Source organism: Enterococcus sp. 10F3_DIV0382 (assembly GCF_002140245.1).
In the GTDB taxonomy this organism is placed as follows: domain Bacteria; phylum Bacillota; class Bacilli; order Lactobacillales; family Enterococcaceae; genus Enterococcus_B; species Enterococcus_B lactis.
This window is the reverse complement of sequence record NZ_NGMF01000001.1, coordinates 742,272-799,942: the sequence shown is the minus strand read 5'-3', so window position 1 is coordinate 799,942 and position 57,671 is coordinate 742,272. Positions and strand designations below refer to the sequence as shown.

56 protein-coding genes, 1 rRNA gene, 2 pseudogenes and 3 other annotated features (1 of these 62 only partly in view) are annotated in these 57,671 nt (G+C 38.4%); of the genes and pseudogenes, 15 read left to right on the top strand and 44 right to left on the bottom strand.

Annotated elements, in window-relative coordinates; genetic code table 11:
• Positions 1–1,221 carry the 5' portion of an ABC transporter substrate-binding protein gene (locus A5849_RS03960; RefSeq protein WP_002345370.1) on the bottom strand. Its footprint begins 114 nt before the window's first position, so only the first 1,221 of its 1,335 coding nucleotides appear in the window; its start codon is at positions 1,219–1,221; its stop codon lies beyond the left edge, outside the window.
• Between the two features lie 207 nt (positions 1,222–1,428).
• Between A5849_RS03960 and A5849_RS03955 the strand changes: the two genes are divergently transcribed.
• Positions 1,429–2,259, top strand: a complete 831-nt coding sequence (locus A5849_RS03955) for a manganese catalase family protein (RefSeq protein WP_002286789.1) — start codon at positions 1,429–1,431, stop codon at positions 2,257–2,259.
• 60 nt (positions 2,260–2,319) lie between these two features.
• Here the strand turns inward: A5849_RS03955 and A5849_RS03950 are convergent, their stop codons facing one another.
• The 7 genes and pseudogenes from A5849_RS03950 to A5849_RS03920 form a co-directional block, all read right to left on the bottom strand.
• Positions 2,320–2,580: a hypothetical protein gene (locus A5849_RS03950; RefSeq protein ID WP_002334960.1), complete on the bottom strand. Its 261-nt coding sequence runs from the start codon at positions 2,578–2,580 to the stop codon at positions 2,320–2,322.
• Between the two features lie 107 nt (positions 2,581–2,687).
• A pseudogene (locus A5849_RS03945) lies at positions 2,688–3,335 on the bottom strand (AAA family ATPase); the annotation flags it as partial.
• Positions 3,275–3,661 (bottom strand): helix-turn-helix domain containing protein, encoded by a 387-nt coding sequence (locus A5849_RS03940; RefSeq protein WP_002308173.1) that lies wholly within the window; start codon positions 3,659–3,661, stop codon positions 3,275–3,277. The pseudogene A5849_RS03945 and the gene A5849_RS03940, both read right to left, overlap by 61 nt.
• Positions 3,639–4,223 (bottom strand): recombinase family protein, encoded by a 585-nt coding sequence (locus tag A5849_RS03935; RefSeq protein WP_002308171.1) that lies wholly within the window; start codon positions 4,221–4,223, stop codon positions 3,639–3,641. Before A5849_RS03935 ends, A5849_RS03940 begins: the two co-directional genes overlap by 23 nt.
• Before the next feature lie 424 nt (positions 4,224–4,647).
• Positions 4,648–5,334 (bottom strand): ABC transporter ATP-binding protein, encoded by a 687-nt coding sequence (locus A5849_RS03930; protein WP_002308169.1) that lies wholly within the window; start codon positions 5,332–5,334, stop codon positions 4,648–4,650.
• A gap of 3 nt (positions 5,335–5,337) precedes the next feature.
• Complete coding sequence (locus A5849_RS03925) at positions 5,338–6,393, bottom strand: ABC transporter permease (RefSeq protein WP_002308167.1); 1,056 nt, start codon at positions 6,391–6,393, stop codon at positions 5,338–5,340.
• A gap of 5 nt (positions 6,394–6,398) precedes the next feature.
• Positions 6,399–7,043 (bottom strand): TetR/AcrR family transcriptional regulator, encoded by a 645-nt coding sequence (locus A5849_RS03920; protein ID WP_002308166.1) that lies wholly within the window; start codon positions 7,041–7,043, stop codon positions 6,399–6,401.
• A 268-nt stretch (positions 7,044–7,311) separates the two neighbouring features.
• On the opposite strand from A5849_RS03920, the gene A5849_RS03915 reads away from it, so the two are divergent.
• On the top strand, positions 7,312–8,082 hold the full coding sequence (locus tag A5849_RS03915; protein WP_002344572.1) for a DeoR/GlpR family DNA-binding transcription regulator: 771 nt from the start codon (positions 7,312–7,314) through the stop codon (positions 8,080–8,082).
• Entirely contained in the window at positions 8,075–8,719 is a 645-nt protein-coding gene (locus A5849_RS03910) for an HAD family hydrolase (RefSeq protein ID WP_002345374.1), read from the top strand. The genes A5849_RS03915 and A5849_RS03910 overlap by 8 nt, the downstream gene beginning before the upstream one ends.
• A gap of 61 nt (positions 8,720–8,780) precedes the next feature.
• On the opposite strand, the gene A5849_RS03905 is transcribed toward A5849_RS03910, so the two are convergent.
• From A5849_RS03905 to A5849_RS03850, 10 genes and pseudogenes are all read right to left on the bottom strand, one after another.
• Positions 8,781–9,194 (bottom strand): helix-turn-helix transcriptional regulator, encoded by a 414-nt coding sequence (locus tag A5849_RS03905; protein ID WP_002345375.1) that lies wholly within the window; start codon positions 9,192–9,194, stop codon positions 8,781–8,783.
• 476 nt (positions 9,195–9,670) lie between these two features.
• Positions 9,671–10,246: an SOS response-associated peptidase gene (locus A5849_RS03900; protein ID WP_002345376.1), complete on the bottom strand. Its 576-nt coding sequence runs from the start codon at positions 10,244–10,246 to the stop codon at positions 9,671–9,673.
• A 358-nt stretch (positions 10,247–10,604) separates the two neighbouring features.
• Positions 10,605–11,186: a TetR/AcrR family transcriptional regulator gene (locus A5849_RS03890; RefSeq protein WP_002308158.1), complete on the bottom strand. Its 582-nt coding sequence runs from the start codon at positions 11,184–11,186 to the stop codon at positions 10,605–10,607.
• A 182-nt stretch (positions 11,187–11,368) separates the two neighbouring features.
• A pseudogene (locus A5849_RS14710) lies at positions 11,369–11,995 on the bottom strand (cysteine hydrolase).
• 21 nt (positions 11,996–12,016) lie between these two features.
• Positions 12,017–13,345 carry an FAD-containing oxidoreductase gene (locus tag A5849_RS03875; protein ID WP_002308157.1) on the bottom strand — a complete coding sequence of 443 codons (1,329 nt, stop codon included), beginning with the start codon at positions 13,343–13,345 and terminating at the stop codon, positions 12,017–12,019.
• Positions 13,346–13,501: 156 nt separating this feature from the next.
• Positions 13,502–13,903 (bottom strand): organic hydroperoxide resistance protein, encoded by a 402-nt coding sequence (locus A5849_RS03870; RefSeq protein ID WP_002286825.1) that lies wholly within the window; start codon positions 13,901–13,903, stop codon positions 13,502–13,504.
• A gap of 84 nt (positions 13,904–13,987) precedes the next feature.
• A complete protein-coding gene (locus A5849_RS03865; protein ID WP_002308156.1) occupies positions 13,988–14,194 on the bottom strand; it encodes a hypothetical protein in 207 nt (68 codons plus the stop codon).
• Positions 14,195–14,288: 94 nt separating this feature from the next.
• Positions 14,289–15,791, bottom strand: coding sequence for a phosphoglucomutase (locus tag A5849_RS03860; RefSeq protein WP_002308155.1), 1,503 nt, complete (start codon positions 15,789–15,791; stop codon positions 14,289–14,291).
• A 17-nt stretch (positions 15,792–15,808) separates the two neighbouring features.
• Entirely contained in the window at positions 15,809–16,264 is a 456-nt protein-coding gene (locus A5849_RS03855) for an arginine repressor (protein ID WP_002308154.1), read from the bottom strand.
• Between the two features lie 98 nt (positions 16,265–16,362).
• Positions 16,363–16,983, bottom strand: a complete 621-nt coding sequence (locus A5849_RS03850) for a GyrI-like domain-containing protein (protein ID WP_002344575.1) — start codon at positions 16,981–16,983, stop codon at positions 16,363–16,365.
• A gap of 220 nt (positions 16,984–17,203) precedes the next feature.
• Here A5849_RS03850 and A5849_RS03845 point away from each other — a divergent pair, with 220 nt between their 5' ends.
• Both A5849_RS03845 and A5849_RS03840 read left to right on the top strand, forming a co-directional pair.
• Positions 17,204–18,577 (top strand): MFS transporter, encoded by a 1,374-nt coding sequence (locus A5849_RS03845; protein ID WP_002308152.1) that lies wholly within the window; start codon positions 17,204–17,206, stop codon positions 18,575–18,577.
• Between the two features lie 74 nt (positions 18,578–18,651).
• Positions 18,652–19,764 carry an FAD-binding oxidoreductase gene (locus tag A5849_RS03840; RefSeq protein ID WP_002345379.1) on the top strand — a complete coding sequence of 371 codons (1,113 nt, stop codon included), beginning with the start codon at positions 18,652–18,654 and terminating at the stop codon, positions 19,762–19,764.
• A gap of 71 nt (positions 19,765–19,835) precedes the next feature.
• Here A5849_RS03840 and A5849_RS03835 read toward each other — a convergent pair whose 3' ends face one another.
• The 7 genes from A5849_RS03835 to A5849_RS03800 all read right to left on the bottom strand — a co-directional run bounded on the left by A5849_RS03835 (position 19,836) and on the right by A5849_RS03800 (position 27,227).
• Entirely contained in the window at positions 19,836–21,473 is a 1,638-nt protein-coding gene (locus A5849_RS03835; RefSeq protein WP_002313344.1) for a phosphoenolpyruvate carboxykinase (ATP), read from the bottom strand.
• A gap of 166 nt (positions 21,474–21,639) precedes the next feature.
• Positions 21,640–22,248 carry a LysM peptidoglycan-binding domain-containing protein gene (locus A5849_RS03825; protein ID WP_002308148.1) on the bottom strand — a complete coding sequence of 203 codons (609 nt, stop codon included), beginning with the start codon at positions 22,246–22,248 and terminating at the stop codon, positions 21,640–21,642.
• Between the two features lie 383 nt (positions 22,249–22,631).
• On the bottom strand, positions 22,632–23,783 hold the full coding sequence (queG, locus tag A5849_RS03820) for a tRNA epoxyqueuosine(34) reductase QueG (RefSeq protein ID WP_002308144.1): 1,152 nt from the start codon (positions 23,781–23,783) through the stop codon (positions 22,632–22,634).
• 18 nt (positions 23,784–23,801) lie between these two features.
• On the bottom strand, positions 23,802–24,554 hold the full coding sequence (locus A5849_RS03815) for a hypothetical protein (RefSeq protein WP_002308140.1): 753 nt from the start codon (positions 24,552–24,554) through the stop codon (positions 23,802–23,804).
• Positions 24,555–24,693: 139 nt separating this feature from the next.
• Positions 24,694–25,644: a metal ABC transporter substrate-binding protein gene (locus tag A5849_RS03810; protein WP_002345382.1), complete on the bottom strand. Its 951-nt coding sequence runs from the start codon at positions 25,642–25,644 to the stop codon at positions 24,694–24,696.
• Positions 25,645–26,484, bottom strand: coding sequence for a metal ABC transporter permease (locus tag A5849_RS03805; RefSeq protein ID WP_002308137.1), 840 nt, complete (start codon positions 26,482–26,484; stop codon positions 25,645–25,647).
• Positions 26,481–27,227 carry a metal ABC transporter ATP-binding protein gene (locus A5849_RS03800; protein WP_002308135.1) on the bottom strand — a complete coding sequence of 249 codons (747 nt, stop codon included), beginning with the start codon at positions 27,225–27,227 and terminating at the stop codon, positions 26,481–26,483. Before A5849_RS03800 ends, A5849_RS03805 begins: the two co-directional genes overlap by 4 nt.
• A 238-nt stretch (positions 27,228–27,465) precedes the next feature.
• On the opposite strand from A5849_RS03800, the gene A5849_RS03795 reads away from it, so the two are divergent.
• Complete coding sequence (locus A5849_RS03795; protein WP_002308133.1) at positions 27,466–28,836, top strand: amino acid permease; 1,371 nt, start codon at positions 27,466–27,468, stop codon at positions 28,834–28,836.
• Between the two features lie 50 nt (positions 28,837–28,886).
• On the opposite strand, the gene A5849_RS03790 is transcribed toward A5849_RS03795, so the two are convergent.
• The 4 genes from A5849_RS03790 to A5849_RS03780 all read right to left on the bottom strand — a co-directional run bounded on the left by A5849_RS03790 (position 28,887) and on the right by A5849_RS03780 (position 31,738).
• Positions 28,887–29,783, bottom strand: coding sequence for a LysM domain-containing protein (locus A5849_RS03790; protein WP_002308132.1), 897 nt, complete (start codon positions 29,781–29,783; stop codon positions 28,887–28,889).
• A gap of 113 nt (positions 29,784–29,896) precedes the next feature.
• Positions 29,897–30,067 carry a hypothetical protein gene (locus A5849_RS14880; RefSeq protein ID WP_002291423.1) on the bottom strand — a complete coding sequence of 57 codons (171 nt, stop codon included), beginning with the start codon at positions 30,065–30,067 and terminating at the stop codon, positions 29,897–29,899.
• Positions 30,064–30,741 carry an NAD(P)H-dependent oxidoreductase gene (locus A5849_RS03785; RefSeq protein ID WP_002308129.1) on the bottom strand — a complete coding sequence of 226 codons (678 nt, stop codon included), beginning with the start codon at positions 30,739–30,741 and terminating at the stop codon, positions 30,064–30,066. Before A5849_RS03785 ends, A5849_RS14880 begins: the two co-directional genes overlap by 4 nt.
• A gap of 91 nt (positions 30,742–30,832) precedes the next feature.
• Positions 30,833–31,738, bottom strand: coding sequence for an AraC family transcriptional regulator (locus A5849_RS03780; RefSeq protein WP_002308128.1), 906 nt, complete (start codon positions 31,736–31,738; stop codon positions 30,833–30,835).
• 174 nt (positions 31,739–31,912) lie between these two features.
• Here A5849_RS03780 and A5849_RS03775 point away from each other — a divergent pair, with 174 nt between their 5' ends.
• The 5 genes from A5849_RS03775 (at position 31,913) to A5849_RS03755 (ending at position 37,502) form a co-directional block, all read left to right on the top strand.
• Positions 31,913–33,367, top strand: coding sequence for a glycoside-pentoside-hexuronide (GPH):cation symporter (locus tag A5849_RS03775; protein ID WP_002316516.1), 1,455 nt, complete (start codon positions 31,913–31,915; stop codon positions 33,365–33,367).
• Between the two features lie 15 nt (positions 33,368–33,382).
• Positions 33,383–34,414, top strand: coding sequence for an aldose epimerase family protein (locus A5849_RS03770; RefSeq protein ID WP_002345383.1), 1,032 nt, complete (start codon positions 33,383–33,385; stop codon positions 34,412–34,414).
• 6 nt (positions 34,415–34,420) lie between these two features.
• Positions 34,421–35,608, top strand: coding sequence for a galactokinase (locus A5849_RS03765; protein ID WP_002345384.1), 1,188 nt, complete (start codon positions 34,421–34,423; stop codon positions 35,606–35,608).
• Between the two features lie 153 nt (positions 35,609–35,761).
• Positions 35,762–37,144: a Y-family DNA polymerase gene (locus A5849_RS03760; RefSeq protein ID WP_002312015.1), complete on the top strand. Its 1,383-nt coding sequence runs from the start codon at positions 35,762–35,764 to the stop codon at positions 37,142–37,144.
• Positions 37,116–37,502, top strand: a complete 387-nt coding sequence (locus tag A5849_RS03755) for a hypothetical protein (RefSeq protein ID WP_002308120.1) — start codon at positions 37,116–37,118, stop codon at positions 37,500–37,502. Before A5849_RS03760 ends, A5849_RS03755 begins: the two co-directional genes overlap by 29 nt.
• Before the next feature lie 121 nt (positions 37,503–37,623).
• On the opposite strand, the gene A5849_RS03750 is transcribed toward A5849_RS03755, so the two are convergent.
• From A5849_RS03750 to efp, 14 genes are all read right to left on the bottom strand, one after another.
• Positions 37,624–38,292, bottom strand: a complete 669-nt coding sequence (locus A5849_RS03750) for a DUF421 domain-containing protein (RefSeq protein ID WP_002308119.1) — start codon at positions 38,290–38,292, stop codon at positions 37,624–37,626.
• Between the two features lie 278 nt (positions 38,293–38,570).
• On the bottom strand, positions 38,571–39,950 hold the full coding sequence (locus A5849_RS03745) for an FAD-dependent oxidoreductase (protein ID WP_002345385.1): 1,380 nt from the start codon (positions 39,948–39,950) through the stop codon (positions 38,571–38,573).
• A gap of 173 nt (positions 39,951–40,123) precedes the next feature.
• Positions 40,124–41,293: a pyridoxal phosphate-dependent aminotransferase gene (locus A5849_RS03740; RefSeq protein WP_002308116.1), complete on the bottom strand. Its 1,170-nt coding sequence runs from the start codon at positions 41,291–41,293 to the stop codon at positions 40,124–40,126.
• Entirely contained in the window at positions 41,268–42,419 is a 1,152-nt protein-coding gene (locus A5849_RS03735; RefSeq protein WP_002312011.1) for a M20 family metallopeptidase, read from the bottom strand. The genes A5849_RS03740 and A5849_RS03735 overlap by 26 nt, the downstream gene beginning before the upstream one ends.
• The gene (locus A5849_RS03730) at positions 42,379–43,740 is read right to left on the bottom strand and encodes an aspartate kinase (protein WP_002308114.1); all 1,362 of its coding nucleotides are present in this window, start codon (positions 43,738–43,740) and stop codon (positions 42,379–42,381) included. The genes A5849_RS03735 and A5849_RS03730 overlap by 41 nt, the downstream gene beginning before the upstream one ends.
• Entirely contained in the window at positions 43,737–44,738 is a 1,002-nt protein-coding gene (locus A5849_RS03725; protein ID WP_002308113.1) for an aspartate-semialdehyde dehydrogenase, read from the bottom strand. The genes A5849_RS03730 and A5849_RS03725 overlap by 4 nt, the downstream gene beginning before the upstream one ends.
• A 15-nt stretch (positions 44,739–44,753) precedes the next feature.
• The gene (gene dapD, locus A5849_RS03720) at positions 44,754–45,449 is read right to left on the bottom strand and encodes a 2,3,4,5-tetrahydropyridine-2,6-dicarboxylate N-acetyltransferase (RefSeq protein ID WP_002344580.1); all 696 of its coding nucleotides are present in this window, start codon (positions 45,447–45,449) and stop codon (positions 44,754–44,756) included.
• Positions 45,450–45,454: 5 nt separating this feature from the next.
• Positions 45,455–46,171: a 4-hydroxy-tetrahydrodipicolinate reductase gene (gene dapB / locus A5849_RS03715; RefSeq protein WP_002308110.1), complete on the bottom strand. Its 717-nt coding sequence runs from the start codon at positions 46,169–46,171 to the stop codon at positions 45,455–45,457.
• Positions 46,168–47,049 (bottom strand): 4-hydroxy-tetrahydrodipicolinate synthase, encoded by an 882-nt coding sequence (dapA, locus tag A5849_RS03710; RefSeq protein ID WP_002313335.1) that lies wholly within the window; start codon positions 47,047–47,049, stop codon positions 46,168–46,170. The genes dapB and dapA overlap by 4 nt, the downstream gene beginning before the upstream one ends.
• 2 nt (positions 47,050–47,051) lie before the next feature.
• Positions 47,052–47,852, bottom strand: a complete 801-nt coding sequence (gene dapF / locus A5849_RS03705; protein ID WP_002308107.1) for a diaminopimelate epimerase — start codon at positions 47,850–47,852, stop codon at positions 47,052–47,054.
• On the bottom strand, positions 47,839–49,098 hold the full coding sequence (gene lysA, locus A5849_RS03700; RefSeq protein ID WP_002334969.1) for a diaminopimelate decarboxylase: 1,260 nt from the start codon (positions 49,096–49,098) through the stop codon (positions 47,839–47,841). The genes dapF and lysA overlap by 14 nt, the downstream gene beginning before the upstream one ends.
• A gap of 287 nt (positions 49,099–49,385) precedes the next feature.
• Positions 49,386–51,281, bottom strand: coding sequence for an alkyl/aryl-sulfatase (locus tag A5849_RS03695; protein WP_002344584.1), 1,896 nt, complete (start codon positions 51,279–51,281; stop codon positions 49,386–49,388).
• A 127-nt stretch (positions 51,282–51,408) separates the two neighbouring features.
• Positions 51,409–52,176, bottom strand: coding sequence for a J domain-containing protein (locus A5849_RS03690; RefSeq protein ID WP_086309963.1), 768 nt, complete (start codon positions 52,174–52,176; stop codon positions 51,409–51,411).
• Between the two features lie 197 nt (positions 52,177–52,373).
• On the bottom strand, positions 52,374–52,937 hold the full coding sequence (gene efp, locus A5849_RS03685; RefSeq protein WP_002289434.1) for an elongation factor P: 564 nt from the start codon (positions 52,935–52,937) through the stop codon (positions 52,374–52,376).
• A gap of 426 nt (positions 52,938–53,363) precedes the next feature.
• Between efp and A5849_RS03675 the strand changes: the two genes are divergently transcribed.
• From A5849_RS03675 to A5849_RS03660, 4 genes are all read left to right on the top strand, one after another.
• Complete coding sequence (locus A5849_RS03675; protein ID WP_002313332.1) at positions 53,364–54,281, top strand: PLP-dependent cysteine synthase family protein; 918 nt, start codon at positions 53,364–53,366, stop codon at positions 54,279–54,281.
• Positions 54,282–54,293: 12 nt separating this feature from the next.
• Positions 54,294–55,439, top strand: a complete 1,146-nt coding sequence (locus tag A5849_RS03670) for a cystathionine gamma-synthase (RefSeq protein ID WP_002345388.1) — start codon at positions 54,294–54,296, stop codon at positions 55,437–55,439.
• Between the two features lie 171 nt (positions 55,440–55,610).
• On the top strand, positions 55,611–56,069 hold the full coding sequence (locus A5849_RS03665) for an S-ribosylhomocysteine lyase (RefSeq protein ID WP_002289439.1): 459 nt from the start codon (positions 55,611–55,613) through the stop codon (positions 56,067–56,069).
• A 160-nt stretch (positions 56,070–56,229) separates the two neighbouring features.
• Positions 56,230–56,700, top strand: a complete 471-nt coding sequence (locus A5849_RS03660) for a glutathione peroxidase (protein ID WP_002308095.1) — start codon at positions 56,230–56,232, stop codon at positions 56,698–56,700.
• 52 nt (positions 56,701–56,752) lie between these two features.
• Here the strand turns inward: A5849_RS03660 and rrf are convergent.
• Positions 56,753–56,868, bottom strand: a 5S ribosomal RNA gene (rrf, locus tag A5849_RS03655).
• A gap of 107 nt (positions 56,869–56,975) precedes the next feature.
• Positions 56,976–57,238, bottom strand: a sequence feature (23S ribosomal RNA rRNA prediction is too short).
• 19 nt (positions 57,239–57,257) lie between these two features.
• Positions 57,258–57,417 (bottom strand) — a sequence feature (23S ribosomal RNA rRNA prediction is too short).
• 19 nt (positions 57,418–57,436) lie between these two features.
• Positions 57,437–57,605, bottom strand: a sequence feature (23S ribosomal RNA rRNA prediction is too short).
• Between the last annotated feature and the right edge of the window lie 66 nt (positions 57,606–57,671).

Here is a 57,671-nt window from a genome sequence, read left to right as displayed (position 1 = left end):
ATAATCCGGTGCATCTAAAGGAACTGGTGTGATCACCGTATTTTTAAAGTTTTCGTCCGCCATTTGATAGATCATTTTCCCTTTGTCCGTTAGGTTGTCATTATTCACTAAATTCTCGTTGGCTGTCTTGCTTGCCATGATGTCAAAACTTTTTTCGCCGAATTTTTCTTGTACTTCTGGAGAAGAAAGATATTTGATGAATTCATAAGAGGCTTCAGGATCTTTTGCTCCGTATGGTACTTCCAAGACGAATCCGCCACCCCATGACCAATGACCTGAACCTTCCTCTTTTTCTGGAAGCTGCATCACGCCAAAATCAAAATCATCCGGTGCGTTTTCCATCAAGCTAGAGTAATAATTGATGTTTTGGGCGCGCATGGCTACTAATCCAGAAATAAATGGATCAGACACACCAGAACCAAATTCTGCTTCTAATTTGTTGATTGTATTTTTTCCATAATAATCCTGCCAGTCTTGAATCCATTCCAAGGCTTCCACTTTGTTTTTAGTATCAATCTTGACTTTTTCGTCCTTATCAAACCAACTAGTCCCGTTGTCTGCGTTTAGCGCCCATACATCCGCGCCTAAATTCCATAATGGATAAAAACCGATACGCGTAAACTCTTTTCCTTCTTTTTTATCTAGTTTACGTGCTGTTTCTTCTAATTCATCCCAAGTTGTCGGTAGATCTTGTTCGCTGATTCCAGCTTCTTTAAATAACTTTTTATTATAAAAAATGACTTGTGTATCTGTATTGAATGGGATGGCATAAGGATCACCTTTATATTCTACTGTATCCCAAAGCTGCGGATAAAAATCCTTAGAAGTGTCTTTATCTACATACTCAGAGAGATTGGTTGCTTGCTGTGCTTCTGCTCTTTGCGCAACGGAATTTATGTCCTGTACAATAACATCAGGTGCATTTCCAGCCGTTATTGCAGATAAAGATTTGGTCCAAATATCCCCCCATGGCTGATACTTATAATTTACATGGATCTCGTCTTGTGATTGGTTGAAATCCTCAATGATTTCTTCGATGGCTTCTTTTCGTGCGCCCGACCCCCAAAAGGACCAGAAATCAATATTTTTTCTTCCATCACTTGTTTTTTCAGAAGAATTTGCTGCACTTGAGCTGGCATCGCTTGTATTACTTGATCCGCATCCTCCTAATAAAAACAATGCTGAACTTGCCAACAATCCTGTAAACAATATTTTTTTCATATTTTACCTCCAAATTTTAATGTAACCGATATCGGTTTTAATATAACGATATCATTTTGTTCTGAAAATAACAATTTATAAGGTATGATCATCGAAAAATTATTAATGATACCAACACTTTATATAATTCGCGAGCGTTTTCTTTGAATTTTTTAATTTTTCATAGCAGAATGAGAATGTATTAAAAAAAGATTAGGAGGAATTTTGATGTTTAGACACCAGAAAGAATTGCAGTTTGAGGCAAAACCAGATCGTCCGAATCCATTAATCGCGAAATATCTGCAGGAGCTGATCGGCGGCCAATATGGCGAGATGAGTGTAGCTATGCAGTACCTGTTCCAAGGTTGGAGCTGCCGAGGAGAAGAAAAATATAAAGATATGCTGATGGACATTGCAACAGAAGAAATCGGCCACGTGGAAATGTTGGCGACAATGGTTGCTCGTTTATTAGAGGGTGCGCCTGTTGAAGATCAAGAAGCAGCAATGCAAAAAGATCCAACAATTGGTGCCATTATCTCTGGAATGAATCCACAGCACGCGATCGTAGCTGGCTTAGGACCTCGTCCTGCTGACAGCGTGGGCAATCCATGGAGCGGTGCCTATATCATTGCGAGTGGCAACTTGTTAGCAGATTTTAGAGCTAATTTAAATGCCGAATCACAAGGAAGACTTCAAGTAGCACGTATTTACGAAATGATTGATGATCGTGGCGTAAAAGATATGCTGTCTGTTCTCCTTGCAAGAGATAGTTATCATCAAAATCTATGGGAATGTGCAGTGAAAGAATTAGAAGAAAAAGAAGGTTCGATCTTAGTCCCAAGTACTTTCCCACGTGACAAAGAACGAAAAGACATTGCTTATGACTTCTATAACTTCTCAGAGGGAGACCAAAGTAGTGAAGGTTCTTGGGCTAGTGGCAAAGCACTGGACGGAGAAGGCGAATATCAATGGTTGAAAGAACCTAAGATCGAAGGCGCTGCACCAAAATTAGAACCAGTAACACCAAAAATGTATGGGACACCTCCATTCAAGAAATAAGAAAAAAGGTTGTGACAAGATTTTTGTCACAACCTTTTTATTGTATTAGAAACGACTTTCCTATTGGCTCGCTTTAAATTTCTTGAAAAATAAATTTCCTTCAGCAGTTAAGCGAACACCTCTGTTTTCTGGATTCAATGTGATATATTCTTTCTCTTTACACCATCGGAAAAACGCGTTCCCGAGATTTCCTCCTAAATGAAATGTTCGTTCTGTCCAATCTAAGCAAGGTTTCACAAGTGCTCCAGATTGTTTTTTCAGTGCGTCAATATCTATTCCTAAGTCTTTGAAATAACAAACGCCTTCTTCTGTAAGTTCCACATGATGGTTTTCCATCACAAGATAGTTGTTGTGAATGTCACTTTTCTATTTAAATGGCAAAAATTTTTAGTATTAAATGACAAAAGCTACCAATTTTTGGTAGCTTTTTATATACCTATCACTAAACTATCTCTTGCTGCTTCGACAACTTCTACAGTAATCTTATCTATTTGATTGATTCTTAAAATACGATCAATCTATGCAAATAAACGATGAATAAGCCTAAAATTTCCTTTTGTAATTTTAATGATAGTTGTGATAGCCTCATAATCAGAAAAATCTTCTAACTTAATATCAATTCCTAAGTCTGACCACTTGTATTTCAAAATATGATGTGTTTCATCCTTACTAAGGTTATCAAATTCATGAGCAAATCCTATGCGAGAGTAAAGTTGCGGATAACGAGACAACCTTTTTTCAATACCAGGCATACCGTTAAGAACCATTGCCAGATCATTTCTATCATAAATATCTCTTAGCTGTTCTAAATGCTGAAGCTTTAAACGATCAATTTCATCGACAATAATTAAATCAATTGCTTCATAGGTTTTAGGAACAGAAGGATCTTCTTGATTGTATTTTAGTACCATATGCATTGCTTTAGTCAGACCTATTCTACTAGTTATTGTGTTAATATCAGAACTGACACGAGACATCTTTTCAGTTGGTGCAGTATAAAAAACTTTATTTATACTTAATATTTCATCTGTTGCATTTTTTCCAATATCATCAGCATGATGATAGGCAATTTGTTCTCTTTACAATAGGAAACAATTTTTCGAGATAATGTCTTTGTACTTATTTTTTTGTGTCTCAATACCAATTCTTCTATTTTTTGTCTAACTTCTTCTGAAACCCTAATTTGCTCAAAATCAGTTCGTATCTTCCTAATTAAACCAACTAGACCATCATGTTCATATTTTTGTACCCAGCGATAGAGTGTACGAGTAGGTACTTTATTTTTAATAGCTATTTCTTTTATCGTTTTTTGTTTATTAAGATAAGGCTCAATAATTTTATATTTTTTCATCGCATCTATTCTTTGCTGTTCTGAAAAACTAGTGAGCGTTTGTTTTTCCATCTTTTCCCTCCATTTTATCTAAATAACGATAAATCGTTGTTCGAGAAACATTCCAACGTTCGGCAATAGTTTTAATAGGTGTTCCACTATCAACTAGAGTCTTTAATAATTCTAAGTCTTGTGCTTTTAATTTTTCAGGACGTCCTCCAAATCGCCCTCTTGCTCGAGCTGCTGCTCGTCCTGCTGCGGATCTTTCTAAAATCAGGTTGCGTTCAAATTCTGCGAATGCTGCAAACAAATGAAACATTAGCTGACCAGTCGAACTAGATTTATCCATTGTAATATTTTCCTGAAGACTATGAAAACTTACGCCGCGTTCATTCAATCGATTGACAATTGAAATCAAATCTTCCATATTCCGTCCTAATCGATCCAATCGCCAAACGACAAGTGTATCGCCAGAGCGAACAAAATCAATCGCCATTTCTAATCCTGGTCGATTACTTTTTGCCCCACTCATATGATCGGTAAAAATTTTTTCACAACCAAATTTATTTAGGCTGTCTTCTTGTAAATCCAAATTTTGTAAACCAGTAGATACCCGGGCGTATCCTATTTTCAAAAAAATCACTCCCTCATTAATTTTATTGTAACATAACTTTATACCGATGGTATAAATGAACATAGATTTTGATATGGGTTTATGAACACATAATAGAATCAAAATTATAGAAATAAGATAAAAAAATAGACTGTTCAGAAACGCCTGATTTTCTGTCCACTCTATTTATGAGCTTCATTCAGTATAGAAACAAAATAATGAATATAAAGCAAATAAATATAGGATAGGTTTTACTTATTCTTCACTGCTGCTATTTTACTAGGAAATCCTACGACAATTTTGGGATTACTTTTTTTCTTCCTGAAGACAAAAAGATGCACTTATATACAAATAAAAACTCCCTATATAGTAGTTAGGGAGTTTTATATCTTATCAACGCATCATTGAGGGGATTTTACTTTTATGTGAATATCATACGTTATTATCAATTATATTGTAAAGCATTTCCACGTGACAGTTTCCCATCTTGCATGGTGTAAACTTGGTCGACTTTATCAAGTAAACGCATGTCATGGGTTATCATAACCACACCTCGATTATACTCGTGAGCAATTCGTGCAAGTAGATCAACAACTTGATGCGCACGTTCTGTATCAAGGCTAGCTGTGGGTTCATCAGCTAATATGATGCTTGGGTTATTATATAATGCGCGAGCAATTGCTGCTCTTTGTCGCTCTCCACCGGATAAATCTTTCGGATAAGATCGTAATACCTTGTTTAGATCCAGCAGATCTAATAGTTCTTCACGATTCATTTTTTTTGAATTTGGCTTGTCTAAACGATCTATTAAATCTAACTGTTCTTGAACATTCAAAAATGGAATCAAATTCGATGCTTGTAAGATAAAGCCAAATTCCTTAAAACGCAAAGTTGTTTTTTCTTTTTCAGTCATTTGTGTTGTTTCTTTATTTTTTATAATTATTTGACCACTAGTTGGTGTTTGCAAATTTCCTAGTGTCGTCAAGAAAGTTGTTTTTCCTGATCCTGAAGGACCAACAATAGCAGTAAACTCTCCTTCCTTTAATTCAAAATTGGTAGGGAATAGAGCTTGTGTTAATGTATGTCCACTTCCATATGTCTTGGTGACATTCTTCATTTCTACTAAATTCATTGTTTATTCTCCAATCGCTTCTATAGGATCAATTTTCAAAATCTTAGGCAACGAGATTAGCCCTCCCAAAAGAGCCATTATAATGATTGCTAAACCTAGAAGTGAATAGGCTAGCCAGCTAGGATAAAAGAAAAGGGTTGCCGGTAAAACAAATTTTACTGCCCATACGCCAATAAGTGCCATTAAAACACCCATACCTGATAAAACGAATATTTGACAAAATAGAGACCAGATAATTGTTTTGGATTGAATACCTTGTGCACGCATAATGCCATAAAGCCCTAGTTTTTGAATCATGATAATGTAAATGAAAATACCGACTACTAAACAAGTAATAACTACCAGAGCTATAATCATTCCCATAAACACATTTACTTCCGGTGTGTAGCCAGGAATATTACTGATCATATCTTGTTCGGTTACTTGTACTAAGCCCTCCCCAGAGACATCAACATCATTGTTTAGAACAATTGCTGAAATGGTTTTGGTTGTTTTATCCGTATGCTGTAACTTCCAGTAGGTAGACAAATCAGTATAAATGACCGGCACGGTAAAAAATTTACTGTCATTCGTTATACCGACGACTTTATATTCGTCAGTACTTCCATTTAACTGTATCTGATCGCCCATTTTAATATTATAATTTTCCATCGATTGATCAATGATAACTTCATTCTTACTTTCAGGATAATGACCTTCAATAAGTTTAGGGGCAATAAAACTGTTCCAATTTTGAGCAAAAATTGAGATATTCACTGTCGTATCATCATTTTTTAGATTTGTTACAGCAAACATATATCCTAGGGGGACCGCGTCATCTGACAACTTATCTTTATAGTTATCTTCAGTAATAAAGGAGGCTGTTAGATTCTTATTTGCATATTTTGAGAGTACTACTCCTGTTGAATCCCAGTTATCCGCTGCGGTTCGGTTATCTCGAACTAAACCAATTGCTAGGCTTGTCATAAAGAAGACCATAAACGATATAAGGAAAACTGTAACTAGGACAAGGCTGTAACGAAGTTTATTGTGTAAAATTTCTTTTATTGCAAGATACATTATTTTTATTCCTTTCTATTTTTAACTCCATTGTAAATTAAGTCTACAATTTCTTCTAAACGTTGATTTTGTTGCTGTTCAGTCATTTTTTTATTAAAAATCAGACATTGAACAAACAACATAAGAATCTGACTGGCAATCGCTGAGAACAAGCTCGTTAACGTGATTTTTTCATCTATTTTCGAAAAAAGGGAATGTTCTCTTGTCCAATTATTCTTATTATTGGAATCAATATATGAGAAAAAATCTTGTTGTAACTCTTCGTTTATTAGTATTTCGGACAAGAAAATTAAGACAATCTCTTTATTTTCCATTAGAAATTGATAACGATTAAAAACGATGTAATGAATAATCTCTTTTACTTCTGCTTTTTTTTCAAGATCTTCAAAAAAATCGGAAGTAAAAGCAGGTAATATATGATCTAAAATAGGTGTAAGTAAATTCATCGTTAAATCATGCTTATTTGTAAAAAACTTAAAAATTAGCGCTTTTGAAAAACCGGCTTCTTTCGCGATTTGACTGGTTGAAGTGTTGGATATTCCTTGTTTTGAATAAAGTCTAATAGTAGCTTCTAATATTTTTCGCTTATTCTCTGGCATTTCAGCCATATTTAGCCACTGTTCATAATTCGTCATAATCGTTTCTGACATTTCATACCTACTTTCTATAATATCCCACATCGTGACCGATCGGTCACGATGTGGGATTATAGTATCATCTAAAAGTAAATTAGTCAAAAAAACGCCTAATGCAATTTATGCTGATAAATACCTAAATCTATATGTTACTTAATAGGAACTTATTTCTAATGAAAAAAAGCTGATTTTATGTACACTTCATACTAGTGTACATTTAAGTTGTTTTAAGCTATTATATTTATATACTTAAAATTACTTATTTTTGATGGGAGTTCAATAGGTGAATCAACAAAAAAGATTGCTGATAATAATGGAAAGACTAAAAAAAGAACAATCGTTAACTTTACAAGACATTATGCAACTTACAGGTGCTTCTAGAGACACGGCTAGAAGAGATACAATAAAACTAGCGGATAACAACCTTGTGATTAGAACTTACGGAGGTATCAGTTTAGCAAATTCGTTTAATAAAATAGATGGATATTTAGGAAGAACAGATCAAGAACTTCAAGTGAAAAAGCAAATTGCTAAAGAAGCAAGTAAACTATTACTTGAAAAGCAAACCGTATATTTAGATGTGTCGACCACAATCTCACTTTTGCCTCAATATTTAGCGAATAGAAACATAAACTTGGCTGTGACAAACTCGATTGACATTGCCGATCAATTCTTAAAGACCACTTCAATCCCTACTACGATTCTTGGAGGAACATTAAATAAAGAAAGCCGTTCAGTTACTGGTGGATACCCAATCTGGGAATTAACTAAGTATCGGTTTGATATTTCTTTCTTAAGTTGTGCGGGTATAAATAATCAGGGAATCTATTATGCCCATGAAGAAGACATCGCAATGAAACAGGTAGTTAGAGAGAAAAGTAACAAAATCGTATTACTATGTGATCATACAAAAATCAATTTATCACATAATTACCTTGTCTACTCGTTTGAAGAAATTGATTATTTGATAACCGATAAAAAAATTCCTGAAGAATTAGCCGTTAGAATAGGAAAGAGCAAAATCATCTACACAAAGGAGAATAGCTATGATTAAAACGATATTATTTGATGTTGATGGAACGATTATTGATACAGAATATGTTATGACACATTCTCTGCAAAAAACATTGCGTGAAGAATTAGAGAAGGAAATCCCGATTAAAGAATTACATTATATTTTAGGTATTCCTGGAAGAGAAGCTATTAAAAAGTTTGTAAATACTGAAGAAGAAGAGGAAACTCTCTTATCAAAATGGGGTGAAAACGTACTTTTATTAGCAGACAATGCTCAAGTTTTTCCGCATATAGAAGAAACATTACAGACATTGCATGTAAAAGGGATTCAATTAGGACTTGTCACATCTAAAACAAAAGAAGAAATGAAAAATGAGTTTGATCGATTTAATTTAAATCAGTATTTTGATATACAAATTACAGCTTCAGATACTAAGTTGCATAAACCTTTTCCGGACCCCATACAAAAGGCAATTGATGAATTGGGCATAAAAAAAGAAGAGACGATTTACATTGGTGATTCATTATATGACATGCAAAGTGCGAAATCTTGTGGAGTCACTTTTGGTTTAGCTAAATGGGGTGCTAAAAACATTGAATCATTTCAAAGTGTAGATATAATTATTGATTCTCCTCAAGAAATACTTGATTTGTTAGAAAATAGGCAAAGAGCGTGAGATAAGGATAGGGTTTCACGCTCTTTGTTTTTCGCCATTTAAAGATTGAAATTTTTGCCATTTAAAAAGAAAAGTGACAGTTGTGAAGGAGAAAGTTGAAAAAAACTACACCTATCACACCGGCTAAATGCCGATAACAAGATCTTCCTGCTTTTAATTCACTATATTCTTTGTTTTCATTAAATGATTTGATCGATTTAACCGGACTAACTACCATAAGATTTTCTAACAAATCAGCGATTTCCAGAAATGATAATCGATAATAGACATTTCCTCCCTGTTTATAAGACATCACCCAATCAAGAGAATGAAGTTTTTTTATACGATAAGATGCCGTGTGATCTTTTATTTTTGCTTTCTTTGCTAGTTCATGTACAGTATGGAACCTTCCATCCATCAATAAAGTAAGGATCTCAAGTCGCGAATGATCTGCTAAGAGTTTAGTCGTTTGCTGAAGATCAGGAAATCCAGCCATTTTTTCTATCCTTTCACACATCGATGAGCATCGAGGAATAAGCTTAGTATACTATATTCAGAGGTGAGGATTATGTTTAAAAAAATGGAAAAAAGTTTCTATTACGGATTTCCCGTCGTGCTGATGACGACTAAGGATGAGAAGAAGGGATTTTACATGATCCAACTCATATCAATGTGGATAAATGGCAACCTCTTATCTATAAATTCAGGGAATATACAACTGCCAACCAGTCGTTAAGTTTGAATTTTAGATTCCAAGAATTCAAAGAGTCGTAATGATAAACATCGTTAGGTATAAACAAAAAAAAGACTCACAGCACGAGTAAAAAACAAATAGAAGCTATAAGGTCGAATGTGACTCTATAGATGCAGTATATGCAGCTTATGAGCATTTCTTCTGTTCTCTTTGTTTTTGGGATCTGTGCTGAAGTCTTTTTTGTTTTTTGCCGCTCTTTCTTTGAAAAATCGATTCTGTTATACCTTCTCCATTACTAATTCAGGCATCTGCTGAGTAATGATTTTTCGCGCAAAAGAAATATCTGTTACCCAAGGTTCGATTTGTTCTTCATTCAAGACAAGCGGCATTCGGTCATGGATTGGTGCAACTGTGCGATTAGGTTCAGTAGTCATTATGATCGATTCTGCTGTTTTTTCATCGTGATGGCTACGATAAAAGCCGCCAATATACACTATTTTTTCCTTATTTGAAAACATAAATTTGTCTTTTTCTTCATTCCACTCATAAAAGCCGCTCATTGGGAAAACACAACGATTTTGCAAAAATGGTTGATGAAAGGTCTTTTTTTCTTCTATTGTCTCTGCTCGGGCATTGATCATCAATTGTCCTTTTTTAAATCCGGTAAATCCCCACTTCATGATTTCCGGAGTGAGATTGTTTTCTTCCTTTTTTCTTAATGTCACAACAAGATTTGACGGAAAAATTTCTCCAGCTGCTAATTCTGCTGCCTGTTCCGGTTGTTTCTTCTGGGCTTCTCGATAATAATTCTGAAGGAGCTCCGACTCTAGATTAAAAAAATAACGACCACACATCCTAATACCTCCCCCATCTTTTTATCTATCATACACTGCAACAAGAAGTTCACACCAACAAAACGCTTTCAATGAATGGAGAATTAAAAAAGTTGTGACAAACTCTCCAGTAAACTTTTTTCTCTTGCCAACTCCTCGGTCACAAGTCACAATATCCATCAAATATGAGAAGCTGTTTTTTGAAATTACTCCTTGTGACTCAGAGTGAAACGGCAAGTTCCCGACCTCTGGGTAAACGGTGTTCCAGAAGTAGCTTCTTCGAAAAATAAGCCGAAATTTCACAAAAATTTGAGAAGTAATTTTCGTCAATTCCTTCTTATTTCTTGAAGCTGACCACTTCTGTCACAACCTCTAATTATTAAAGAACCTTTTGCGAAGTTAACAATCTTTCTTTGATCAATTGAAAATTCTGTCTAAGTAGTGATAGATCTTGTGTGACTTTCAACAATAAGATACTGCCCTGGATTTCAGCAATCAACGCTTTGGCTTGACGGTCTGCCTCTGCATCGGACAGTTTTTCTTCAGAAAGTGCCAAGATATTTTGTTTCGTATACTTGACCCATTGATTGACTAATTCTAGTAGCAATAGACGGAATTCTTCATCCACTGTACTCAACTCAATAATCAAATTCCCCACAGGACAGCCATGATAAGTGATTTGTGCCTCATGATCAGCGAAAATCCAATCCAACATTTCTTCTAGTGCTTCTTCTGGCTGTTTTCCAGCATTTAAGATGTCTTCAAACAACTCTGTCTGCCACATGTCCATATGCGCATGGATCACCGCTAGACAAACTTCTTTTTTTGAAGAAAAGTAATAATAAAATTGCCCTTTCCCCGTATCAGAAGCTGCTAGAATATCCCGGATTGACGTTTCGTGATAGCCTTTTTTATAAATAAGATCTTTGGTCGCTTCCAAGATCTTTTCCTTTGTTTTCAATGATATTCTCCTTTTTCATCTCTCATAGTCCTATATTATACAATAAATTCATCATTTTATCTTCCTAATCGTTTAAAAAGGGCTATGCCAAATTATCTGACACAGTCCTCACTATAAAACTGTTCTCTTGTAGCTAGATGTTCATTGATTCAAGAACTGCGAGGACAAAAGCAGTTCCTATCTTATGATAGTTGCTCTAATACTTCCTCTGTTGTCATCACTTGATCTGCAATAAAACCAAAGTTCGTCAACGCTGCATCCATTGCTTCTTGGCCAGGAGCACCAATTGCATCTGTCGCTACCACAACATTGAATCCACTCTCTACCAATTCACGCATATGGGAATCGCTACACAAGTTTCCGTTCATTCCACCGAGAATTACTGTGTCGATTCCATTTTTTCTCAATTGAAGCGCTAAGTCGTTGCTTTCTGGTCCAAAGATTTTATGAGGAGAGCTGATGATCGTATTTTCATCCAAATATGGTTTCAATTCTTCGATAAAATCGGCTCCTGAACCTTCTTCCACTGGTTCATATTGACTTTTTCTAGCAAACATCTGCTGCTCAAGCATCATATGTTCTCATGCACCACCAAATTGCCATTTATGGTCATGTGGATAAAAATAATGAGGAGAAATAAAGAGTTTGTATCCTTTTTCTTTTGCTTGTTTCACCATTTCGATCATATTTTCGATCGTATTGTATTTTTCTAAGATATCTTTTGTCAAACCAAAGCCACCGCCTGCTGGTTTCAAGAACTCGACTTGCGGGTCAGTTAGAACTACTGCTGTATTTTTGTTGTTGAACATGCTAAATTCTCCATTCGTTATTTATTTTAATACATCATTTAGAGCTTCACTCATTGTTGGATGAGAATAGATTTGATCTCTCAATAACGTATAAGGAAGTTTTCCATTCATAGCTAGCGAAATCAAGTTGATGACTTCATGAGAATCTTCCGCATAGATACTTGCGCCTAGAATCAAGTCAGTTTCAGGATCAACTAAAACTTTGAATACCCCTTTAGGATCTTCTAATACTTGTGCTTTAGGAACACCGCTTGTCATATACTTGAATAATTTGTAATTGACGCCTTGTGCTTTGGCTTGTTTTTCTGTTAATCCTACATTAGATAAAGTCGGAGTGATAAATACACTGTAAGGCACAGCTTTCCGGTTATTCGTTGTTCGTGTATTTTCGCCTTTCAACTGATCCATGATAATTCGATAATCATCTAAAGAGATATAAGTGAACTGCAGTCCGCCTTTGACGTCTCCAATCGCCCAAATGTTTTCCGCATCTGTACGAAGGTATTCATCTACAGCGATTGCTCCGCGATCGGTCAGTTTAACATCTGTATTTTCTAATCCAAGAGAAGCTGTATTAGCTTTTCGGCCAGTTGCTGCTAAAACTTTAGATGCTTCAATCGTTACTTTTTGACCATCTTCTGTAAAGGTAACGGCAGCTGTTGATTCTTGGTCTGCTACTTCATCAACAGTCACACCTAAGTGGAACTCGATTCCTGCATTCGTCAAATCTTCTAAAATCATTTGTGCAATGTCTTCATCTTCACGTGGAAGAAATTCAGGATGGGCATCAAGAACGACAACTTTAGATCCGTATTCATTGAACATTGATGCAAATTCCAGACCAATATATCCAGCTCCAATGATCACTAATTTTTCCGGTAATTGTTCCTGATCCATTGCTTGCGTAGAATCAATCAAGTAGCGACTTGTATTCAATCCTTTGATTGGTAAAATGATTGGTTCAGAACCAGTATTGATGAAAATCCGTTCGCCTTCAACAATCACTTTTTCACCATTATTCGTTACTTCGATTTGATGGTTAGAAAGAAAACGTGCTGTGCCGTCCATCACTGTCCCAGTCGCCTCATCGCTAATCATATGATAATTTTTGGCACGAAGCATGCCCGTCAATTTTTCTTTCCGAGCAACAGCCTCTGTAAAATCGATTCCTCTTTCTCCATTGAAAATCAATGATTTAGAAGGAATACAGCCGATGTTGATACATGTTCCGCCATACATACGTGTTGACTTTTCAACAACTAAAACCGATTCGCCTTTTGAAGCTAATGCCTTCGCTAAAGTCTTACCGCCTTTTCCAAAACCGATCACAATATTTTGATATTTTTCCATCCTTTTTCCCTCGCTTCTTCTTTACCTACCGATTGGTACAAAAATATGATAACCGATAATCGTCTATTTTCCAAATCATCTGCTTTGTTTGTCAAAAAAACCAGACAAAAAGCGATCCTTTCACGTTTTTAGTCTGGTTCGATTTCCTTTATTCTTCTAAACAATCGTTACTTCTACATCGATATTTCCTCTAGTTGCTTTGGAGTAAGGGCAGAATTCATGCGCATCTTCTGCAATTTTTTGGGCTTCTTCTTCGCTGATGCCATCGATATGCACTTCTAATACTACACCGATCTGATAGCCGCCATCATCTAAATTATAAAGAGAGACACGTGCTTTTACTGTGGACTCTGCAGTCATTCCTGCTTCTTTGATCATATGTTGTACCGCCCCATTGAAACAAGAAGCATAACCTGCTGCAAATAATTGTTCTGGATTTGTTCCTTCTGCATGGATTCCCGGAGGAGTGATTTTCATATGCATCGAGCCATTGGGTGCCTCGACCTCTCCATTGCGCCCGCCATGGTTGATCATTGCTGTTTCGTATGCTTTTTTCATTGTACTGCTCCTTTCGATTGACCATTTGCTACTTGCTATAGTTATAGTGTATGACAAGTAAGGCGCTTTCTACAAAAATTCTGCTTATTCAAATACCAGAATACCGTCTTCTACTATTTTTCCAAAAAACAAAAAGATGCCACTCGTGAACAACAGGGTCATATTCGTTCCAAAATAAATAGCAATCTTTTCTAAATAATCTTTTATATGATTGATTTTAAGATACATATATACCAGAAAGTTGACCCCATAGACCAATACTGTTAAAAAAATAACCATATTCGTTACCATTTTTTTCCTCCTTTTGCTGGCCACCTTACCAGCACTCGGTTTAACCTTACCACTTTTTTTGTTGTCCAAGCAACTACCTTTCAAGAAGTTTGGTTTATTCTGCTGGTAATGATCCAAGATCAGAAAAATGTCCGAATAAGTTTGCTAGTTTTTCTAACACTAGCTGGTTCTTTCCGCTTTCGTCATTTTCTATCTGCAATACTAACAACGGCTCATGTAAGCTTAAACGAATCAAAAACCAACCGCTTCCATAAGGTTCTTGCAGATTATACCGAATACCTTCTTCATTTGCCGGGTCGAAGTTCATCCCTTTTTCTTCTTCCAGCAGTCGCTTCATTTCTTCTAATATCTTGTTTCCTTGTTCGCGTGGTTCATCGCTGAACAATTTTAGTCGGATTTCTTGTACTTCTACGGGCTGTTTCAACTCTTTGATTTGTTCATCTAATGTGATACCTTTTCTTTTTAATTCTGGCAAAAGCATCAGGATCTTCGCGATGACATATGCACCATCATCCAGAAAATAATTTTCCTTGAATGCAGCGTGTCCGCTTGTTTCGATGGCTAGCTGTGTATCTTTCCCAAGACGATTAAGTTCTAATGCTTTATTGATTACATTTCGATAGCCGGAAATATAACGAATTTGGGTACCTCCTTTTTCTTCAATGAATTTTTGTAGATGAGAAGAAGTAGGCGAATTCGTTACGATCCTTGTTTCTGGATGCTCTTTTAATACGATCGTACTTAATACTGCGATCAAATTATTTCGATTGATGACTGTTCCAGAAGCACTGACCACAGCTGAACGATCCACATCTGTGTCAAAAATGATCCCAAGATCTGCTTCATTTGCTAAAACAGCCTGCTTGATACTTTCCATCGCTTCTTTGTTATCAGGGTTGGGGATGTGATTAGGAAATCGACCATCTGGTTCCAAAAATTGAGATCCTGTTGTATCAGCGCCTAAGCTATTCAATACTTTTTCAGCAAAGAATCCTCCAGCACCATTTCCAGCATCCACGATGATTTTCCAACCTTTTAGTGGTTTGTCATCTTGTGTTCCCATCCCTTTTTTGATTTTTGTGACTAAATCTTGCGCATAAGGTATCAAAAGGTCTGCTTTTTCCACACTTCCTACTTGTTCACTGTTTATTTTTTGCTGTTGTGACAGGATATAAGCAATATCTTCTTTTTCTGCTCCTCCTTCTGAGGTAAAAAATTTTATTCCGTTGTAATAATAAGGAAGATGGCTAGCAGTCAGCATGACCGCAGCGTCGCATGAGAATTGTTCAAATTGAGTGGACATAAACATAGCTGGCGTAGTAGCTAATTCGAAATCAATGACATGTATCCCTTGTTCTTTCAGACTTTGGATCAACGCCTCTTTTAGTGCTGGTCCGCTGATCCTGCTGTCATGACCAATCCCAATCGTCCATTTTTTAGTCGGATTAGTTGATTTCTTCTTTTTCTTTAGCCAGTTTGCTAGTCCCCAGCCGATCTTTTCTACCCTGTCTGTCGTCAAATTGACTTCATGACCTTCAACTGGTAATGCAATCCCTCGAATATCCGATCCGTTTTGTAGCGCTTTCATATCTTGCATATAAAAGTCCTCCTCATTTATTCCCTCATTTTTTCTAATTTTTCCGCAAACCGCTGTGCTTCTTCTTCTGAGCGGCAAATAATAATGAATGTATCTACACCTGCCATCGTTCCAACAACTTCGGGATAAGCAACTTCGTCTAACCAATTCGTTACCACATCAGCGCCATTTCGTTCAGTCAATACGATGACCATGAATTGAACAGACTGTATACGTAAAACCTCACGCCTAATTGCCGTACGCAAACGTTCTTCATTTAAAGAAACAGATGGTTGGTTAAATAATGTATAGCATACTATTTTATTTTCATTTTGGCTTTTTACTAACTTCATTTCTCTGATGTCTCGAGAAATCGTAGCTTGAGTCACATCGGCACCTGCTTCATGCAACCGTGTAAGCAGCTCTTCCTGTGTCCCAATCGGTTGTTCTGTAATCATTTGGCGGATCAATGCTTGTCGCTGTTTTTTTTTCATATTAGACACCTCTCAATATTGATTATAGCAAAAGACAAGTAATATTTCTTCTCATTTTGGTATTTTTTACTTTTATTTTTTCGGTTTTATTCAGGTTGCTATCCTTTTTCTATTTTGACACGCAAAATCGTCTTCATTTTTTCAGGTGCAGATTTTCGTGGATCGCTGATATAGATTTCTTTATGTTCTTTAGAAGTTCTTTGATAGCCTTCTTCTGCAATGAATGCTTCTAATTTCTCAAAGGATTCTGGTTCTTCATCATAGGAACCGATGTGTAAGATTTGGGCACAAAGACCTTCTTCCATCTTTCCGAATGCTACTTGTTCTCTCAAGTCTTCCGGAAGTTTGCTCAGAGAACGCTGAATGGCTTCTTGTGCTATCGCTTCTGTAACAAAGTCAGGCTGTCGGATCATCAATTGATAAGAAAAATGTTCTTTTTTCATCACTGGTTCATGCAAATACTTTTCTTGCAGTCCCCATTGTCCTTCCAATGGATAGACAGTATACAGCTGATAATCAGGAATCAGCCAATTTTTTTTAGGCGACATGCGTATTGCATAGCTGACTGCATATAGACAGGCTACTCTTCGTTTAAAGTCTTCCTGATTCGGATCCCCGAACCCTCTGATGCTAAAGAATGGTTTTTTAGGAACCTCTAGTATTTGCGGGCTTTTTTTCATACTATAGCTCTTGTCTTTACGCCATTCGATTTTTTCCATTTTTCTTCCTCCGAGAAATTCCATTTAGTTATTTATTATCATACCTCTTTTTGAGTGACTTGGCTAATCGTGTTGACACTATTTTTCAGTTTGTGCTAGAATAAGTTAAGTAAATAAATCGTACAGATAACACGTTTCGGCGTGTCGAGAGAGAGGCGGTTTCTATTTTTATAATAGAAATCACTCTCTTTTTTTACGAAATTTTTTAGAGGTGATGTAAATGACGAAACAAAAACAGCTGCTTTTAGTACCTGCAGTAATTGCAACAGGGATGATGTCTTTTGCGGGCGTATTGATCGAGACGGCCATGAATGTAACTTTCCCCACTCTTATTAGACAGTTTGATTTAACGACCGCACAAGTCCAATGGGTAACAACGATTTATCTTTTGATGATTTCGATCATTGTTCCGCTATCTACTTATTTGAATCGCAATTTTAGTCTCAAAAAACTCTTTTTAGCTTCAAATCTGCTTTTCTTGGCAGGTATAATGATCGACTTCTTCTCTCCTACCTTCATGGTCCTATTGTTTGGTCGATTGCTCCAAGGGGCAGCGACAGGTATCGCTCTTCCGTTGATGTTCCATATTATCTTGACATTTGCCCCCCTCAATCGACGAGGCGCGATGATGGGTGTCGGTACTTTGACAACGGCCATTGCTCCAGCGATTGGCCCCACTTACGGAGGCATTATGACTTCCCATTTTACATGGAATCATATTTTCCTGTTTCTTGTGCCCATTTTGATCCTTTCTTTGATTATCGGCTGGTTTGCTATTCCCGAGATGGCAGTACAAAAAAATGGTTATTTGGATTGGTGGAGCGTTTTAGGAATCTTTCTTTTGTTTAGTGGAAGTCTGACATTTTTGAGTACGTTGGGAACACTTTCTAGTTGGATTGCTTTGATCATCGGCGGGATTGGCTGGTTCCTATTTTACTATCGAAGTAAAAAAGTGGAACATCCGCTGATCCGACTGTCCATTCTTTCAAATAAAACATTCCGTTTGTTTTTGATTGGTTTCTTGGTTTATCAGTTTTTATTACTTGGTGTGTCTTTTGTCTTACCGAATTTCCTTCAGATCGTTCAAGGAAGCAGTCCTTTTGTCGCTGGATTAGCCATGCTTCCCGGTGCAGCGGTTGGTGCTTTGCTTTCTCCTTTTTCTGGTAAAATGCTGGATCAATATGGTCCGAAGAAGCCAATTTTTGCTGGACTGATCCTTTCTTTGATTGGTTGGCTAGCATTATTCCTGCTTATCGGACACGCTTCATTGGGTGTATTGATTGCCTGTCATGTTTTTTATATGGTCGGTATAGGATTGTCTTACAGCAATATGATGACGACTGGAATGAATGCACTGAATGAAGAACTGCAAGGAGACGGGAATGCAATGTTCAATACCTTGCAACAGTTTTCTGGTGCTGTGGCTACTTCATTAGTAGCGGTTATTATCAATTATGTTCAGCATCATACTTCCCATAGTTACGAAGTGTCTACTACATTAGGATCAAAAGCGGCATTGGGCGTCTTATTGCTGTTGCTTCTTATCAGCTTTGCTCGATTCGTCTATTCTCTGTTTTTTGCTAAAAAAGCGTAGTTTCCATATACGGCAGGTGTTGCATCTGCCGTTTTTTTGTGTGAAAATGGTTGTTTGTAAAAGGAGGCTTTTTTATGGAAAAAATTGCCATTATCGGTGGCGGGATCATTGGTATGACCCTAGCCAATTACTTGGACACATCAACATTCGATGTTGCTTTGTTTGATGAAGGGACAGGACAGGCAACGAAAGCAAGCGCTGGGATCATCTCCCCTTGGTTGTCAAAACGCAGAAACAAACAATGGTATCGTCTGGCTAAAGACGGCGCTGCTTTTTTCCCTAAACTCATAAAAGATTTCCAACTTGATCAAACGATTTATGCACAATCAGGGACACTTTTGCTTCGACCTGAAAAAGATTTAGCTGAATTAGCTGTTCTTGCGGAGAAACGAAAAGAAGAAGCACCAGAAATTGGAAACATCGAATGGCTTTCACCTGAACAGACATCCCAAGCTCTTCCGTTATTGAAGCCAGCAGTTTCACTGCGTATCAGTGGTGGCGGTCGTCTGGATGGAAAAGCATATTTAGAACATCTTGGTCAGCGTTTAGTACAAAAACAAATCGAGCAGATCCAGGCAAAAGTCACCTTCCATAAGAAGAACGATTCTTGGCTCATCAAGGGACCATTTGGAGAATACACAGCTGACCGCGTAATCTTGACACCTGGTCCTGCACTTAAGCCTCTATTAAAAAATTTAGGCTATTCTGCAGATATACGTCCGCAAAAAGGGCAGCTTTTAGCATTTCAGACATCTTATAAGATGAGTCAAGACTGGCCTGTTGCTATGCTTGACGGAGAAGCTGATTTCATTCCTTTCATGGACGGAAAGATCCTTTTAGGTGCTACCCATGAGAACGATCAAGGCTGGGATTTGGCTCCTACTAGCGAAGCTTATAAGGGATTGACTAAGAGTACAGAACAGTTCTTGGCTGATTCAGATCAGATAAAAAACTGGCCATACGAGTTCCGTGTAGGCACCCGTGCCTATACGTCAGATTTTTCCCCATTCTTCGGCGTATTGCCAGATGACCCAAGTCTACTGGCTGCTAGCGGTCTAGGCTCTTCTGGTTTGACGACAGGTCCTTATATCGGCTATCTATTAGCCAACTTCTTAAATACTGGTCATTGGCCTACGGAAGATTATCAAAAGGACATCTCCACCTATATTACGAAAAATCCATCATAGAAAAACAGCTTTTTCAAGTAAGAATCCCGAGCGATATTGCGCATAGATTACTTCTTGAAAAAGCTGTTATTTTAGTTCAATTTCTGAATCAAATTCTCCAAACTTTCTTTTGCTTCATCTGGCAAGAGATTTTTTCCTATCTGAGCTTCAATGAATCGTAAACGAATATCAAGTCGTTGTTTCACCAGATTTTTATAGGATGTATCCTCAAAAGAAACAGGAAAATCTGGTATAGGTAAATAGTGGATATCTTCAAACGGACCAAACGACTTGAATTCTGCCGTTTCTTGCACGATTCTTTCAACGATTGACAATGTCGTTTCAGGTTTAATTTTTTTATCATCGAAGTATCCAGTATTCAAGACATAGCAGGCTGTTTGCTGTTTCAAAAACAACTCTCGAAAAGCTTGATAGTCTTCCCTAAGAGGATAGACACGGAAAGGATTAGCAAATGGTTCAATGACTAACTCATCTAGCTGTCTTTTTGTAGTGATATTTTCCGCATCTGATCGTTTTGTTGCTAATGTTGCACCAAAAGACGCTGCTAAAACCGGGTCATTGATCTTGATAATTGGCGGAAGTGAATCATCTTTCATGATCCAAAAAACAGCATCGATCTTTTCGCTAAGATGATTGACTCTGTCTGGTGTCGCATAACGTGATTTGACTGTCCGTCCATTTCCGTTTCGTATATCTCCTGTCACTAGAACTTTTTCTCCTTTACTTGTACATGTCACGCCCACATTCTGACAAGTAAGGAAAAAAGAAATGGCCGGGTCATCAGACGGATAGTCTTGTGTTTTATCAAAGTAAGAAGGTTCCAAGGCAGTAGCAAAACCATTTTTTCTAGAAATAACAAAAGCATCGTCATGTAGGATCGTAACAGAGTGCCCTTCCGAATGTTGTGCTAAGGTGATCGTTGATTTTCCAGAACCGGACAACCCAAATACAGCCATCGTATAAGTCTGATCATTACTAGTATATTGTTTCATCCCGCCATGACAGGCAATAAAACCATTGCGACTCCCCAATGCCCAAGCAAGCGTCAAAGTCGCTTTTTTTAATTCCCCAAAGTAACGTAATCCTAGCACAGCAGCTGTATTATGGAGAGAATCAAATAAAACGAGTCCATTGGGAAAGGCTTCATGCGTCCATTCGGGATCACAAAAGATATAAAGATCTCCCTCGTCAAAGGACACAGATTTTTGATAAGTAGCCAAAATCTTCGCATTCGCTGGCTGAAAATTCAGTATATAAGAATACAGATTGTTCTCAAATCCTTCTGGAATCAACAAATGACTTTGTACAGAAAATTCTTCAGATAGACCAACGATTACTTTTGTATGATAAAATTGTCGCTTTCGACTTTGATACACGGCTTCTCTCAAGATCTTCTCATATTTACTTTGCTCCTTGTCCAAGTCCTCAAAGATACGCCGAGCACTTGCTGTTCTTCCTACAATACTCCCATCATTGAATACTAGTGTCCTAGCGTCAGCTGGTAAATCTAGTTCTTCAGCATGTGAGACCGTTAAATCTGTGATGATCGTTCCTGGACTCCCTTTTGCTAGTTGATAAGCTGTTTCCCTGTCAAAAACTTTTTGCACATTATTACCGTAGAATGCCGTTTCAACAATGGATCGAATACTGGATAACAGTGGATTTTCACTTGTGATTTTCTCTAGTTCGAGACTCTCTTTTGTACTCATGGCTCCTCCTCATCCCCTAAACAAAAAAGCGTTTTCTTTATTATACATTATCCGAGTTTTTATTTGTACTGCTGTGCAGAGGGAAACAAATCATTTATTTTTCATAAAAAAAACCGAGAACTTGAATAAACAAGACTCTCGGTTTCATCATTTTTCTTTTATCGGCTTAGTACCAACCGTTTGCTAACCAGAATGTTTTAGCAGCATCCCATGAACCATAACGAGATGTTACGTATTGTTCTGCTACACGTTCTTGATTGGCAGCTGAATAGTCGCCGTTTAAGTATGAAGCATCTAATTGGTAACGGCCGATGTAACGTCCGTTAGTAGCTGTGTATGAACCGCCTGATTCTTTTTGTGCGATCCATTCTTTTGCAGAGCTTGAAGTTGGCGCCGTTGCAACAGCTGGGGCAGCAGGAGCTACTTCAACTGTTTCAACAGGTGCAACGTATGTATGTTCTTGCGTTGCTGTTTCAGTTGTAGATGCTGTATTTTCTGTTGTGTTGCTTTCTGTTGTTGCTGAAGAATCATTTGAAGTTGGGATTGTTAATTGTTCACCAACATAAATGCGGTTGATGTCTGCAATTGAATTCTTTTCAGCAATTGCATCGATCATTGAGTTGTCTCCTGCAAATTTTTGTGAAATCTTAGATAATGAATCACCTGATTTTACTGTGTAAACTTCATCAGCGTGAGCATTTGTAGTTCCTACAAACATTGCAGTAGCACCAGCAGCAAAAGTTGTACCTAAAACAATTTTCTTAAATGAATTCATATTAAACTCCTTTTTTTCTCCGTTTTTTATTCTTTCGACGCTATTAACTTTATCATTTAGAAATATTTCATAGGTAAAAGAATCATGACATTTAATGACAAAATGACGGATTATTTAATATTTGTAACATTTGAACAAAAATTTTTTTGATGTAAAACCATTATATCGTTGTTATATAAGCAAAGTAATCGTTTTTCTGTGTTTTTTTATTTTTGAATAAAAAACACGTTTTCTGTAATATTTACTGCAATAATCCATAAAAAAAAGGAAAAAAATGTTTGATTTTTATCAAATTCTATTAAAAAAACGTAAAAAATACAAAAAAACCAGTAATTGTTACAACAATTACTGGACAAAAACAATGAATAATGCTTACTATTTTTTTATTTTAACTTTCTCCGCAACAATTTTTGTGCATGTTCTAGTTCATTTATGACGACTTCTTCCGATTCTTTAGCTAATGTTTCATCTAATACATCAAGCCATTTTTCTGGCTCTTTTGTTCCGAGACGTCCAATAGCCCAAGCTGCTGTTCCTCTGATGACAGGGCGGACATCCGTTAAACATTCTGAAATCTCAGGCAATGCCGTTCGATCTCCTAGATTAGCTAAAGCGATCAATGCGTTTCTCTGCAAAGGTTTTTTTCCACGCCACGAACCGGCTAAATGCCCAAATTGCTGCTTGAAATTTTTATTCGACATCGACAGCATCGGCTTTAATTTTGGATATACTTCATCTATTTTTGGTTCCATCTCTTCATGAAAATGAAAATCTTTTCCTTGATTGTAAGGGCAGACTAACTGGCAGATATCGCATCCATAAATGACATTTCGCATTTTTTTCCGATATTCTTCGGGCATCATCCCTTTTGTCTGCGTTTGATAAGATAAACATCGCTGTGCATTCATTCTGCCATCACCAAGCAATGCTTTCGTCGGACAAGCAGTCACACAGCGCATACAGTCACCGCAACCAAACTCTCCTGGTTTATCCGGCTCAAATACGATATTAGTGACGATTTCACCAAGGTAGACAAATGAACCGAACTCTTCGGTGATCAGCAATCCGTTTCGGCCGATAAATCCTAATCCAGCTCGCTGTGCTACAGCGACATCGATCAGTTCCCCAGTGTCTACTTGCGGAGCTAGACGCCATTCCTCTTCTTTTTGCCATTTTTCTGCTCTTGTTTGGATGAATTCGATCAATCGATTCAATCGGTCTCTCAGTATATCATGATAGTCGATCCCCCATGAGGCACGAGCGAATTGCCCCCGTTTTTCATCCCTAGGTACTTCTTCATGGATCCTAGTAGGATACGCAAGAGCAATGGAAATGATTGATTTTGGCTGATCAAATGTCATTTCTGGGTAAAGTCGCTCATCGATATTTGGGTGTTCGAAACCAGAAGTATGTCCGGCTGCTTTTTGCTCTTCCAACGACTCTTTTAATGAATCAAAAGGCTCCGCCGTCGTAAACCCGATCTTGTCAATTCCTAATCGTTTGCTTTCTTGTATGATTTCTTCTTTTAATGTCATGGTCTTCCTCGCTTGCTGTTAACGGCTGTATAATCCATAATATAGTTTTTCTTTTTTCAGTTGGACAAACTGGATTTGCTGATCAGCAATCTTCTTTTCTTCCATCCATTTTTTTCTTGCAGCAAATACTTCCCAATAATTTGTCGAAATCAATTTTCTTTTGTTATCCAATGCGTTGAAAAAATTCAAAGAAACTGGTTTTGTACTTAACAATTCATGGAGTCTTACCTCTTCCCATGGTGAAAACTCAGACAGATCGCGGGAATACAGTACTTCTTCATAGAGATTTTTTTGCTGCGTATACGTGAATGTTTGCGGGATCTTCCCGGGTCTGGCAATTTCTACTAGGCGGTTATAAAACATATTCATTAATTTGCTGTTGGCAATAAATTGACTTTTATAATAGGCCGACTGGATCTTTTTGATTACTCCTTCTGCTTTGATTACTGAAAACAAAGCAGGCCATGCTTTGACGGTGATTTCGTCGTTTTGTTTAACTAATACGCCAGGTGTGAAGCCGACTGGAGAAAGGAACACAAAATAACCGATACCGGTATTTTCATCTAAAGGCTGAAATTCATCAAACAACCATTTGCCTATGTACAGCTCTTCATCTGGTTCTGTTGTCTCGTTTTGATTTGCTATGAATAATTTAGCTAATTCTGCTTCAAGAAATTGAAGGTCTTGATCCTTGTCAGTATTTTCTTGCTGGTTGATCAATCGAAATACTTCTTCTTTAATCGTATATTTATCTTTACGTGTAAAATTCATAGCCACACCTTCCTTCCTTACTCTAACTATAACGGAATTTTCTCAAAAAGGGTATCTGTACGCCGAAAAACATCATAATTTTTTCCGGTTTCTTGTAAAAAAACGCAAGGTCCGCTCCTTAAGCCAGACCTTGCGTTTTTCAGCTCTCTTTTGTTTGGGATAAACCTTCATGGATTGTTTCGATGTTCCATTTCATCATCTGATAGTAAGAATCTCCTTGTTCCCCTTCTTTGGCTATAGAATCAGTGAACAATTTATCATAAATTTCCAAACCCGTTTCTTTTGCTACTCGTTCCATACTTCTTGGATCTACACTAGTTTCCACGAATAAAACTGGCACTTCTTTTGCTCTTACCTGATCAATGATTGCTTTCATTTGGTCAGGCGTGCCTTGGCTTTCTGTATTGATTTCCCATATATATGCTGCTGGCAAATCATAAGCCCTTGAAAAATATTTGAATGCTCCTTCACTTGTTACTAATAATTTTTTGTTCTCTTCGATAGAAGCAAAACTTTCCTTCGCTTGTGTATCTAATTTTTTTAGTTTTTCCACGTATGTTTCTGCATTTCGCTTATAATGTGTCGCATTTTCTGCATCTTTTTCAGAGAATATACGTGCGATTTCCTGCACATATTTTATTCCGTTAGACAGGTCTAGCCAAGCATGAGGATCCGCTTTTGTATGTTCTTCACCGCTAGTTAAATAAAGAGGTTCTACATTTTTGCTAACTGCAAAATAATCTTTTCCTTCTTCTTTTTTAGCCGTTTCCATCAAGTTATCGAACCAACTGTTACCTGTTTCAAGATTCAATCCGTTGTACAAAATGACATCTGCGTCGCTTGCCTTTTTGATGTCTTCTGGTAGTACTTCATATTCATGCGGATCTGTTCCGACTGGTACGATACTGTGGATATCTATTTTATCTGTTCCGACCTCTTTTGCCATATCCGCCAAAATCGAATTGGTTGCCACGACTGACAGCTTTTCTTTACTTACTTCGTCTGCTTGATTTGAAGTTTGCTTTCCGCAGCCAACTAATGCTAATAAACTAATTGCCAGGATAAAAAAGAGTGATTTCTTTGTTTTCATCTATCTGCTTCCTTTCTGAAATAAAATTCCTTTTGTTGGAGAAAATAAAAAAGCAAGGATAAAAAATGCGGTACATGCTAACACGATCGTAGCTCCTGATGGCCAATTGTAACTATAACTGAAAAATACGCCGACAACGGCACTGAACATACCGATTCCTGCAGCTGTAATGATCATTTTCAGTAAATGGTTCGTTAGCAAGTAAGCCGTGGCGGCTGGTGTGATCAACATGGCAATCACCAAGATCGTTCCTACCGTCTGCAAACTGACTACAGCCACTAATGTCAAAAAGAACATCAAAAGATAATGGATCAGCGATGTGTTCAGCCCATAAGCTTTTGCCATTGTTGGATCGAATGATGTGATCTTCAATTCTTTATAAAAGAAAAAGACAAATATCAAGACGATTCCGCTGACTAGTGCTGTCAGCAGCAGATCGCTCTCCCTAACAGCTAAGACATTCCCAAATAAAATATGATACAGGTCTGTCGCACTTTGAGCATATGAAATCAAGATGATCCCTAATGCAAAAAACGAACTAAAGACAATCCCAATCGCTGTATCATTTTTCAATCGGCTTCGCTGTGTCACGAAACCAATCACCGCTGCTGTCAACATCCCAAAAGCAGTGGCTCCAAAAATGTAACTAAAACCAAACATATAAGAAATGGCTACACCTGGAAGAACTGCGTGAGAGATAGCATCTCCCATCAAAGACATCCCACGTAAAATAATAAAGGAACCGATGACTCCAGAAGCAAGTCCTACAAGCATAGAAGTGACCAAAGCATATTGTAGAAATTGATAATTCATCAATCCATCAATAAAAGATTGGATCATTTTTTCTCTCCTCCTTTTACTAAATGTCCGATGATCTCACCATAGGCCAGTTGAAGATTCTTTGATGTAAAGACTTCTTGTACTGGACCAGAAGCGATCAGCTGTTTATTTAAAAGAACAACTTCATCGAAATATTCTTCTACTTTATGAAGATCATGATGGACGATCAGAATCGTTTTTCCTGAATTCTTCAACTCTTGCAAGATGTCAAAGATTTTTCGTTCACTCAATGCATCGATTCCTACGAATGGTTCATCTAAAAAGATCCACTCTGCGCCTTGAGCTAGAGCTCGTGCAATAAAAACTCTCTGAAGCTGACCACCCGATAGTTCGCTGATCTGTCTTTTGGCATAGTCTTCCATCCCTACTTTTTTTAATGCTTGTCTTGCTCGTTCTTTTTCTTTTTTCCCGGGCCGCTGTCCGATTCGTAAAGATGGATACGTCCCTAAAAGTACAACGCCTAACACATCGATTGGAAAAGAAAGATCCAATTCGCTTCGCTGCTCCACATAGGCTATCTTTTTACGGACTGATTTTACTGGCTGTCCTGAAAAAGTGACTTTACCAGTAGAAGCTGGTATCAACTCTAGCAATGCTTTCATGAATGTTGATTTTCCTGCGCCATTTGGTCCGATGATACCAGTGATTTTTTGTGACTTTATTGTTAAATTGATGGTTTTCAAAACAGTTTTCCCTTGATAAGCGGCTGAAAGGTCTTGAATTTCAATGGCCGTTCGTTCCAAATCCTACACTCCTTTTTAGGTTTCCCTAACTTTTTATTTAAATATAGTTTAACTAAAAAGGAAAGCATTTACAAGTAGAAAGATGAAAAAGTTTTTTTCGAATTTTCCTCGCATTTTATGAAAATTTTCTGTAGAATCACATCAAGAGTTCAATAAGGCTAACCTAAAAATAATACAACTATCTATTGGAACGTTTAATTATTTTTCCTGTTGACTCAACAACGAAAGGAGTTTTTGTATGGAAGAAGAAAAGTTAACTCGGAGTCTTAGTGCCCGTCATATCCAAATGATCGCACTAGGTGGAACGATCGGTGTCGGTCTGTTTATGGGTGCCTCCTCAACCATACGCTGGACAGGGCCCTCAGTGATGGGAGCTTATGCGATTGCAGGATTCTTTTTGTATTTGATTATGCGTGCTTTAGGCGAAATGCTTTACGTCGATCCTTCGACTGGTTCTTTTGCAAATTACGCGAGCGAGTACATCCATCCTGTGGCTGGCTACTTGACCGCTTGGAGTAATATTTTTCAATATATTGTCGTAGGGATAAGTGAAGTAATCGCTGTAGGATCTTATATGAATTATTGGTGGCCCAATCTGCCAGCAATTATTCCCGGCATCATTGTCGTCTTATTTCTTATGCTGGCAAATCTTATTTCTGTCAAGGCGTTTGGCGAATTAGAATTTTGGTTTTCGATCATCAAAGTCATAACAATCATTTTGATGATCATTGCAGGTCTTGGGGTGATTTTATTTGGATTTGGTAATCATGGCCAAGCGGTAGGAATTTCAAATCTTTGGAAAAACGGTGGATTCTTCACTGGCGGTGTCAAAGGCTTTTTCTTTGCATTATCGATCGTCGTTGCTTCCTATCAAGGGATCGAACTGATCGGAATGACTGCTGGCGAAGCAGAGAATCCTAAAAAGACGATCATTGAAGCTGTTCAATCCACTATCGGTCGAATCTTGATTTTTTATATTGGTGCCATTTTTATCATCGTGAGTATTTATCCGTGGAATCAATTGAGTGAGATTGGCTCGCCTTTTGTCCAAACTTTTTCTAAAATCGGCATTACATTTGCTGCAGGGTTGATCAATTTTGTCGTGATTACAGCGGCATTATCAGGTTGCAATTCAGGCATTTTCAGTGCAAGCCGTATGGTCTATACACTTGCGATAAATGGAAAGATGTCTAAAAAGTTTCTGAAATTATCTCGTCATGGTGCGCCTTTTTACCCTGTCGTAGCCATCTCAGGCGGAATCTTGATTGGTTTGATCTTAAACTATCTTCTGCCAATGTTCATCAACCAGTCCGAAAATATCTTTGTTTTCGTATACAGCTCAAGTATTTTACCTGGTATGGTTCCTTGGGTGGTGATTTTGATTAGTGAGATTCGCTTCAAAAAGACTCACGCAGATAAAATGCATGATCATCCTTTTAAAATGCCGCTGTCTCCTTACACGAATTATGCGACACTTGCTTTTTTAGCTATCGTGTTGATTTTCATGTTTATCAATCCTGAAACAAGGATTTCTTTAATCATTGGTCTCGTTTTCTTGCTTTACATGACGATCCATTACTTTATACGCGAAAAAAGAACCGCCAAATAAAAAGAACGAAGCTTCCATCAAGGGAGTCTTCGTTCTTTTTATTGCTTTTATCAATTCAATTTTAGTGTCTCACCGGGAGTCAGGAAATAGTCATCCATACTCATCCCATTCAGTGACAAAATCGTTTCTACTGGTACGCCAGTTCGCTCAGCTATTTGATTTGGACCTTCTCCTTCTAAAACAACAGTTGTCGCAGCCTGTGACGTCGTACTGCTAGTAGTCGTTTCAGTGTTTTCTGTTGTGTCTTGCGTTGTTCGAGCTTGCATTCCAGAAGATTCTGTTGATTCTATCGTCTCAGACTCAGAAGATGCTGTTTCTTGTGTGCTTGTTGACTCTGCTTGAAGAGAAGCGCTCGTCTGCAAATATATGTCGGAAATCTTAGCGACATGATTCGTATAGTTAGCCGATAGCTGATTGATCAAGGTATCTAAGGCTACACCGTCTTTATTATCTGCTGACTGATACGCTGCACGTAATTTTCCGATTCCTTCATCGGAGATTGCTTGGAGCTCACGTGCTTTTTGGTTAGCAACTGCGGATAAACCAGCTATGCCCTCTTGATTTCCTTGGATTTCTGTTTGGTATTCTTCAATCAACACAGGTGTCTTTTCTTCCATCTTTTTCGAATAATCATTGACGATTGCTTGGAGTTGCTCTGGCAAATCATCTGCTGTTTTTTCTTCAGAAGTTTGTGTTTCTTTTGTTTCAGTTGATGCCTCACTTGTTTGTTTCGCATCTGTTTTCTTTGTCGTTGTTTCCGTTACGGTCGTGCTTTTTGCATCTGACGAATTTTTCCCGTGAAAATACAGCCCTGCTACTCCTCCTGCTATGATCAAAAAAACGGCAACTGCTGCCCCAATCATGATCATCCGCTTACGTGCTGCCTGTTTTTGCTGTCTTCTTCGGGTCATCCGAACGTTTTCTCCCCACTCATTTTCATCATACATTTTTTTCACCACCAATTTTTATGTATAACAGCGTTATCAAACGCTTCATATTCTTATTGTAGCAAATAATTGTCATTGTGCACATTTTTATCCTTGTTATTTATAAGAAAATTTCACCAGTTGAGATGATTCCAAGATCGTCCGTCGATTTCTCCTTGCAACTGCGTTGTTCGTTCATCTATCTCAGCCATCAGTTTCTTTATCTCATATAAGAGTGCACGGTCTTGATATTCTGATTTTTCACTTAATTCATCTAATTGTTGGATCAACCATTCATTTGTCATAATGAAGTTCCTTTCATTTCTTGCAGTGTAAAGCTCAAGTCTTCGATCTGCTCTTTTGCGTCAGTCAGTGCTTCTATGATATATGTTTGTTTTTCCGAATCTTCTTCCTGCATTTTCTGATTTTCCTGTACTCTTTGAATAAACCAGTCAATCCGTTGAGTAAGCGATGGCTTCCCTTCCAATGAGAGATACTGCTGATAAGCAATTAGCTTCTCCCAACGTTTTTCTTGGGATAAATACATAAATTGTGCTAAAACGAATGGCGAAAGATAAGTCATATGGAATTTGTTTGCGATTCGCTGATATGGTCTCAAAAATTCGGAGATCGTATATTCTTCTTTCCCTCCAGCTTGATATTCCTTTTCCGCCACACCTGTTGTCAATACGATCCCTAATTCTTTTCCTTCTAATACACGTGTTGCTTGTTCCAACACATTATCTTGCCAAATTTTTAAATGAGCAGGGGAACTATACCAGTAAAACGGAAACTGAAAAATGATTCGATCATGCTGTGCCAGGAGCTGTAGCTCAGCCTTTACATCTATCTTTCCATCTGGATAACTTGATTCTAAATGATGCCAAGTAACGGATAAACCGGAAGAAGCTTCTTTGAAAAATTGCTGATTCAGAGATTCCTCCATCGTTGGATGGCTGATGATGATAAGTGTACGCATCCCTTCTCCTCCTTTTTTAGTCTTCGTTTTACAGTGTAGCATAACCGCCACAAGTTTCTTTTGCAGATGCTTGTCCTTTTGTCCAAGCAAATTAGGTCGTCCAAGAGACTGCAGTTTGTTTTTCCAACTGTTTTTTCAAAGTATCCAAAGCAATATTCTTGAAATTTTCGTTTTTCATCCGTTTACGATAGTTCGTAGCCGTTTCTCCGGTACTTTTTTTGAACATTCGGCTAAATACGACTAGACTATTGAATCCTACTTGATAGGCAATGCTTTCCACGGATTCATCCGTCAGGGAAAGAAGAAATGCCCCTCGATTAATCCGTACCCCAATCAAATATTCCTTGATACTGGTACCCATATGATTTTTGAATACTCGTGACAAGTGACTCCGGTTGACAGCTAAATGCTGGGCGATTTCCTCAACAGATAAATTTTCCGCATAATGTGCCTCGATGTATTTGACTGTCTCAACAGCTAAGGAGGAATGAACTTTTTGTACGCCACCGCTGATCTTTCCGCCGTCTTTTAAAAGGACTGATAAAAAACGGTAGGTTAGTGCTGTTAACTGTAATTCATTTTCCAAGGTTTCTTCCGTATCTTTCATACACTCTAAAATAATGTCGATATATTTTTGTATATCGGAAGAGACCATCGTGTACTGGTCTTCTTTGAAAAGCGACTGCCGGATGATTTCTTCTGCCGCATGTCCACCGAAAGAAAGCCAGCAATACATCCATGGATCTTCTCCATCTGATAAGTAAAATGTCGAGTCTCCTGGACGAATCAAGAATAGATCTCCTTTTTTCAATTGAAACTGTTGATTTTTCACATGATAAGATCCTTTGCCTTCCATCACGACGTGTAAGATGTAATCATTGCGAATAGCAGGACCAAAAGAATGAAACGGCATCGTTTTAGAGAAGCCGCAAAAATCAAAATACAATTCTTTTTCTACTTGTTGATGTTCCTTTTTTAAAAAAATCGATTGCTCCATTTCTCCCTCTCCTTATTTCTTTAGTATAATGCAACAAAAAGTTAAATAAAAGTCACAGAAATATATTAAAAAGGAAGCGATTTCTTGTTAAGTTTAAGTCATTAAAAGATCTTTGTTATTCGTTGTAACCGGTTTACTTAGTATTATATATTGAACAGGAGAGGAATACAGATTATGAAAAGCAAAATGATCCAACGTATGTCCTACGCTTTAGGCGCTTTTGGACACGACACATTCTATGTTACATTAAGCACTTATTTTATGGTATTCGTGACAAGCCAGATGTTTGCAGGAACAGATAAGGCAACGAATGCAAAAATGATTGCTACAGTTACAAGCTTAGTTGTAGGTATCCGCTTAGTTGAAATTATTTTTGATCCTTTGATTGGTGGCGTTATTGATAATACCCGTACAAAATATGGTAAATTCAAACCATGGTTAGTTATCGGTGGTATTGTTAGTTCTGTACTCTTGGTAGCAATCTTTACCAATTTCTTTGGCTTAGCTACTCATAATACGACTTTATTTATCATATTATTTGCAATCGTTTTCATATTGCTGGATAGTTTTTATTCATTCAAGGATATCGCTTTTTGGTCAATGATTCCTGCTTTGAGCACGGAAACAAAGGAACGTGAAAAATTTGCTACGTTTGCTCGTTTCGGCTCTTCTCTAGGTGCAAATGGTACTACACTAGTCGTTGTCCCTATCGTTACTTTCTTTACTTATCTTGTTACTCATAAACATATTGAAGGCGCTTCAGGTTGGTTCTGGTTCGGTGTGATTGCTGCTGTTATTTCAGGCGGTACTGCAATTATCACTGCCTTGGGAACAAAAGAAGTCGATACTGCGATCCGTCAACAAAATGAAAAAGCCGGAATCAAAGATGTGTTCAAAGCAGTTGCTCAAAATGATCAATTGATGTGGCTTGCCCTTGCTTATATCGCTTATGCGATTGCTAATGTAGCAACGACTGCTGTATTGTTCTACTTCTTCAAATATGTACTTGGCCAACCAACTGAATTTTGGATCGTTGGTCTAGTTGCTGCCTTACTTGGTTTAGTAGCTGTTCCACTATTCCCAATGCTTACACGCGTCATCTCTCGTCGATACGTTTACCTTGGCGGGATTGCAATGATGATTTCTTCCTACTTTTTCTTTACGATCGCAGGTTCAAGTTTGCCAATCGTTATCATCGGGTTAGTATTGTTCTACTTCCCTCAACAATTGATTTTCTTATCCGCTTTGATGACAATCACAGACTCTGTTGAATATGGTCAATGGAAAAATGGTATCCGTAATGAAGCTGTTACTCTCTCTATTCGTCCTTTACTAGATAAAATCGCTGGTGCTTTGTCTAACGGAATCGTAGGTTTTGTCGCTATCGCTTCTGGGATGACTGGTAATGCTACTGCTGCTGATATCACTGCTCATGGCGTAACGACTTTCAAAGCTTATGCATTCTATGCTCCTGCTGCTTTGATGATTTTCTCCGCTATTATTTTTGCTTGGAAGATTACATTGACAGAGAAAAAACATGCACAAATCGTTGAGGAATTAGAAAACAAATTGGCTCCAGCTGATACAATGGAAGATGAACTTCACGATGCAGTAGTTCCTTCACATTAAGAAAGGATCTTGAAAATGAAGATTACAGAAAAAGATTTCGGTCAAGGTTATCATTTGATAACCTTGGAGAATAAAAACAAGCTAGTACTTTCTGTCTCTGATTTAGGTGCTAGGATCGTTTGTTTAAAAACAAATGATCAAGAATTAGTTTTGGGATTTGACACCGCTGAAGAATATATCGAAAAAGACCCGTATATCGGCGCGTCTATCGGTCGCACCGCAGGGAGGATCGAAAATGGCCGCTTTTCTCTCAATGGAAAAACTTACCAATTAGCTACAGCTCCAAATACTGGGCATAATCTGCATGGTGGTTCTCCTGGATTTGAATTAAAAAAATGGTCTTATGTCATTTTGAATGGCGAAAATGAAGCTGCTGTCATTTTTACTACTACAAGTCCCGACGGAGAACATGGTTTTCCAGGTACATTGGATGTGGAAGTCCGTTATACTTTGACACAAGATAATATCTGGCGAGTGACCACTCGCGGCATCAGTGATCAAGATACTTTATTCAATCCGACAAATCATGTCTACTTCAACTTGACGGGAGATGCTTCTCAAACGATCGATCAACATGAGCTTTGGCTCAATAGTGAAGCTTACGCTCCTTTACGAGCAGACAGTATTCCTATAGGAGTAAAAGAAAATACTGCAGGGAATGCTTTCGATTTTCAAACGCCTAAAAAACTAGCGACCGTTTTTGCTAGTGATTTGGATCAAAAAGAACTCGTTGACGGAATCGATCATCCATTTTTCTTAAAAGAATCTGGCTTGGATAAAGAAGCTGCTCGCTTGACTAGTCCGGATAAAAAAATCCAAGTAGATATCGCTACAGATGCTTCTAGTATGGTTATTTTCACTGCAAATTTCGGTCCAGAAACACCAGAAATGCGTGGTCGAAAACTGGCACATCACGGCGGCATCACATTTGAGACTCAAACAGCTCCAGGGGTAGAACGTTTCTCAGCATTTGGTTCGATTCATTTAAAAGCCGGAACAGCATTTGAAACAGTGACAGAATTCAAAATCAAAACAAGAGAGGAATAACTCATCATGGAAATCAAAAGAAGCTTAAACACAAAATTTGCCGAAACATTCGGCCCTAAAAAAACGACACAATACTTCTCGCCAGGTCGCATCAATTTGATTGGTGAACACACCGATTACAATGGCGGTCATGTCTTCCCTGCTTCTATCACTTATGGAACGCAAGGTGTCGCCGCACCTAGAGACGATAATAAAATATTAGTTTATTCCACAAACTTTGATGATATCGGTGTCATCAGTTTTACTTTAGACGAGCTAGACTATGATAAAAAAGCAAATTGGGCAAACTACGTAAAAGGAATGATCCTTAAATTAAAAGAAGCTGGACACCCAATTGATCATGGATTTGAGTTGTTGGTGGAAGGAACAATTCCTAACGGTGCAGGACTTTCCAGTAGTGCTTCATTAGAATTATTGGTAGGTGTTGTATTAGAAGATCTATTTGATTTAAAAACGGATCGTTTGGAACTAGTTCAAACGGGTAAAAAAGTAGAAAATGAATTCATCGGTGTCAATTCAGGTATCATGGATCAGTTTGCCATCGGCTTCGGTGAGCTAGATCATGCGATTTTGTTAGATACAAATACGCTGAAATATGAAATGGTCCCAGTGAAACTAGATGGTTATGCAATCGTCATCATGAATACGAATAAACGTCGGGAATTGGCAGATTCAAAATACAATGAACGCCGCAGCGAATGCGAAGAAGCCTTGGCACGTCTGCAAAAAACTTTGCCTATCTCTTCTTTAGGAGACTTAGATGAAGAAGAATTTGAATCAACTATTGACCAAATCGGTGATGATACATTGACACGCAGAGCTCGTCATGCTGTTTCTGAAAATCAACGTACTTTGAAAGCAAAAGCTGAATTAGAAGCTGGAAACTTGGAAGCATTTGGACAACTGCTAAATGATTCTCACCACTCTCTTCGCTATGATTATGAAGTGACTGGGATCGAGTTAGATACGCTAGTGGACGCTGCTCAAAAACAAGAAGGTGTCCTAGGTGCACGAATGACAGGAGCTGGATTTGGTGGCTGTGCGATTGCTCTTGTCAAAGAAGAAAATATACCTGCCTTCAAAAACAATGTCTATGATGAATATATGAAAGTTGTCGGCTATGCTCCAGAATTTTATGTTGCACACATTGGAAATGGGACAACAAAGATTGATCCAGAAGCCGTTCATGTTTGATAGAAAAATCAATGAACACAGCTAAATAAACAAATACAAATAACCTCTCAGCAATTTTCAAACATGAGCAAAAGGCTCACATTTGAAAATTGCTGTTTTTTATTGACACAAAAAGGGAACATGTGTTCTAATTGTGTAGAAGAGGTGATTGTTATGTGGGCGAATCAAAATCCAGTATTTGTTTATGAAAAAGAACCTTCACGAGATATTTTATGTATTGACTGCAAATCTTTTTACGCCTCCGTAGAGTGCGTGGAAAAGGATCTTGATCCCCTTACAACTAAATTAGTAGTAATGTCCTATCCGTCTGATTCGACAGAAACACGGGGTAGCGGATTAATCTTGGCTTCCAGTCCTGCAGCAAAAAAAGCATACGGCATCACCAATATCAGCCGTGCCAGAGATTTACCCTTTCCCTATCCAAGTGATTTATATATTGTTGCTCCAAGGATGGCTTATTATATGGAAAAAAACAGAGAAATCAATACTATCTATAAAAAATATGCAGATGAAGCGAACCATCATGTCTATTCCGTTGATGAAAGCTTCCTTGATGTAACAAATAGCATGGCACTCTTTGGTAAAACGAATGCGTACGACATGGCTAAGCTGATCCATAAAGATGTATTTGAACAGACCGGAATCTACACGACTATAGGAATCGGCGATAACCCACTACTTGCTAAACTAGCCTTAGATAATGGCTCAAAAGACGGAAAACAAATGATTGCTGAATGGCGTTATGAAGATGTCCCAGAAAAGTTATGGACAATCTCAGATATCACTGACTTTTGGGGAATCGGCAAACGAACAGCAAAACGACTGAAACAAATGGGTATACATTCGGTTTATGATTTAGCTCACGCGGATTATTATCACTTGAAAAGCACGTTAGGGATCATCGGTACTCAGCTTTATGCCCATGCTTGGGGAATCGATCGAAGTTTTTTAGGACAAGAATATATACCAAAATCAAGAAGTATCGGAAATAGTCAAATTCTAGATAGAGATTATACGAGGCAAGAAGAAATCGAGATCGTTATCAAAGAAATGGCCGATCAAGTCGGCACTCGCTTGAGACGATCTGCAGCAAAAGCACAAGTAGTCAGCTTATGGGTAGGATACTCCTTAGGTTATCTTGACCCAAATGGTAAGACCGGTTTTCACCAGCAAACAAAAATCGAAGCGACAAATGCTAGCAGAAATCTAGCAGATGCTTTATTGACCATTTTCCACCAGCATTACCGCTGTCAGGATATTCGACGTATAGGCGTGAACTGTTCCAACCTCGTATACGCGACAGGTTTACAGCTTAACCTTTTTGAAGATCCTGAAAAGCAGATAAATGAAGCAAAAGTTGATTTTGTAGTCGATACGATCAGAAAAAAATACGGCTTTAAATCAATCATCCATGCGCATAGTCTCTTGCAAGGAGGACGCGCCATTGCACGTAGCTCTCTCGTTGGTGGGCATGCAGGTGGTATGAGTGGATTAGAAGGTGGAAAAGATGAGACGGACAGCAAAAAAATTCATTGACTATAACGAGTATCGAGATCGTCCATTTGGATTAAAATGGGGGACCGCTTTTGCGATGGAAGAACTAGTCAACGGTGTCAAAAAAAATGAAGAAGAAGCACGCAAACAACCTCTCCCTAAACAACAAATGACATTACAAGAAATCGATAGTATACTGACAGAAGCTTTTTTATCTCGTAAAGCAGTAAACATCCAGCTCAATTTAACAGATGAATTTGGAAGACTCTTAGATGAGGTTGAAGGTCATTTCATTGGTGAAGCCTATGAAGATTATTTTATGATCGACCATCAGCCGATAGTTTGGGAAGACGTACGGCATATTGAGTTAAAAGAAACAAAAAAATGGTTTGTGACATGAGAGGCTGTTCAATCAGCATTTTGATCTTATTATTAGCTGATTGAACATCGTTTAGTGGAGGTTGCGAAAAAGTCGCTTAGTTTTGAGTATCAAGTCAAAGAGCTGATTTCACAACCTCTCTCTATCCATCTATCCGGTAAGATTCATGCATCACGTCTTCTTTGTTTAGTACGTAGAACCCTTTTTCTTCTGACCATTCGACATAAATCAGCTGTTTTACGTCTGCATAGCCTTCTTTCTTCAAATTCTCCAGAAGCCACGATTCATCTAGTTGATTGGATTGAAGTACTTTATGCTGGATTTGTCCTTCGTCCACTAGCAGGATCGACAAAGCTTTGTCATCATCTGATTTTTTCAATACACTCATTTGACCGGCATTCTCTAGGATAACATGTTTGGCATTTTCAAGAGAAAAGCATTCCTGCTGTCTTAAGATTGCTCGCAACTGCTCCATCTCGATATGGTTATTTGCCAACTCTGTCATGTTGATGACGCCGTCTTTGATTAAAACAGAGGGCTCGCCTTTAACCCAGCGATTGACTTTTTCATTTTTTTGGACGATACGTTCGATACCATAAATCATTACTGCCCAAAGCGCAATGGCAAATAGGACATGGCCTACATGGACATTGTCATCATAGGTTGATTCTTCTAAGATCCCCCCTAAAACAAGCGTATAGACTAAATCAAATGGTGTGATTTCCGACATGGATTTCTTCCCAAGCAAACGCACCACTAATAACAAGCCGATCAACCCGAATACCAGTTTCATTGTGATTGAAAAAACCATTCTTTCTCCCCCTAACTATCTGTTAATTAAATTATATATGCTTTCTCTCAAACACGCATGGAATATACAAGGAAGAAATGTATCCTTTCACTAAAATAAGGACTGTGACACGAGTCGTGTCACAGTCCTTATTCCGAACAAAAGGTGTTCCAGAAGTAGCTTCTTCGAAAAATAAGCCGAAATTTCACAAAAATTTGAGAAACAATTTCCGTAAATTCCTTCTTATTTCTTGAAGCTGACCACTTCTGTCACAACCTCTTTTCAAATATTTCGTTTCCTTATTCTACAAATGGTTCTTCTCCTAGTGCTTGTTGAGCGGCTAGATTCAACATGCTCCATTGTCGGTCAAAACCTGGTTGGAAGAAGAAGTCGGCTTCTGCCAGTTCTTCTAAAGTCAGTTTATTTTGTATCGCTAGTGCCAACACATTTCCTTGACCTGTAACATCATAGGTAGATAATACTGCTCCTCCTAGCAATTGATGGGTCATTGGATCTGAGAATAATTGGATGGACACTTTTGGATTTCCTTGTTCTTCTGGTACATATTTTGGTCGTAACGTATCTTCATAATAAGACACTCGTACATCTACTCCTGCTTTTGCTGCAGTGAAGCTATTTAATCCACTTGCTGCAAAATGGTAGTCGAAGACACTTAATGCGGAGGAACCTACGACTCCGCCGAACGGTTTATTTGGTACTTCTTCAAAAAGATGTTTTACTACATAACGTGCTTCTCTACGTGCAACAGTCGCTAAAGCGATCGGCATTTTTTTGCGTGCTGGGATAGAATAAGCAAGTGTAGCATCTCCTACTGCATACACATCTGGAAGATTTGTTTGCAAGTATTCATTCGTTTGGATCCAGCCACGTTCATCTAAGTCGACGATCCCTTTTAACCATTCAGTATTTGCCTTCACTCCAGCAGCTTGGATGACTAGATCTGCTGGGATTTCTTTTTCACTTGTTTTGATCGCTTCCACTTTTCCGTTTCCGGTAAAGGCTTCGATTTTGGCGTTTGTCAAAACTTCAATACCGTTTTCATTTAGGTGTTGTTCTAAAATGTCTGTCATCTCAGCATCTAAATATGTGCCTAAGGGTCTGTCGATCACATCAAGCAAGACGACTTCTTTTCCAGCTTTTCGGCTTGCTTCTGCTGCTTCGATCCCAATGTAACCAGCACCTACGACAGCGATTTTTTTAATAGCAGGATCATTTAATTTTTCTTTGATTTTGGTTGCCCAATTGTATCCACGCATCAAATAGACATTTTCTAAATCTGCCCCTGGTACTGGCAAATTGTTTGGTTTGACACCAGAACTCAAGATCAATTTATCATAAGGATATTCTTTTGTTTCGTTATCTGATGCGCTAGTAACCGTTACTGTTTTTTTATCTGCATTGATCGTTTTTACTTCGTGATTATTTAAAATATGAACATTGGATTGCGGAAAGTTTTCTGGTCTGAAATTACGTACATCATTTACATCTGTTACCTTGTCTTCTAGATACAGCTCCATACCGCATGACATGAAGGAAACATAGTCTCCTGCTTCAAATAGCGTGATATCTACATTTTCACCGTATCGTGTCAATAGTTCCAAGATCGATTGATGCCCTCCATGAGATGCACCTACAATGACAACTTTGATTTTTTCCATTGATGAAACCTCCTTGAATATTCTTTTAAAATCATTCTAAACAATTTAAACTTAACATTACATCAGTTATGAATCAAAAGAAACGCGCTCATTTGAACCAAATTTAAAAAACAATCGGCAGCTTGCAGAATATACCGCAAAGATGTCGATTGTTTTTTGAGAAAATTCATGAATTACTGTTCTGTTAAAAAGTCTTTGATCCGTTTGCACGCTTCATGTAAGTTTTCCATACTGCTAGCATAAGAAATCCGTATATAGCCTTCTCCTTCTGGGCCAAATGCAATGCCAGGGATACACGCAACTTTTGCCTGTTCCGCTAAGTCTACACAAAACTGCCAAGAGTCGGTTTGAATGACAGCTGGGAGTTTGCAAAATAAGTAAAATGCACCATTTGGCTGAGTCACTTCAAATCCTAAAGGCGCCAATTGCTGGACCAGATAGTCTCTCCGTGTTTGATATTGTTCTTTCATATTCTCGCTATCTTTTACTCCATTTATTAGCGCTTCAGTCGCAGCTTTTTGCGACATCGTTGTAGCCGCAGTCACCAGATATTGATGGACTTTAATTAGTTCGTCAATAAGGGCTTTTTGAGCAAAAATAAAGCCTACTCGCCAACCAGTCATCGCATGTGACTTGGATAACCCGCTTATCACGATTGTTTGTTCCGGAAGATAAGAAGCTATGGATATATGCGTTCCAGTGTAAGTCAATTCAGCATATACTTCATCACTTATAACAAATACCGGATATTTTTTTAAAACTTCAGCGATTGCTTCCAACTGGCTTGCAGACAATGTCGTTCCAGTGGGATTGTTAGGATAATTTAAAATGACTGCTTTGATAGCTGATCCATATTGTTCAAATGCTCGTTCAAATTGTTCCGGCTGACAGACAAACCCTGTGTCAGAAGTATTTATCGGAATCAATTCAGCACCAGCTAGTTCCACTAATGGCTGATATCCTGAATAAGCAGGCGCTGGAATAAGAACCTTGTCTCCTTCTTCTAAAACAGATAACAATGCAGAGGCAATCGCTTCCGTTGCACCAACCGTCGTCAAAACTTCCGTTTGCGGATCATAAGTTAATCCATAACGCTGTTGCTGAAACATACAAGCAGCTTCCCGCAGTTCCTCCAGTCCTCTCATTCCGGTATAGTGAGAAAAGTCTTCTTCAATCGCTGCTATTCCGGCTTGTTTGACATGTTCGGGAGTCGGAAAATCCGGTTCTCCCAAGGTGAGCTTGATCACATCTGGTATCGACGATATTTGCTGATCGAATTGCCGTATTTTAGATACTTCTATTCTAGAAAGTCTGGGATTAAATCGATTGGATAAATTCATCATTATTTACTCGCTCCTCTTTTGAACTGCTATCGATTTTTTCAAGAAGATTTTCTGTAAAAAGAATCGTTTTGTACCATTCTACACCATTTTCTAAAACATCCATATCAAAATCGAACGTCGGATCATGTAAAGCAGGGGTATCACCGACACCTAAAAAGAAAAATACACAAGGATATTGTTGCGTATATATGCCAAAATCTTCGGCTTGAAGAACTGGATCCTCTAATTCATGTAATTTGTTTGAATCCGACAACGCTGCATATAAGCCTCCATGATTGATCACAGCTGGATAGCCGTCATTATAGCGGAAAGAAATAGTTGCTGCAGAGTGAAACTGTTCTGCTAAATGAGCTAATCCCCTCTTCAAATAATTTTGCATACCTGAACTGTAAGAACGGATACTTCCGGATACAATAACTTCTCCAGCTAAAACATTCCGGATCGTTCCACCTTGGATTTGACCAAATTTCATTAGATGATTCCACTCTGCCGGTAATTGCCGATCAAAATCATAAACATTCTTCAAAAATCGTACAGCTGCCTCCAGACTATCGATTCCTTTTTCACTAGAAGCAATATGCGCGGACTGGCCCTTGATGATAATGTCTGTTTCACTGCTTTGTGCCATCAAAGGTCCTGGTCGAGAAAAAACTTCTCCTTTAGCTAGTCCAGGCCATAGATGAAAGCCAAATATTGCTTGTACTTCATATTTATCTAACAATCCTGACTGAATAACACTTTGTGCGCCGCCGGAAATTTCTTCTGATGGCTGATAAATCAGTACTACATTATAAATAAGCTCCTCGATGTGTTCAGTTATAAAGTCGGTCAACCCTAAAAGCATCGCCATATGTCCGTCATGACCACATGCATGCATATACCCTTCATGCTTAGAAGCAAAAAAGAGATTTGTTTCTTCTTTGACTGGCAGTGCATCGATATCTGTTCGAAAAGCAATCGTTTCTTCTTGTTGATTATCAAAATAAAGAAGCAGTCCTGTTTCGCCGATTTCATGGATAACGGCTCCACTATTTTTTACTTGTTCATATAAATATTTTTTTGTTTTGAATTCATGAAATCCGATTTCAGGAATTTGATGGAGTGCCATTCGATATTCTTTCAGCATCCGTATTCACCATCCCTTCATAGATACCCTTCACTACGGTTTCATACTGATCATTCGGTACACCGATGATTAGATTCAACTCCTGTGCTCCTTGTGATAAGATCGATGTGCGAATTTCTAATTTGTTCAATATCGATAACACTTTCCCAGATAAACCGATCAATTCTTTATGCGGTCCGCCAACGACAGAGATCAAAGCTAAGTCTTCAATCACGACGATTTCTTCCACGCCAAGTGTTTCTTTTAATTCTTTTGTGATGAGAAATAATTTATCGGCAATCGCTTCTGCTGAAACGATCACTCCGATATTGTCGATCCCTGAAGGAATATGTTCGATTGATATCTCATGTTTAGCAAAAATGCTCATTGCTTTCCAGATAAACCCGATTTCATCAGACATATGACGTTTGAATAAAGTGATCGAAAGAAAATCCTTGCGTCCAGCTATTCCTGTCAGTCCATTTTCCTTTTCCACTTCGTGATTCGATATTTTTGTTCCTTGAGCGAAAGGATCATTGGTATTTTTTATTTGGATGGGGATATCCGCCTCTTGAACTGGGAAAACAGCTGCTTCATGAAGAACATTAGCCCCCATATAAGCCATCTCTCTCAGTTCTCTAAAAGAGATTTCCTCGATGATTTTAGGATGATCGATGATTCGCGGATCAGCCATCATGATTCCTGAAACATCTGTCCAATTCTCATAACTCGCCGCTTGTAGCATCTTCGCCAGTATCGCGCCAGTAATGTCGCTTCCCCCACGTCCCAATAATTTTTCTTTGCCTGCAGGGTTTGCCCCGTAAAATCCTGGAACAACCATTTTCGGATATCTTTTAAATGCTTTTGTGATTTCCTGTGCTGTTTTTTCCTCATCGATTTTTCCATCATAGTCAAAGAACAGCAGGTCCTTTGCATCAATGAACTGGTAACCAAGATACTCAGCCATCAGTCGAGCAGTCAGATATTCACCTCTGCTTACTAAATAATCTTCAGTTATCTTTTCATCTTCCAGTTGTTTTTGTATGCGTGCCAGTTCCTCTTCCACAGGTAACTGCAGGTCAAGAAGGTCTCTTACTTGAACGAAACGTTCACAGATCCTTTCCCAAAGAGGTGTCCAATCAACATGATGCTGAAGGTAGGCATAAATCAAATAAAGTAAGTCTGTTACTTTGTCATCATCTGATGTACGTTTGCCTAAAGCAGAAACAACGATCACTTGACGATTGGGATCTGAAAGAACAATTGTATGGACTTTTTTGAATTGTTCTTCATGAGACATCGATGTTCCGCCGAATTTTGCTATTTTCAGCGTATTACTCATCTTGCCACCTCCGCTATTTTCTGCATTAAAGCTACAGCAATCTGTACGGCATTTGCAGCGGCTCCTTTGCGTATGTTATCGGCAGTTGTATAGAACAACAGTCCGTTCTCTAAAGAGGTGTCTTTTCTGATCCTCCCAGCATAAACCGTATCTGTTCCTTTAGCAAGAATGCTCGTTGGATATTTATGTGCTGCTAGATCATCTTCTAATTGGATCCCTGGAAACTGACTGAGACACTCTTTAACTTCTTCAATCGTAAACTCTTTTTGCAACTGAACGGCCACCGAGACTCCGTGTCCATTCTCGATTGGCACACGTACACAAGTTGCTGATACTGGCAAATCAGGCTGATGCAGAATCTTACGGGTCTCATTTATCATTTTCTGTTCTTCTTTGGTATAGCCATTTTCCAAAGGCTGATCGATTTCTGGAATCACCGTTTGACTAATATTATAAGGATACAAAGCTGGTTCCTCGTCATTTTGCGTGCGATAAAGATCTTGGATACCTTTCTGTCCAGAACCAGAAACTGCTTGATAGGTCGAATAATTGACTCGTTGGATTCCAAAAGCTTCTTGTAAAGCTTTAAGCGGTAGTACCGCTTGAATGGTTGAACAATTTGGATTCGCAATCAGCCGATTCAATGTATAGTCTTCCAGATTAACCTCTGGAACGATCAATGGAATATCCGAATCTTCTCGCCATGCCGAGGAATTATCTATAACAAATAATCCTTGACTTCTTGCGATTGGCGCAAACTCTTTGGATACAGAAGCACCTGCAGAAAATAGCGCTAAATCATATCCTTCAAATGAAGTTTCTGTCAATTCCTGTACAGTGTGTTTCTTCCCCTTGAATACACAAACTTTGCCAGCTGAACGTTTTGACGCTAATAATTTCAATCGTCCTACTGGAAAATCATATTCTTCTAACACTTTGAGCATCGTTTGTCCGACTAATCCGGTTGCCCCCACAATACAGGTATCTATTTCGCGCATTTTTCTCCATCTCCTCTATAATTCGCGTAACGCAGCAATCAATGCTGTATTTTCTTTTGTCTGATCATCACTTATTTTCAAGACACGTGCAGGTATCCCACCGACAACAGTACCTGCTGACACATCTTCTAAAACCACTGCTCCTGCTGCCACGACTGCATCTTTTCCGATATGGACACCTTCAACAATCACTGCATTCGCACCTACCAGTACGCCGTCTTCTACGATAACCGGTTTAGCCGATGCGGGTTCGATTACACCTGCTAAGACAGCTCCTGCACCAATATGGCAGTTTTTGCCCACTGTCGCTCGTCCACCTAAGACAGCACCCATATCAATCATCGTGTTTTCACCGATTACTGCACCGATATTGATAATCGCTCCCATCATGATCACGGCATTGTTGCCGATGGACACTTGATCTCTGATAATAGCACCTGGTTCGATACGGGCATTGATTTTTTTGATATCCAACAAAGGAACTGCACTGTATCTTGCAGCAGTTTCGATTTCGATTTCAATGATTTTTTCCGCTTCAGCTTCTAAAACCGGAGCAATCGACTCGTAATCACCGAAAACAACGAAGCTGTTTCCTTCACCAAAAACTTTGCTGTCTTTAAATTTGATTGGCTCGGTTACATTCAGATAGACTTTCACAGGCGTCTTTTTAGATGCCGTTTGAATGTAGCGGATGATTTCTTGAGCTTCCACGTTTCTTACACCCCTTTATCCATTAATAAATCTTCTAATTTGTAATAACCTGGTGGCTGATTTTTCAACCAGTCCGCTGCTTCTACTGCACCTGCAGCAAAGATTCGATTAGAAAAAGATTCATGTTTGATCGTAAATACTTCATCGGGAGCTGCAAACATTACCTCATGTTCACCAGGTAAAGAACCTGCACGAATACTGTGTACACCAATTTGATTTTCTTCTCTTTTTTGTCCTTGCCAGTTGTATACAGGCTGAAGCTTTTGTACTTCTTGGATTGTTTGAAGAAGCATATTCGCGGTACCAGATGGTGCATCTTTTTTACGACTATGATGTTTTTCAATCAGTTCGATCTGCCAGCCTTGCAACATTGCAGCTGCTTGCTTGATCAGTTGGTTCATCACCATGATGCCTAACGAAAAATTAGCACTATACATCACAGGTACCTGCTTGGCATGTTCTTCCATTTCTTGGAACTGTGATTGTGTATAACCTGTCGTGCCAATGACTAACGGAAGTTGATAAGACAAGCTATACGAAAGGATCATCTCTAAATTATCTGGATGAGAAAAATCAATAAGCAGTTCTGGCAGTTCCGTAAAAGCAAGTGTAGTTGCTTCTTTAGATGCCGTCCGTAAAAGAAGGACCGTGTCTCCTCTTTCTTGTGCAACTTCTTCGACTCTATTCCCCATCTGTCCACTGCCAATCAGTCCGATTTTCATTTTTCAACCGTCCTTTCCCTTAGCAAAAGCTGAGCTAATTGTTTCTTTTTCTCTTCCGAAAGGGACACTAAAGGCAGGCGTAGAGGTCCTGAAGGTAAATTTAATAACGACATAGCTGCTTTGACAGGAATAGGATTGGTCTCACTGAACAAGGCATGGATCAGCTCAAGTGCATTTAATTGTTTTTCTTTTGCTTGCTGCCATCTTCCGTCCATCGTATCTTTTACTAACTCATGGACTATTTTAGGCTGGATATTTGCCCATACACTGATTACACCGCTCCCTCCTACACTCATTACTGGCAGGATCAAATCATCATTTCCGCTGTAAAGACTGAATTTTTCGCTAATCAATCGAGCGGCTTCCATCACATAAGCCATATCTCCTGAGGCTTCTTTCAAACCAATGATATTAGGATGTTCTGCTAAATTTACTAGTACATGGATTGGAATCGACATGCCTGTTCTAGAAGGGACATTATATAAAATAAGCGGGATTGGTGATGATTCTGCAATTGCTGTGAAATGAGCAGCTAATCCTGCATCACTTGTTTTGTTGTAGTAAGGAGTGATGACCAAAAGTGCATCTGCGCCCAAAGAAGCAAAATGCTTCGCTTTTTCAATCGTTTCTTTCGTATTATTCGTTCCAGCTCCTGCAATCACCGGCACACGGCCAGCCACTTTCTTTACTGTCAGTTGAAGGATCTTCTCCTCCTCAGATTGTGTGAGTGTAGAAGATTCTCCTGTTGTACCCAAAACTAATAATCCGTCTGTTTGTTCATCTAAATGGAATTGGATCAATTTTTCCAAACCAGCATAATCTACTGATCCCTCTTCATTCATCGGCGTGATCAGCGCCACGATCGAACCTTTTATCATCTTCATTCCTCCAATATTCTTGTCCATTCATGAACTGCTGGACCAGCCATTTGTATCGTATCCTCACCAGAGATCATCAAGTCTCCTTGTTCCAAGTGAACGACTACCTGATCTGCTGAAATCTTCCCAGTTTCCTTCGCAACCGCATAAGAGGCACAGCAACCTGTACCGCAAGCAAGTGTCCAACCTACTCCTCTTTCATAGGTACGGACGGTCAATTCCTGTTCATTGACTACTTCTACAAAGTTGACATTGGTTTTTTCTTTGAACAAAGGATGATGACAGATCAGTTCGCCTCTTTTTTTCCAGACTTCCTCACGCGAATTTTCAACAAAAACAACGGTATGGATCGTCCCTAAAAATAAACTAGTGATTGTTACTTTTTCGCCACCAATCTCTATTTCCTGGTTTTTTATTGGATAAGATTGCGCAGCTTTGATTTTTTCTGGAGAATCATCTGGCACTCCCATATCTACGCTGCAATAAAAAGGTGAGGGAGCCAACACCGTAATTTTTCTTGTGCCTGCTAACGTCTCTACGTCGAATTCCTGTTCATCCATCCTATTTTGATCATTCACATATCGAGCAAAACAGCGAATACCATTTCCGCACATAGGGGCACGGCTACCATCTTTGTTGTAATAGATCATTTCCAACGGATCGGTTTTTACGGCGATCAATCCGTCTGTGTCATATTTTTCTTTTGCACATAAAGAAGCAGCTAATTGACTATAATCCGTATCCTCTGTGTAATCTAATAAGATAAAATCATTTCCACAGCCATTATATTTATGAAGGATCATAAGAAACTTCCCCCCTTAGTAGATCAGAAAATACTTGTCTGCGAACAACCAGTCTCGATTGACCATTATTGACAAAAACAACTGCTGGTCGTGTCGCTCGATTGTAGTTGCTGCTCATCGAATATCCGTAAGCCCCCGTGGAATAAACAGCTAAAAGATCACCCGATTTTGCTTTCGGCAAATAAGTTTCTTTGATTACCACATCACCTGATTCACACATTTTCCCTGCAATCGTCACTTTTTCTGTTTTTTCTTCCGACAGTTTTTCTGCTAAATCACAATCGTATGCTGCCTGATACAGAGCTGGGCGGATATTATCTGTCATCCCGCCATCTACAAAGTAATATTTTTTATGTGGTGTCTTTTTGATGAAGCCAATCGTGTATAGTGTTGTACCAGCTTCCCCAACAATACTTCTTCCTGGTTCGATCAGTAGTTGACGAATCGTCAGTTTTCGTTTGTCCAAAGATTCTTCCGTATATTCAATCAGCTTTTTTAGTGCCTCTTCGATTGGGATTGGCTGATCATTTTGTGTATAACGAATCCCGAATCCTCCCCCGAGATTCAAGGAAAGTGGTTGGTCAAAATCGGTTAAGTAACTCGTCAATTTGTCGATTTCAGCTAGCCAAGCAGTAACATCAAAAATTTGTGACCCAATATGGGCATGAAAACCTTCTAACTCTAGATAACTGCTTTCTTTTATCAATTGGAGAGCTTGCTGACACTCTTTACTTTCATAGCTCATGCCGAATTTTGAATCAATATGTGCAGTGACTATATATTCATGAGTATGGGCTTCTACACCGACATTCAACCGAAGCATGACATCGACTTTTTTAGAATAGCGTTGGCTTAATTCTTCTAATAACTCGACTTCCATCAAGTTATCGGCAACAACATGCAACAACTCATTTTCAAATGCATAGCTCAGTTCTTCTGGGGTCTTGTTATTACCATGGAAATAAATAGCATCTCTAGGAAAATCAGCTTGCAAAGCGGTATAGATTTCCCCACCGCTGACAACATCCAGCCCAAATCCATATTCATGGACTAAACGTAGCATCTCAATCGTTTGGAATGCTTTAGAGGCGTAAAGAACTTTTGTATCAAAATGCTTCGATACAAAGCCTCGCTTGAATGACAGCATCGTTTGTCTCATCTTTTCTTCGTCATACACATACAGAGGTGTCTTATACTTTTCTGCTAATGTGCTTGCTGTGACTCCGCCAATTATCAATTCTGTCATTTTTTCATTCCTCTTTTCACATTTTTTCCGTTTTTATTGGAATTTCATTTGATAAAGATTTGAATTTTATTGGAATAATATTATACAAAATTTTCTGAATTGTCTAGTATATTTCGAAATATTTTTTTAAAACAAAAATAAAAAAGGGGACAAAAAATAAAATATCCGAACTATTAGAAGAATATTCCTGCGTATTAACAGAGGTTTATCGCTGTTTAGCGATGATAAACCCTTCTTTCTTCCATATCGTTCGGACATCTTAAATTTTTGAGTTATTTCAACTATTTTCACGGTTCCATGATATTGAAATAGTTGTTTGTATCTGCTTTAAAAAGCATGGACCAGCTTCGTGGTTCACCTGAGGAATCAAGCATTTGCTGGAGGAATGCTACTCTTTTTCCTTCATAAATAAGCGCGGCCTCCTCTTTGTCTGAAGAAATAGGATAATAAGTCAAAATTCCTTGCCAGTAATCGATGAAATAAGTCGTTGGCAATGAATGGATTTGACCATTTGAAAGTTGCCAGTCATCTGTGAACTTTACCATGCCCGTCTGTTGTTTTTTGGTCGAAATAGTATGGATGCTTAAATAATCCAGCAACATTTCTCCATTCATCTGTGCCGATAGCTCTGACGAATCAGCCGATTCAATTGAAAACAAGTCCACATCTTCCTTTAATTCCAGTGCTCCAGTCAAGTACTCATTTCGCCAAGCCCCAGATTCCGTTTGATACCCTAGTTGTGTCAACGACCGCCGGCAAAGCGCTCTTGCTTCTTTATTTTCAGGATCTGCGTAAATGACCAAATTCGTAACTTTTGCCACCCATTGATAATTTCCTTTTTCATAATCTTCATGCGCTTTTTCTAAGATAGCTTCTGCTCCACCCATGTACTTTACCGTTTGTTTCGCTTCCCGTTCAGGAGGAAGCGGATTCAAATTCACCGGATTTGAATCATACCAACCGATATACTTTTGATAAACCGCCTTGCTATTATGAGCAATCGTTCCGTAATATGGTCTTAGATACCACTGGTTTGTCAGCTCTTCTGGCAAAGCGACTTGTTCTGCTAATTCGTTTATGGTATACCCGGCATTGACAGCTTTAAGTGATTCATCATGAATTCCTTTATATAACCGTGCTTGGTCTAGTAAATACCTGTTAATAGCATCTGGTTCCTCCTCAGTGGCATACCGCGGCCAAGTATGCGCATGGAACAATACTTTTGCTTTTGGTCCATAGCGCCGTTGTGCCTCGATAAGGTATCTCGACCAGCTTTTTCCATCTCGTATCTGTGCCCCTCGCAGAGTATAAAGATTATGCATCGTACAAGTGCAGTTTTCTGCCATCCAAAGCGCTTGATATGCTGGAATATACGTATTCATTTCGGCAGGGGCTTCTGTGCCAGGGGTCAATTGGAAATCCAGATCTAATCCATCGATAGCGATTATTTTATTTTCAGTGATCTCACAAGTAGGAAGCTCAAAACTGATTGTGCCTGTAGATTGTCCTTGTCCAATCCCAACAGATAAGGAACCAAATGGACTTTTTTCTAAGGAAGAGCCATATTGAAAGACTGCTCTTCTTCCCATGGCCTTCCCTACCATAAGGTTCTCAGAAATAGCAGCTTCCGTAAATCCTTCAGGTACATAAATCGGAACAGAAGGATCTACTTTGAAGTCTTTAAACAAACCGCGTATGCCACCAAAATGATCGACATGGGAATGACTGATAATGATTCCTGCAAGATTCCCCTCCACTTCTGGATACCCGTTTTCATTAAACCAGCGATCCGCAAACTCAATCGCTGCTCTTGAACATTCGATACTCATCAATGTATCAAAGACAATCCATTTATTGTTTGGGGTAAGAACCAGTGTGAGGTTGGCCATATCAAATCCCCGTAACTGAAAGATTTGCTCAGTGACACGAAAGAGACCCGTTTGATGGTTACATCGCGCATTTTCCCAAAGACTTGGATTCGCACAGTTTGGACATTCCTCTTCTAAAAATGCATAAGCTTTCTGGCTCCATATAACTTTTCCTTCTTGAATAATCTCTAAATGGTTAAAGGGAGCAACACAATTCTGGCTAGCTAACATAAATTCATGATTATCCGCAAAGTTTAATTGTTTTTTTACGTTGTTATTTTCTTTCTGTGTCTCTTTCGTCGTATGCTTCTCCATTATTCAGCCTCCGTTTTCTCTTTTTAAACTAATTTAATTATAATATTATTTTAATATAAAGAGAAAGAAAACGCTATCTTGATTATACAAGCAGTAGGAAAATAAAAGGAAACATGGCAATTTGGAACTATTTCAAATATTTATAGGCTTCGATAATCTCTTCGTACTTTTCTTTCGCATTTTCTTCTACGGATTTATCTGGATGATACTTCATGACTTTTTGTCGATAGGCATGTTTGATCTCTTCTTTTGTTGCCTGTTCATCTACACCTAAGATTAGCCTAAAATAAGCTTCCAGTTCAAAAGGCTCGTTGATTACTAAAGAAGTTTTTTTGTTGTTCTTATTTTGATTAGATGATTGTTGCGTATGCTCAGAAGTATCTTTCTTTTCATTTTTTTCTTTGAGTAAAAAAGTGAATAAATACGTACACTTACGAAAATACTTATTCAAAGAATGATAAACAACTAAACGGATACCAATTGCTACGAGAGAGATCGGAACTGTCAGCAAAATATTCCAAATCAAAGCTAATTGAAAAATAACATTTAATAAATAAAAAACAGTAACTATCGTCATACATGATCCTATGATCTGCAATGGATAAATACCATAAAATTGTAATAGACTAGACAACAGCAGGTAACTCAGTGGAATGCTTAAAAGAATAAATAATTTTACAGATAGATGCGCTTCTGTAAATCGTTGAGAATAATGGATGATAGGCTGAAAAAATTCTAATAATTCAATATATCGCCCACCTATTTCATTCGGAAGGAACATCGAAAACAAAACAACAATTATGTACAAAGCTACTTCTGGGAATGCAAGCGTTACAATTATTACCCATAACAAAAAAATCAAAAGATAAAAAAACAGTAATAGGATGAATCCCATAAAGATTCCTCTCTTTCAAAATATTCGACAGATCACGTCTTTCAATTAAATTGTATTTCAAAGTGTAAATAAAACAAATACTTTTTTATTTTTCAATCGGCTGATTCTACAAAAAACCTCTTGAAAGGCAGATCGGATGATCCACTTTTCAAGAGGTCAAACTATGTTTTTCAACTTCTTATCAATTCGTTAGCTTATTATTTTGACGCACGTTTTACATAAGAACCTTCTGCTGTATTGATTTCCAATAATTCATCTGTTTCGATGAAGTCAGGAACATTGACCACTAAGCCAGTTTCCATTGTCGCTGGTTTACCTGAACCAGTAACTGTTGCACCTTTGATTGAAGGTTGTGTTTCCACGACACGCAACACGACAGTTGTCGGTAATTGAACACCAATAACTTCGCTACCGAAGAATTGGATTTTTACTTCCATGTTTTCTAGGATATATTTCATTTCTTCTTCTACTGTTTCTACAGGAATTTCATATTGTTCATATGTTTCCAAATCCATGAAGAAAGCTGTATCGTCCATCGTGTACAAATATTGCACAGGTTTTGTGTCGATATGTGCTTTTTCAAATTTTTCTTCTGGTCTGAAAGTTGTGTCGTATGTTGCGCCTGAACGGACATCTTTCAGTTTCATACGCATAACTGTATTTCCTTTACCAGGTTTATGGTGGCTTGCATCCAGAACTTTAATCAATTTACCGTCTTGAACGAACGTCATACCGGCTCTTAAATCACTTGCTGAGATCATTATTTTTGCTCCTTCTTTTCTTTATCATAATCAACTTTATTGTATCAGACAACCGGACAGAAAACTAGAGTATTCTCTATCTTTTAAGGTTTCATGCCTATTTGTCAAAAAAAAAATAAACACGGGTAAACGATACTATCGAAATTTTTTTCTTTCAAGCCTTTGACTTTTATTTTTTTTCATGCTATCGTTAATAAAAATTTTAATTGGAGGGATACACATGACAGTCAGCAACCAAAAACAATTGAATCGTTGCTGTTGTATGGTGCGTAAAAGCAGCATACTATTTGTCATGTCTATTAATTGCCCTTCATAGAATGAGTACCAGGTAATTTACCTTTTGTCTACTCAATTTTTCTCTATGTCTTTCAAGGAGCTGATTTAATAGTCAGCTCCTTTTTTTATTATCTTTTTTAGGAGGTCCATATGATTATCTCGACAATTACAGAAGCTATTGGTTCCACACCGCTTTATCGCTTTGACAATCAGCACTATTCTATGCCTAAAGGTTCTGCTATTTATGCAAAACTGGAATATTTAAATCCAGGAGGAAGTATCAAAGATCGATTGGGTAGTTATTTGATCAAAGAAGGACTTGCCCAAGGAAAAATCAATGAAAAAACGACGATCATCGAACCGACTGCCGGAAACACAGGGATTGGGATTGCTCTGGCCGCACTCACGCATCAGTTAAGAACGATTTTTGTTGTTCCAGAGAAGTTCAGCTTGGAAAAACAACAATTGATGAAAGCATTGGGAGCAAAGATCATCCATTCTCCTAGTGAGAAAGGAATCGTCGGTGCCATCAGCAAAAGTAAAAAACTTGCAGAAGAGATATCGAATAGCTATCTGCCTCTTCAATTTGAAAATAAAGATAATCCCGCTGCTTACTATTATACGTTAGGACCGGAAATCTTTCATGAAATCAAAGAAGATATTCATAGTTTTGTGGCGGGGATCGGTAGCGGTGGAACCTTTGCTGGAACTTCTACCTTTTTGAAAGAAAAATATCCCGATATTCGAATAATCGGTGTAGAACCAGAGGGCTCTGTGTTAAATGGCGGAGATCCAGCCCCTCATGAAATTGAGGGTATCGGTGTAGAATTCATTCCGCCGTTTCTTTCTCCCCTTTCAATCAATCAGATCGAAACAATCTCTGATGGAGAAGGGTTTAACTATACTAGGCAATTAGCACGAGAACAAGGACTATTAGTTGGAAGTTCGAGTGGTGCGGCTTTTGCAGCAGCATTAAGAGAAATTCGTCGTTTACCACCTGGTCATCGTGTCGTTACGATTTTTCCAGACGCAGCAGACCGCTATTTATCAAAAAACATTTACTTATAGGAGGAAAGAAACATGCATATTCAAACAAAATTGATCCACGGAGGCATCAGTGAAGATCACACAACAGGAGCTGTCAGTGTACCTATTTATCAAACATCCACTTATCGACAAGATGGAGTCGGACATCCTAAGCAATATGAATATTCAAGATCTGGTAATCCTACTCGTTTTGCACTGGAAGAACTGATTGCTGATTTGGAAGGGGGTGTTCGAGGATTCGCTTTTTCTTCTGGACTTTCTGGGATTCATGCCGTTTTTTCTCTTTTTGAAGCTGGCGATCATATCTTATTAGGAGATGATGTCTATGGAGGAACATTCCGTCTATTTGACAAGGTTCTTACTAAAAATGGTCTCGAGTACACGATCATAGATACGAGCAATCTTGATAAAATAGAACAATCCATCCAACCCAATACAAAAGCACTTTATCTTGAAACACCTAGCAATCCACTTCTAAAGATTACTGATTTAGAAAAAAGTGCCACTCTGGCTCATCGACATGGATTGATAGTTATTGCTGACAATACATTTGCTACTCCTTATTTTCAAAAACCATTAGATCTTGGTTCTGATATCGTTGTCCACAGCGGCACCAAATATCTAGGCGGACACAGCGATGTAGTAGCTGGTTTAGTGACTACTAGACATAAAGAGCTAGCTGAGCAGATTGGATTTTATCAAAATGCTATCGGTGCCGTTCTTGGTCCTCAAGATAGCTGGTTACTTCAGCGTGGAATCAAGACTCTAAGTGTTCGTATGGAGGAACATCAAAAAAATGCTTTTGCAGTAGCTGATTTTCTCTTTTCTCATCCAGCAGTAGAAAAGGTCTACTATCCAGGATTACCCGACCATGAACTTTATGGAATTGCTAAGCAACAAATGAGCGGCTTTAGCGGAATGGTTTCTTTTACTTTAAAAAATGAAGCAACTGCTATTCCTTTTATTGAATCTCTCCAACTATTTACTCTAGCAGAAAGTTTAGGTGGCGTAGAAAGTTTAGTAGAAGTTCCCTCTGTCATGACTCATGCGTCTATTCCAAAAGAAAAACGTGAAGAGGCTGGCATAAAGGACGGATTAATTCGTCTTTCTGTAGGAATTGAGTATGGTCAGGATCTCATAAACGATTTAGCTCAGGCATTTGACACAATCAAGAACTAGAAAGTCCACATAAATGGTTTAGCAGAAAAATCTAAAAAATATTTCAGATTGCTACACCTTGGAAACGATAAGTGTTAGAATCAAGTAGAAAGACGTTTTTGTAAATTTCACTAAATAATTCTTTAGTGGAAAACATCAAAACAAATGAACAAATAGATAGGAGTCTTACAAATGAGAATGAATGTCGAAAGTTTTAATCTTGACCATACAAAAGTCAAAGCACCTTATGTACGTGTAGCCGATCGAAAAACAGGTGCACATGGCGATGTCATCATTAAATACGACGTCCGCTTTAAACAACCAAATAAAGAACACATGGATATGCCAAGTCTGCATTCATTGGAACACTTGACTGCTGAACTAATCCGTAATCATGCGGATTATATCGTAGACTGGTCACCAATGGGATGCCAAACAGGCTTTTACTTGACTGTGTTGAATCATGAAAGTTACGAAGATATTTTAGATGTTCTGGAAGCAACGATGAAAGATGTCCTTGAAGCTACTGAAGTACCAGCAAGCAATGAAACACAATGCGGCTGGGCTGCTAGCCATACATTAGAAGGTGCGCAAGCCTTAGCTCGTGAATTTTTAGCAAAACGCGATGAATGGTCTGAAGTAGAAGCATAGTTTCTAAAAGAACGTAAAGGTGAGAAGCAATAAAGCTATCTTATCTTCGTAGTCGTTTTATTAACTATTTATTGTCTGAAAAGAGTACTAAACGAGAAAACAAATAGCTAGTTTTCAGTTTAGCACTCTTTTTATCATATAATAGAAAGGAGAAAAATTTATGTCTATCTATAATTTTGAAGTTGCTTTAGAAGACGGCACAGTTTATTCATTGGAAAAATATGCCGGCAAACCAATAATCATCGTCAATACTGCAACAAAATGCGGCCTAGCACCGCAATTCGAGCAATTAGAAGAACTTTATCAAGCTTATCAGTCACAAGGTTTGGTTATATTAGGCTTTCCTTCGAATCAATTTAAACAAGAACTAGCTTCAGCGACTGAAGCAGCAGAAGCTTGTAAAGCCACTTATGGCGTTACCTTCCCTATGCATCAATTGATTGATGTAAATGGAGAAAATACAGATCCTCTTTTTACTTATCTTAAAAATGAAGCTCCTGGTACTGTCACTAAAGCCATAAAATGGAATTTCACTAAATTTTTGATTGATCGAAATGGAAAAGTAATTGAACGATTTGCACCACAAACTTCTCCATTGAAAATGACCACTGCAATTGAATCCGTTCTTTAACTTAATAAAAATAAAAAAAGATGAACTATTTCTAGTTCATCTTTTTTTATTTGCGTGGCGACGTCCTACTCTCACAAGGGGCAACCCCTCACTACAATCGGCGCTAAGAAGCTTAACTTCTGTGTTCGGCATGGTTACAGGTGTATCCTTCTCGCTATCGCCACCACACTGTGGTGTTATCTTTTATTGAGTAAATTTTGTTCACTCAAAACTGGATTTGAAGTTATATAAGTTATTTGCCGAGTTCTTTTCTTTTTAACCTATTGGTTAAGTCCTCGATCGATTAGTATCAGTCCGCTCCATACATCACTGTACTTCCACTCCTGACCTATCTACCTGATCATCTCTCAGGGATCTTACTTTCTTAAAGAAATGGGAAATCTCATCTTGAGGTGGGCTTCACACTTAGATGCTTTCAGCGTTTATCCCTTCCCTACATAGCTACCCAGCAATGCCCTTGGCAGAACAACTGGTACACCAGCGGTAAGTCCATCCCGGTCCTCTCGTACTAAGGACAGCTCCTCTCAAATTTCCAACGCCCGCGACGGATAGGGACCGAACTGTCTCACGACGTTCTGAACCCAGCTCGCGTGCCGCTTTAATGGGCGAACAGCCCAACCCTTGGGACCGACTACAGCCCCAGGATGCGACGAGCCGACATCGAGGTGCCAAACCTCCCCGTCGATGTGGACTCTTGGGGGAGATAAGCCTGTTATCCCCAGGGTAGCTTTTATCCGTTGAGCGATGGCCCTTCCATGCGGAACCACCGGATCACTAAGCCCGACTTTCGTCCCTGCTCGACTTGTTGGTCTCGCAGTCAAGCTCCCTTCTGCCTTTACACTCTTCGAATGATTTCCAACCATTCTGAGGGAACCTTTGGGCGCCTCCGTTACCTTTTAGGAGGCGACCGCCCCAGTCAAACTGCCCATCTGACACTGTCTCCCACCACGATTAGTGGTGCGGGTTAGAGT

What these genes read in the sequence shown, in the direction of transcription:
- A5849_RS03910 (WP_002345374.1), top strand. Translation starts at nt 8,075, where the DNA reads ATGATTAAAACGATATTATTTGATGTTGATGGAACGATTATTGATACA.
- A5849_RS03745 (WP_002345385.1), bottom strand. Translation starts at nt 39,950, where the DNA reads ATGGAAAAAATCAAAGTTGTCATTGTAGGTGCATCTCATGGAGGGCAT.
- A5849_RS03850 (WP_002344575.1), bottom strand. Translation starts at nt 16,983, where the DNA reads ATGGAAAAAATCGAATGGCGTAAAGACAAGAGCTATAGTATGAAAAAA.
- A5849_RS03755 (WP_002308120.1), top strand. Translation starts at nt 37,116, where the DNA reads ATGAGACGGACAGCAAAAAAATTCATTGACTATAACGAGTATCGAGAT.
- A5849_RS03735 (WP_002312011.1), bottom strand. Translation starts at nt 42,419, where the DNA reads ATGCTGAAAGAATATCGAATGGCACTCCATCAAATTCCTGAAATCGGA.
- A5849_RS03675 (WP_002313332.1), top strand. Translation starts at nt 53,364, where the DNA reads ATGATTATCTCGACAATTACAGAAGCTATTGGTTCCACACCGCTTTAT.
- A5849_RS03660 (WP_002308095.1), top strand. Translation starts at nt 56,230, where the DNA reads ATGTCTATCTATAATTTTGAAGTTGCTTTAGAAGACGGCACAGTTTAT.
- A5849_RS03860 (WP_002308155.1), bottom strand. Translation starts at nt 15,791, where the DNA reads ATGCAAGATATGAAAGCGCTACAAAACGGATCGGATATTCGAGGGATT.
- A5849_RS03865 (WP_002308156.1), bottom strand. Translation starts at nt 14,194, where the DNA reads ATGGTAACGAATATGGTTATTTTTTTAACAGTATTGGTCTATGGGGTC.
- A5849_RS03785 (WP_002308129.1), bottom strand. Translation starts at nt 30,741, where the DNA reads ATGCGTACACTTATCATCATCAGCCATCCAACGATGGAGGAATCTCTG.
- A5849_RS14880 (WP_002291423.1), bottom strand. Translation starts at nt 30,067, where the DNA reads ATGACAAATGAATGGTTGATCCAACAATTAGATGAATTAAGTGAAAAA.
- A5849_RS03840 (WP_002345379.1), top strand. Translation starts at nt 18,652, where the DNA reads ATGGAAAAAATTGCCATTATCGGTGGCGGGATCATTGGTATGACCCTA.
- A5849_RS03955 (WP_002286789.1), top strand. Translation starts at nt 1,429, where the DNA reads ATGTTTAGACACCAGAAAGAATTGCAGTTTGAGGCAAAACCAGATCGT.
- A5849_RS03870 (WP_002286825.1), bottom strand. Translation starts at nt 13,903, where the DNA reads ATGAAAAAAGCATACGAAACAGCAATGATCAACCATGGCGGGCGCAAT.
- A5849_RS03875 (WP_002308157.1), bottom strand. Translation starts at nt 13,345, where the DNA reads ATGGAAAAATATCAAAATATTGTGATCGGTTTTGGAAAAGGCGGTAAG.
- A5849_RS03810 (WP_002345382.1), bottom strand. Translation starts at nt 25,644, where the DNA reads ATGAAAACAAAGAAATCACTCTTTTTTATCCTGGCAATTAGTTTATTA.
- A5849_RS03670 (WP_002345388.1), top strand. Translation starts at nt 54,294, where the DNA reads ATGCATATTCAAACAAAATTGATCCACGGAGGCATCAGTGAAGATCAC.
- A5849_RS03900 (WP_002345376.1), bottom strand. Translation starts at nt 10,246, where the DNA reads ATGTGTGGTCGTTATTTTTTTAATCTAGAGTCGGAGCTCCTTCAGAAT.
- A5849_RS03725 (WP_002308113.1), bottom strand. Translation starts at nt 44,738, where the DNA reads ATGCGCGAAATAGATACCTGTATTGTGGGGGCAACCGGATTAGTCGGA.
- A5849_RS03940 (WP_002308173.1), bottom strand. Translation starts at nt 3,661, where the DNA reads ATGGAAAAACAAACGCTCACTAGTTTTTCAGAACAGCAAAGAATAGAT.
- A5849_RS03730 (WP_002308114.1), bottom strand. Translation starts at nt 43,740, where the DNA reads ATGAGTAATACGCTGAAAATAGCAAAATTCGGCGGAACATCGATGTCT.
- dapB (WP_002308110.1), bottom strand. Translation starts at nt 46,171, where the DNA reads ATGAAAATCGGACTGATTGGCAGTGGACAGATGGGGAATAGAGTCGAA.
- A5849_RS03740 (WP_002308116.1), bottom strand. Translation starts at nt 41,293, where the DNA reads ATGATGAATTTATCCAATCGATTTAATCCCAGACTTTCTAGAATAGAA.
- efp (WP_002289434.1), bottom strand. Translation starts at nt 52,937, where the DNA reads ATGATCTCAGCAAGTGATTTAAGAGCCGGTATGACGTTCGTTCAAGAC.
- A5849_RS03780 (WP_002308128.1), bottom strand. Translation starts at nt 31,738, where the DNA reads ATGGAGCAATCGATTTTTTTAAAAAAGGAACATCAACAAGTAGAAAAA.
- A5849_RS03815 (WP_002308140.1), bottom strand. Translation starts at nt 24,554, where the DNA reads ATGAATTTTACACGTAAAGATAAATATACGATTAAAGAAGAAGTATTT.
- A5849_RS03695 (WP_002344584.1), bottom strand. Translation starts at nt 51,281, where the DNA reads ATGGAGAAGCATACGACGAAAGAGACACAGAAAGAAAATAACAACGTA.
- lysA (WP_002334969.1), bottom strand. Translation starts at nt 49,098, where the DNA reads ATGACAGAATTGATAATTGGCGGAGTCACAGCAAGCACATTAGCAGAA.
- A5849_RS03690 (WP_086309963.1), bottom strand. Translation starts at nt 52,176, where the DNA reads ATGGGATTCATCCTATTACTGTTTTTTTATCTTTTGATTTTTTTGTTA.
- A5849_RS03795 (WP_002308133.1), top strand. Translation starts at nt 27,466, where the DNA reads ATGGAAGAAGAAAAGTTAACTCGGAGTCTTAGTGCCCGTCATATCCAA.
- A5849_RS03770 (WP_002345383.1), top strand. Translation starts at nt 33,383, where the DNA reads ATGAAGATTACAGAAAAAGATTTCGGTCAAGGTTATCATTTGATAACC.
- A5849_RS03665 (WP_002289439.1), top strand. Translation starts at nt 55,611, where the DNA reads ATGAGAATGAATGTCGAAAGTTTTAATCTTGACCATACAAAAGTCAAA.
- A5849_RS03920 (WP_002308166.1), bottom strand. Translation starts at nt 7,043, where the DNA reads ATGTCAGAAACGATTATGACGAATTATGAACAGTGGCTAAATATGGCT.
- A5849_RS03855 (WP_002308154.1), bottom strand. Translation starts at nt 16,264, where the DNA reads ATGAAAAAAAAACAGCGACAAGCATTGATCCGCCAAATGATTACAGAA.
- A5849_RS03835 (WP_002313344.1), bottom strand. Translation starts at nt 21,473, where the DNA reads ATGAGTACAAAAGAGAGTCTCGAACTAGAGAAAATCACAAGTGAAAAT.
- A5849_RS03765 (WP_002345384.1), top strand. Translation starts at nt 34,421, where the DNA reads ATGGAAATCAAAAGAAGCTTAAACACAAAATTTGCCGAAACATTCGGC.
- A5849_RS03905 (WP_002345375.1), bottom strand. Translation starts at nt 9,194, where the DNA reads ATGGCTGGATTTCCTGATCTTCAGCAAACGACTAAACTCTTAGCAGAT.
- A5849_RS03845 (WP_002308152.1), top strand. Translation starts at nt 17,204, where the DNA reads ATGACGAAACAAAAACAGCTGCTTTTAGTACCTGCAGTAATTGCAACA.
- A5849_RS03805 (WP_002308137.1), bottom strand. Translation starts at nt 26,484, where the DNA reads ATGATCCAATCTTTTATTGATGGATTGATGAATTATCAATTTCTACAA.
- dapA (WP_002313335.1), bottom strand. Translation starts at nt 47,049, where the DNA reads ATGATAAAAGGTTCGATCGTGGCGCTGATCACGCCGATGAATGAAGAG.
- A5849_RS03930 (WP_002308169.1), bottom strand. Translation starts at nt 5,334, where the DNA reads ATGAATTTAGTAGAAATGAAGAATGTCACCAAGACATATGGAAGTGGA.
- dapF (WP_002308107.1), bottom strand. Translation starts at nt 47,852, where the DNA reads ATGATCCTTCATAAATATAATGGCTGTGGAAATGATTTTATCTTATTA.
- A5849_RS03760 (WP_002312015.1), top strand. Translation starts at nt 35,762, where the DNA reads ATGTGGGCGAATCAAAATCCAGTATTTGTTTATGAAAAAGAACCTTCA.
- A5849_RS03925 (WP_002308167.1), bottom strand. Translation starts at nt 6,393, where the DNA reads ATGTATCTTGCAATAAAAGAAATTTTACACAATAAACTTCGTTACAGC.
- A5849_RS03790 (WP_002308132.1), bottom strand. Translation starts at nt 29,783, where the DNA reads ATGTATGATGAAAATGAGTGGGGAGAAAACGTTCGGATGACCCGAAGA.
- A5849_RS03775 (WP_002316516.1), top strand. Translation starts at nt 31,913, where the DNA reads ATGAAAAGCAAAATGATCCAACGTATGTCCTACGCTTTAGGCGCTTTT.
- A5849_RS03750 (WP_002308119.1), bottom strand. Translation starts at nt 38,292, where the DNA reads ATGGTTTTTTCAATCACAATGAAACTGGTATTCGGGTTGATCGGCTTG.
- A5849_RS03825 (WP_002308148.1), bottom strand. Translation starts at nt 22,248, where the DNA reads ATGAATTCATTTAAGAAAATTGTTTTAGGTACAACTTTTGCTGCTGGT.
- queG (WP_002308144.1), bottom strand. Translation starts at nt 23,783, where the DNA reads ATGACATTAAAAGAAGAAATCATACAAGAAAGCAAACGATTAGGAATT.